Below are 56,724 nucleotides of genomic sequence, written 5' to 3'. Positions count from 1 at the left end.
TGAAGATGCGCTTGAAAGAAATTGGATTCAAAGAAATGGTGTACTTCGTTCAAAAGCAGAAAAAGTCGCTGCCATTGTAATTCCTTTTTTGTTTACTTTCATCATGACGGGGTATGTATATACCAATAAAGCAAACAAAAAAGTCGAAGGAGTGTTCATAATGGCACAAGCACAAACAGTAGACAAACACGAAGTGAAAGAGCAGGCAAAAGCAGGTTCCAAGTTATTGACTGGAGCAGTCGCAGGAGCAGTCACAGGAGCGGCGATTGTTTTACTTAATAAGCAAACGCGTCAGAAAGTATTCCAGAATGTCGGTGTAGCTAAGGATACTGTTGTAAGCTTCGTAAAAGAGGCTAAACAGGATCCGCAAGGGACTAAAGAACAAGTGATGTCCAAAGTGCAAGACGCAACTGAGCTTGCAAAAGATGCTGCTAACGACGTGAAAAATGTTTATGACAAAGCACAAAATGAAATCATGTCTTCTGTGAATGATGTACAGGAGGATTCTAAATCCGCGCTTGGCACAGTAAAAGAAGTGAAAGAAGATTTGAAAAATGCTGGCAGCAAAGCAAAAGAAGCCTCCAATACACTAATGGATGCGAAACCGGATAGTGCACCTGATAATCCGATGACTAAACCGAAAAATGAAGACAGCAGCAAATCCAACGGCCAGAACAACCAACCTGTCAACAAAACGACAACTTCTCCTGTTACGAAAACAACACCGTCTTCTAAATAATATAACTAAAAAACGCCTCCAGCGGGAGGCGTTTTTTTAGTTGGTGATTTCTTTGATATACTGTCCGATATCATTGCTTTGGGAATCAAGATCCTGAATATCTTCCATGAATTCCACCATCACGCGGGATTGCTCCTCAGATGCTGTGGATACTTCCCCGATGCTCAACGTCAAATTCTCCATATTCGTCCGGATTTCTTGAAGGGATTGGCCGATCGTGCCGACAGCATCTTTCGTTCCGATGGAAAGCTTACGGATTTCATCCGCAACGACGCCGAACCCTCTGCCAGCATCGCCAGAACGAGCTGCTTCGATTGCAGCATTTAAGCCAAGCAAGTTGGTCTGTGTCGAAATATCTTCGATCAATTGCACAACCTTACGGATTTCCTGCGAGTTAGCATTCGCATGGGCAGCTTGGCTATTGATATCTGTGCTCGTAGCAGAAAGCTCTTCTGCCTGAGCGGCAACTTGCTGAACTTTTCCTTGCAGACTGCTGACAATGGCACGTAATTCATCAAGTTCTGCGTCTAAAAGCTCTTCATCCTTTAGAGTTTTAGTGATTTGAAGGACACCGACTATCTCGCCATTTTCATCTCGAATGGGATTGGCATTATTCTGCATGCCGATTCCAAAACGATCTTTCGGGATGAGGCCTTGGATTTTCTCACCCTGAAGTGCCTTGCGCAGCAGGTCATTATCATCTGTGAAAGCATAATCACCAACTTTGATTCCTGTATTTAGATCTTTAGAAGGAGAGAAATAGACGAAGTTTTCTCTGTCTGTCACTACTACTACATGATTTTCCCCGATATTCTTCTTGATTTCTGGCGCTAAATGAACCATTGCTTGTATTGTAGGATGCATGAATTGATTACCTCCTTAATTTTGGTTCGTTACTTTTTTCATAGTTTCGATGATTTGCTTGCTCTTTTTATCCAGATCCTGAATATCATCCATGAATTCGACCATGACAACAGACTGCTCCTCGGATGATGTGGATACTTCATTGATGCTTAATGTAAGATTTTCGATGCTTGATCGTATTTCCGAGAGAGATTTACCGATTGTCTGCACCGCATCTTTCGTATTATCGGAAAGTTTGCGAATTTCATCTGCAACGACACCGAAGCCTTTACCTGCTTCGCCGGAACGAGCTGCTTCGATTGCTGCATTCAATCCAAGAAGATTGGTTTGAGTGGAGATCTGTTCGATTAACTGGACGACCTCACCTATTTGGCGGGAATTTTGGTTTGCGTTGTTTGCTTGTTGGTTGATGTCACTGCTGGTAGCGGAAAGCTCTTCTGCCTGTGCGGCTACATGCTGTACTTTACCTTGCAGTGCGTCGATTACCCCATTCAGCTTGTTAAGTTCTTGGTCAAGCTTCTGCTGATGCTCCAATGTTCGTGTCAGTGACAGGAGACCTACGATTTCATTCGTTTCTAAATCTCGAATTGGGGTGATGGAAGTCACAACTGGAGCACCAAGGTATTCATAATCTTCCGTTATGGTAAAGACGATTTGCTCTCCTTTGATTGCTCGCAGATAAACATCATGTTCATCCAGCCTATCTTTTCCTACTTCCATGTTCAGTGACAGCATGTTCGATGGAGCGAAGTATACAACCTTTACCGTATCCAGTACGGCCATTGCAGATGTCGGGCCTAATGTATCTTTTATAATCGGGGCAATATTGATTACTGCCTGAAGAGTTGAATTCATAACAAGAGCTCCTTTGTACATAATTTACCTTTATATCGGCAAGAAGTACTAGAAAGTGTAGGATATCATTGGGAAAAGTCTGAATTTGTCAAAATTTGTAGAAAAGTTTCTGGATGAGAATTTCGGGGAAAAGCCGAGTAAAACACTATCAGGGAGGTTTATTCTATGTATACCGATTTGAAAGGAAAGACAGCGATTGTCACTGGTTCATCCAAGGGAATCGGGCGGGCTGTCGCTGAACGCTTCGGGCATGAGGGAATGAATGTGGTCGTCAATTACCGCGGGGATGAAGATGGGGCGAACCAAGCGGCTGAAAATATTCGTCAAGCAGGCGGAAGTGCTATTGTCATCCAAGCGGATGTCTCTCAAAAAGACGAGGTGCTGCGATTATTTGAAGCTGCGTTGGACGAATTCGGTAGCGTGGACGTGATGGTGAATAACTCCGGATTCAGTAAACCAGCACCATTTCACGAAATGGATGAAGATACTTGGAGAAGTGTCATTGATGTGAATCTGACCGGAACTTTCTTGGGTGGTCAAACTGCTCTTCGTTATATGCTGGAGAATGATATAAAAGGCAGTATCATCAATATGTCGAGTGTGCATCAGCAAATTCCGAAGCCGTCTGATAGTCATTACGCTGCTTCCAAAGGCGGAATCAAGCTTTTGACAGAAACGATGGCACTTGAGTATGCAGACAAAGGCATCCGGGTGAATGCAATTGCTCCAGGTACGATTGCGACAGAAGGAAATGATGATACGAATCCGGAAAATGAGGAGAAGCAAATGAAAAAGATACCGATGCAATCTTTTGGTAAACCAGAAGAAGTTGCAGCGGCAGCGGCATGGCTTGCATCCAAGGAAGCAAGCTATGTAACGGGCACAACACTCTTCGTCGATGGTGGAATGACATTATATCCTTCCCAACTTGAACTCTGACAGGTGACGCAAACGTCACTTGTACGAACAAGATGTTACCTGAAAAGCAGGAACTCAAACACCTTTCCTTCTATTATCAAGAGATAAGAGAAATGTGAAGGAGAGAATGGTATGGAACAAATCCTTTTCATTGTCGCGATGCTGATGCTTGGGTCTACTATTTTGCTTGTTATAGCAGCGATCTTGTCCAACGGGGTAAGGGTATTTTTCGATCTTACAAGTAATTACATGCGGATGGCTGTGTTCTGCTTTGCTGTCTATATCATCAGCTTTGGCATCTATTTTGTCATCAACAATTAAAAAAAGCGCCCCGCGGCGCTTTTCTCATTGGTCGATATGCATTTCCAGATGCGGATAATCCTTGAATCCTTGCCAGTCTCCGCCCCATTGGAAGCCGAGATCTTTGGCAATTGCGACTACTTCCATCCAGTCCGACTCTCCGTTTTTGTTACCATCATACTCCATATCCCAAATGACGTTTCCGGGTTCCGGTTCCAAGGCAAAGTCAATGGCCAGACCATAATTATGCATGGATTCGCCTCCTTGGACATTGGTGACGATCTGTCCATCCGTTGTTCTTCCTTGAGCGTACAGCTTGTCTTGTTCTTCATTGGATCGATAGTCATCCGTGATGATGATGGATATACCAATATCGGAAGCTTTCTTTACTAGCTCGTTCATATTTTTTTCTACTGTTGGGTGAAGACCGGAAATGTCGTCTGCGTTCATGGAATCGGCAGGAGTGGATGATTTGGGCGGAAGCTGCTCTATGTGCAAAAAGCCGAATAGGATCAACGCTGCAACTGTCATAAGCAAAGTCGTTACTATAATCCTTTTCCAGTGCAAATTCTATTCTCCTTTTGTAATCTCTTATATTGTATTTCTAGCATAGCCGAATGAGAGAGAGATTGCACGTTTTGAAGAGTATATTTAATAGGAAAGGTTGGGGAATTAAGGAAGGGGGAGAAAGCGGCCATGATCAGCTTGTCTGGGCTTGTCTCATCATGCGCTTCTCGATATTTGCGTCCAGATTCCGGATGCGTTTCAATGCTTCTTGCTTGGTGATGGTCTTATAATGATGGGCGCCGCCTGCTTCTTCGTCTGCTGTATCTGCTTCAGCTACCACTTGCTGTAATGGATCAAGCTTCAGATTATGTTCTGGCAAATAAGAATCTGTATGCAGAAGGATAGCCAAGGAAATTGCTTTCGCTGCCTGAGGATCTTCCCCTAAACGGATCAATAGTTTATGTGCACGAGCAGCACCTTTGATGGCATGGATATCATTTTGTTTGTATAAGTCATAGTCCCATTTACCATCACGATACCATTCATAGTGACCGATATCATGCAGCAATGCGGCTTTGACTGCAGTGTCTGGATCAACGCCCTTATTTTCACTGATGACCAATGCCTTTTCGGCAACCGAGATTGCATGGGCCTGCCCGGAACGCCCTAGATATTTCATTGCGATGGGATGTGTATAAATCTGCTCCAAAGTCACGTTTCTCATTAGTAAGATCTCCTTTCCCTGTAAAAGTATATTGTTCAAAATATTATCACGCCTGCTTGAAGTGTGCAAGTGAAAAATGCTGGAATCCATGTATATGACATAACCGTTTCCAGCCAAACTAAAACATATTGTCATCTTGCATATGGGCTTAAGTGCGCTTTGTTGCATTTAATATATGCTATGCTAAAATAATTGTTACCATAAACTGTTACATATAATAATCATAAAGAAGGAAGAGACAGCATGAAGGAATATGTAAGTTTGTTACGTCAGGGAAGTAAGTCAGCAGCATTGGCAGCGGTGGTCAACCTGGTCATTGCAATTGTCAAAGGAGCAGCTTTCCTTTTTACAGGTAATGTAGCAATGTTCGCAGAAACGATGCATAGTTTCGGCGATGCAGCCAACCAGTTATTTGTTTATGTCGGATCTGCACTAAGCAAAAAAGCACCGACAGAAAGATTTCCGGGAGGATTCGGCCGGGCGGTCAACTTGGTATTGCTTGGGGCGGTCTTGATCGTTGGTATTCTTGCATATGAGACGATCCGTGAGGGCATTACACATCTGGCGCATCCTTCAGAATCGGAAGGGTTATGGATCAGTATTACAGTACTTGCACTCAGTTGTATCCTGGAAGGGTATGTACTGCTGAAAGCTATGCGCGAGATTGCTCATGAAAGCGAATCAGGTGCAAAGGGTCTTGCGGTCATCCCGATGAGTTTCGTCCATGTAAAACGGGCAAAACCAGCTACTAAGTTGGTCTTCATGGAAGATTTGGTCGCAACCAGTGGTGGATTGGTGGCCATCATCGCCATCTTGATAGCTGCGTATACACCTTTTTATCAGGCTGAGGGGATCGCTTCGATTATTATTGGTGCTATGATGTTTCTAGTAGTAGGACGCGTTTTCCTTGATAATGCAGCAGGTGTCATCGGGGAAGCTGACGAAGAAATGGCAGACAAAATCGGTAACATTCTTTTTGCAGATAAAGATGTACGGGACGTCCAGGAAATGACGGTCGTAAAAGAAGGGGAATCCTTCCATGTCGAAGCTAAATTGGAAATCGACCCGACAATGACAGTAGCTGAAGCAGACGATATCAAAGATCGGCTTGAAGCACAGATCATGGCGTATAGAGGGGTTACGGATGTCATTATTGAGTTTGATGAGGACGATAAAAATCAAGCCTGGAAAAGCAAAGAATAAGGAAGCTGCATATGCGGCTTCCTTATTTTTTATTACGATGACATATAGTCGCCGCCATTTACATGGATGAACTGTCCAGTGATGTAAGCCGCCTCATCGGAAGCGAGCAGCACGTAACTGCCGATAAGGTCAACGGGCTGACCAGGTCTTCCCAGGGGAGTCTGGGTACCGAATTCTTCCAATTGTTTTTGCGGCATCGTTGCCGGTATAAGAGGAGTCCAGATCGGTCCGGGAGCGACACCATTCACACGGATCCCTTTAGCAGCCAAACCTTTTGCCAATGACCTGGTAAAAGCCACGATTGCTCCTTTGGTGGAGCTGTAATCGAGCAAGGTAGGGCTGCCGATGTACGTTGTGATGGAAGAGGTATTGATGATACAGTTTCCTTTACCTAAGTGCGGAAGAGCAGCTTGAGTAAGGTAAAAGTAGCTAAAGAAATTCGTCCGGAAAGTCCGTTCAAGCTGCTCTGGTGTAATATCAGCCAAATCGTTCTGCACCTCCTGTCGTGCAGCATTGTTGACCAAGATATCGATTTTGTTGAAATCACGTACAACCTGTTCGATCAGATTGGCACAGAACGCAGCATCGCTTATATCTCCAGGATAAATCACACATTTGACACCTTCTTGCTCGATCCGCTTCTTTGCATACGCTGCATCCGTATGTTCATCCAAATAAGAAATTGCGATGTCTGCACCCTCCTTGGCATAAGCGATAGCGACAGCGCGTCCGATACCGCTGTCTCCGCCGGTGATGAGGATAACTTTTCCGCTAAGTTTACCGCTGCCCTTCCAGTGATCGAATTCCTCGATCGGGAGCGGGTCCATCTCGTGCTGGAGTCCGGGCTGTTTGGTTTGCTGTTTGCCGGGATTTCCGTCTTTCATGAAATCATATAAATCCATGTTACTGCCTCCTTTTAGTCGATAAAAGAAATTATTGACATAATCATCTTGTTCTAAAACGCGGTGTGGGTGAATAAGTTCCTTTGGATGGGTTTTTTTCGGCAGGGATTTGAGCTAGAATAGACGAAAGAAGAAATGGAAAGGAGATGGTTGCAATGCGTGGTTATGAAGATTACATTGCAGAGCTTTTCGCTTTTGACGATCCATTCTTTCGTTCAACAGACCTTGATTTTGATATAGATGTAAAGCGTATGGAAAAGACAGTGGAGGATATAACAGCCTATCTGAACAGAAAGCCCGCGGAGAACTGATCCGCGGGCTTTAATTTTCGGCTTTATCAGCGGATTGGTTTATACTAGGAAAAGAGAGCATGATACATAAATAGATTACGTTCCAGCATGAGAGGGAAAAGAGTATTATCATCACAATATCGAGGAGGCAAAATCATGTCCAATCAAACTAGAATCATTGAAGAGCTGCAAGTGAAACCAACCATAGATGCGAAACAGGAGATCCGCAGCCGAATCGACTTCCTGAAGGAATATTTGCTTAAAACCGGTGCAAAAGGATTCGTTCTCGGCATCAGCGGGGGACAGGATTCCACATTGGCAGGACGCCTTGCGCAGCTTGCAATCGAGGAATTGAAAAAGGAAGGCAAAGATGTTACCTTCGCTGCTGTTCGTTTACCTTATGGCGAGCAAGCGGATGAAGAAGATGCACAACTGGCGATGAAGTTCATCGATCCGGCTGAATCATATGTGTACAATATCAAGGAGCCGGTCCTGGATGCAGCTGCCGCTTATGAAGATGCAGCCGGTGAGAAGCTTGCTGATTACCATAAAGGGAATATCAAAGCGCGGATGCGCATGATTGCGCAGTACGCAATCGGCGGACAAAAGGGCTTGCTTGTTCTTGGAACAGATCATGCAGCAGAAGCAATCACTGGTTTCTTTACAAAATACGGTGATGGCGGTGCGGATGTTCTGCCGCTCAGCGGTCTGAATAAACGTCAAGGTAAGCAGCTGCTGATCGAACTCGGTGCTCCAGAGCGTTTATATGAAAAATTGCCAACTGCTGATTTGCTCGATGATAAACCGGGACAAGCTGATGAAACTGAGCTTGGATTGAAATATGAAGATATCGATGATTATCTGGAAGGGAAGATCATCGACGAGAAGACTGCCAAGCTTCTGGAGGATCGCTACATGAAAACGACGCATAAGCGTCACCAGCCAGCTTCCATTCATGATGATTGGTGGAAAGAATTATAAGGAAGGACGAGACTCCATTTGGGGTCTCGTTTTGTTTTGCAGCGGCTATACTTGAAAAAGGCAGATAGATGCGCAAAAATGGTACTAGCCGAAGGAGGAATACATACAAATGCTCAAAGAATTCAAAGAGTTTGCGTTACGCGGGAATGTAGTGGACTTGGCTGTTGCTGTAGTGATCGGTTCCGCGTTCAGCGCCATCACGACTTCCCTCGTCAACGATATCATCATGCCGCTTATCGGCATCATCACAGGCGGCCATGACTTCAGCGGACTGCAGTTCACTGTCGGCAGTGCTGTAGTGAGGTATGGTGCATTCATTCAAACTGTAATCAATTTCTTTTTGATTGCTGCAGCTTTATTCATGGTCGTAAAAGTCATGAATGGACTGAAACGCAAGCAGCCGCAAACGAAAGAAGTTGTCCAGAAGCTGACCGTGGAGCAGGAATTGCTGACAGAAATCCGCGATTTATTGAAAAAGGAAGATGAAGTGAAAGATCAGAGCTGATATGCTTAAATCGGTAATATTGCGGAATGTATAAGGATGTTGGAAAATAATACGCTTGGATTCTAAGAGTCCAAGCGTTTTTTGATGCTTTTTATTTTGGGAATGAATGATTCCAATGTAGTATGCCAGTCCCCGATTCAAATCAAACCAAAGAAATTCGTCATATACAATGCTGATAATAATATAAGGGTAAATATTAGTTGGCTGAGTGTTACTTTATAAGCATTTGGATTTTCTGCATACTTCCGTTCCATGATTACTCTAGTAATCTCAGAAGCGAAAATTAGTAGAAAGAGGAAAATGAACGGTTGTAAAAACCAATGCGTAAAATCATTTGAAACATTTATTACGAATCCTGCAAACATAAGAAAGAGGAAGGGAATTCTTAGTATCCAGTCGATTTTCATATGTTTTTCGTTCACGTAATTATATGAGAATATCCGTTTTCTTTCTACATGGAACAGTTTTCTCGTCATAGTGTTGAATAAGAAGGAGGAGAGAAATATGATCGTTAACAATAACAGAACACGCAGCCAAAAATCTGATGATTCTGCTACATACATGAAATACCCTCCCCCAAAAAAGCATTTCTATTTTCAGCTGGATGCTGACTAGTCAGTGATAAATTATCTCTTCATACTATATATGTATACTTTAACATAAAATTACATTTTATGTGATGCATCGCGTCCCCAGTATTTGTGAAGAAGCTCAGATTTTTTCTTCCTGCCTTTATGATTGTTACGTCGCGCTGATACTAAGTATTAAAAAGGGAGATATATTGGCGTTATTATATAATCTGATTAAATTCTGGCTCAACGGGAATGGTAAAATTACCTTCCTTATAATCTGTTATAATTTGGGTTATGAGGAGATGAGACAGCATGGAAGTTTTACGTACGCTTCATCCTTTTAGCTGGACGATCATCATCGGGACGGTGTTTGGCAGGATGGCAACTAGTATGAGCATTCCTTTCTTGGCGATTTATCTGACTCAGGAGAAAGGGGCTTCTGCGGGATTCACCGGTTTGATCATTGCAATCAGTTCGTTGGTTGGTGTATTATCCAGCTTTTATGGCGGATACTTTTCAGATCGGTTCGGCAGAAAGAAAATCATCATCATCAGTATCTTTGGCTGGTGCGGCGTTTTTGTGGGATTTGCCCTGGCTGATGCCATTTGGGTATTTTTCGTCATGAATGCTTTGAATGGATTATGCCGTTCTTTATTTGAACCGACATCCAAGGCGCTGTTATCCGATGTGACGGAGCAGAGAAATCGATTGCTCGTTTTCAATATGCGTTATACAGCAATCAATGTCGGCGTCGTGTTCGGGCCGCTTTTAGGCTTGTACTTTGGTTCGGCTTCTTCAACAGCGCCATTTTTGATAGCGGCCTTTGTTTATATCGCTTATGGATTTGTACTTGTTTTCCAATTTCTGCGAGTCAAGGTGGAAGAGACAACTGCTACAGATAGAAACGTGATCAGCGTCAAGGAAGCATTTCATGTCACCCGTAAAGATACACTGTTCATGTTCCTTTTGATCGGGGTCACCATCAGTGTGTTCGGGTATTCCCACTTCAGTGCGACACTGCCGCAATTTTTCGCAGCTGCGCCAAGTATCGAAGATGGAGCGAGGGTTTTCAGTATGATGCTGACACTGAATGCTCTGACCGTTTTGATCGTGCAATATCCGATTGTTGCGATTGCAAAACGGTATTCACTCGTATTATCTTTGATGCTCGGAAATGTTCTGATTGCTGTAAGCCTGCTCAGTATTGCCTTTTTGCATGAAGTCATCTGGATTGCAGCTGCGGTCATCCTGTTCACAATCGGTGAGGTGCTGTTATTCTCGATGTCGGATATGTTCATCGATGAAATTGCTCATCCGGATATGAAGGGAACCTATTTTGGGGCAATGGGCTTTACGGGCCTTGGAAATGTAGCAGGCCCGTTGGTCGGAGGTGTGCTGCTGGATCATTTCAGTGCGGTTCATCCGATTCCGATATTTACTATCATAGCCTTTCTCGTCATCATAGGTGCGCCATTCTTATTCCGAGTTTGGGAAATGCTAAAAGGGAAGGAGCAAAAAAAGATACCTGTTTTGGAAAAGGAGCATGTGAAATGACAAGTTATCCGCCGCTGCTGCAGGCATTCTATGCGCAGCCGACATTGGAGCTGGCTCAAAGCCTATTGGGGTGCTTGCTTGTGCATGAAACTCCGGAAGGGATCACCTCCGGTTATATTGTGGAGACCGAAGCTTACCGAGGCGCTCTTGACCGGGCAGCACACAGCTTCAATAACCGGCGTACGAAACGAACGGAAATCATGTTTCATGCCCCTGGGCATATTTATACGTACACGATGCATCGGCAAGTACTATTGAATGTTGTCAGTGCAGATGCTGAGACTCCGGAAGCAGTGCTTATCCGTGCCATTGAACCGAAAGATGGCATAGAGCTGATGGAAAAGCGCAGGCCAGGCCGCAAACCCAGGGAATTGACCAATGGTCCGGGCAAGCTCTGTCAGGCAATGGGTATCGTCCAATCGCATTATGGGGGGCATTTTACCAATCCACCGTTGTACATCACAGAAGGATACGCACCGGAGCAAGTGGAAATCGGACCCAGGATCGGGATTCCGAATGCACAGGAGGCCAAAGATTTTCCATGGCGATTCTGGGTGCATGGGAACAGATACGTTTCCAGGTGATTCCCTTTTTAAAACGGCCATAATCATGTAAAATGGATACATCATGTCCGGCATTTGCCGGCAACGTAAAAAAGGAGAGATTGGCAGTGGGTAAAGTACTCGTCTTCGGACATAAAAACCCTGATACAGATGCGGTTACATCCGCAATCGCATACGCGCATTTGAAAAATAAACTAGGTATGGAAGCAGAAGCAGTCCGCCTGGGGGAACTGAATGAAGAAACAGCATATGCTTTGAAAACGTTCGGATTGGAAGCGCCGCGCGTCATCGAAGCAATTGATGGAGATGCAGAACAAGTCATCCTAGTCGATCATAATGAAAAACAGCAAAGTGTTTCAGATATCGATACTGTATCTGTCATTGAAGTGGTCGACCATCACCGGATCGCGAATTTCGAAACGGCAGATCCGCTTTATTATCGTGCAGAGCCAGTCGGCTGTACAGCTACTATCATCAAGAAAATCTATAAAGAGCATGATGTGGAGATTCCGAAAGAAATCGCAGGAGCTATGCTTAGCGCAATCATTTCCGATTCTTTGTTGTTCAAATCCCCAACATGCACGGAGCAGGATATCAAAGCTGCGAAGGAACTTGCAGAAATCGCAGATGTCGATGTAGATACATACGGCTTGGACATGCTGAAAGCGGGTGCTGATGTCAGCAAGAAAACAGCTGCAGAATTGATCACATTGGATGCGAAAGAATTCCAGATGGGCGACGCAACTGTCGAAATCGCACAGGTGAACGTTGTTGATGAACAGGATGTACTCGTGCGTCAAGCAGAAGTGGAAGAAGCGATGAAACAGAAGATTACCGATAAAGGTCTGAAACTGTATCTATTTGCCATCACGAATATCCTTACCAATGACTCTACTGCCATTGCAATCGGAGCAGATACGGAAGCTGTCGAAAAAGCTTTCAATGTTACATTATCAAATAATACAGCAACACTAAAAGGTGTTGTATCCCGTAAAAAACAAATTGTGCCAGTTTTGACTGAAGTCATGAATGGCTAAAAATAAATGAGCAGGCACATATGGGCCTGCTCATTTTATTTGCTGTCAGCATGTACATAATGCTAAAGTGAAATTATACACCCGCATTGCAAACAACCTCGAAATATCTTCTTCCAATTTTGAACACTGTTTTTTTTTTTCTGTGCTATATAAGGATACTTTTCTTTACAACAAGGGAATAAGAAGGGAAGCTGCTTACATATTTTTTCAGATTAAAAAGGAGGCTGTTCAGAATGAAATATACAACTATACCGGGTATGGAGCGCCCGCTATCCAAATTGATCCTGGGAACGACGAAATTTTTCGAAAATAAAAAACAAGATGTTTTCGCTGTCCTGGATAGCTTCTTGCAAACAGGCGGCAATACGATTGATACAGGTCCGAAATACGCCAAATATCAAGCGGAGAAACTGATTGGACAGTGGATGCAGGAACGCGGTACGCGCAAGGACGTCATCCTTATCTCAAAAGGAGGCCATTATCATATCGACCCCGATGGAACGCATCATCCGGAGATGAAAAGGGTGAATCCGGCTGAAATCACAAAGGACCTGCATGATAGTCTGGAAAACCTGCAAACTGATCATATTGATATATACCTCATTCACCGGGATGATCGCAATGTCTCTGTCGAGGTTTTGATGGATATGTTGCATGAGCATCAGCAGGCTGGAAAGATCGGCATATATGGAGTGTCGAACTGGCAGCCGGATCGGATCCAGGAAGCCAATGCCTATGCTGATAGCAAAGGATATGACCGTCTGCATGTGAACAGCCCCAATCTTAGCTTGGCACAGCTGAATGAATTACGATGGGCTGAGACAGTGGCGATGGATGAGGAAAACCTTGCCTGGCATCAGCGCACAGGCATGCCTGTCATTTCCTGGGCAGCACAAGCCGGCGGGTTCTTTACAGGGACATATGACCGGAATCATGTGACAGATGAGGAAATGGCCCGGGTTTATTATAATGATGATAACTGGAAACGATATGATCGAGCAGTGGAGATGGCAAATAAAAAAGGCGTGACGGCCAATCAGATTGCTGTTGCTTATGTGTTGCACCAAGCTTTCCCGACATGTGCGATCGTCGGGTGTAAAAATGTGCAGCGGTGGGAGGAAGCGCTCCCGGCAGTCGATATCAATTTGACGGATGAGGAAGTGAAGTGGCTGAATTTGGAGCTGGAGGGTGCCAAGGTGGAATAGGGTATTTCTCTCTTACGATTTTTTGATTTATCGTATACAATAGAACTTATCACAGCGTATACGGTACATGGAGAGGGGTTATGGATGTGCGGACTATGAGTGGACAGCATATACCCGTGCGGGCGAAGAATATCGCCTTGATCGGATTCATGGGTGTCGGAAAGACGACGATTGGCAAGCTGGTGGCGGATAAATTGTACAGGGACTTCATCGACATCGATATCGAGATCGAGCGCCGTTATGAAATGACGATACCGGAAATATTTGCTCAGCATGGAGAAGCATACTTCCGGGAAATCGAACGGGAAACAGTTATTGATATTTGTGATAATAAGCAGTGCAATATCGTCTCACTTGGCGGCGGTGCTTTTAAGCAGGAAGCAATCAGGGAAAAATGTCTTGATAGCTGCCTGGTGCTCTTCCTTGATTTGAGCTGGGACCGTTGGAAGGAACGTATGGATCTGCTGATTGAAAATCGTCCTGTTCTCCATAATAAATCTGTGGATGAAGTCCAGCAGATTTTCGATGAGCGACAAGCCATTTATGCTGAACATAATTCGCGCGTCACTACCGATAATCTGAATCCGGAAGAAGTGGCTGATTATATCGTGGAAATATTGAAGCTGGGCTGGGAACTTCATCAGCCGTAATCTTAATGAATGCTTCAGGAAAGAGTTATTGCAATAAACGTTGTGATAGCTCTTTTTAACTGGAATAATTGTCCTAATTATCAAACAATTATCAGTGCTAATTGCTTATTTTTGCTGCTAATGGTTTTCAGCGATAAGGTGCAGGGTAGAGGAGGATAAGATTTCAGGAGGAGGATGAACGTCTTGCATCACAAAGATACCATTACTGTTGTTTCGAGTGCGGATGATAACTATGCCCACCATCTTGGTGTGATGCTGGCATCACTGCTTACAAATGTCAATCGAAACAGACGAGTCATGCTTTATGTAATCGATGGAGGCATAACCAAGCCTAACAAACGGATGCTGATGAAAACTACAATGCAATTCGGAGTTCCGATTCGTTTTCTAACGATAGATACAGATTCATACAAAAACGCAACAGAAAGCAGATATATCAATAAAACAGCTTATTATCGCATTTCCATTCCAGAAGTCATTACTGATCCAGCTGTTGAACGCGTCATATATATCGACTGTGATACATTGGTGCTGACGGATATTTCCGAGTTGCACGATATGGAGCTTGAGGGGAATTTGATGGCGGCAGTGGAAGATGCAGGGCAGCTGCAGCGTCTGGAGAAGATGAATATCACTACCGAAGGCAAGTACTTCAATTCCGGCATGATGGTCATCGATATGGAAGGCTGGCGACAGCAAAACATCTCCAGAAGAGTACTGCAATTCATAGATGATAACAATGATCCCGATTTCCTGTACTTACATGACCAGGATGCCTTGAATGCGATTCTTTGGGATAAGTGGAAACCCGTCCATCCCCGGTGGAATGCCCAATCTTTCATTATACTGAAGACAAAGACGCCGACGGAGCTGGCAGAACGGAAACGTTATAAAGAAGCCCGTCAGTCTCCTGCCATCGTCCATTTCACCGGCGCCAATAAGCCGTGGAACTCAGATGTCGGCCATCCATATGCTCCGATGTATTTCGAATTTCTGGAACAGACACCATGGAAAGTGCTTCCCGGACAAAAGGAGACGGAAGTGTATGCAGACTAAAGATGCAGCCAGGCTGGCTGTGTCTTTTTTATTTGCTATAATACAGGAAACGAGGAAAAAGGGCGGTTTGAAGAATGGGGCAGGAAAAAAAGAAGCTCCTGGGGAAAACCAGGAGAAAATGGTTGTTGGATAAACTGCAAACAGCGGATGGTCCACAAAAAGGCAGTGAACTGGCCAAGCAAGCCAATGTCAGCAGGCAAGTGATCGTCGGGGATATTACACTCTTAAAAGCAGAACAGTATCCAATCATCTCGACCAGCGAGGGATATATATTGCAACAGCATCCTGTCCATGCGGTGGAGAGAATTGTTGCCTGCCAGCATCCACCCGAGAGGACGGAAGATGAGCTGCAATTACTTGTGGATTTGGGTGTGACAGTGAAGGATGTCCGGGTGGAGCATCCTGTATACGGACAAATAACCGCTTCCATCATGGTTTCGAGCCGCAGGGAAGTAAAAACATTCCTTGCAAGCATCGCTGATAGCAAAGCAGGACTTCTCTCCGAACTGACGGATGGCATCCATCTGCATACGTTGGCAGCAGATGATGGACACATCATGGATGAAGCAGTCGAGATGCTGCGTGAACAAGGATTTTTGGTACCGGAGTGGGATTGACTATACAGTCAATCCCACTTTTCTTTCGCTTATGGCCCATAGCTGCTTGGCTAATTCTCCGTCATCGGCCTGGCCCTTCACTTCCTGTATCCGCCGTTTATAAAAGTAGCTTCCTGAAACATGCCGTACATCTTCACTTTCAGCTAAATACAACGCCGTATCGGCTCCTTTGGCGGGTGTTTGGAAGAAAGGACGAAGAACCTGATGTACCTTTTTACCGAACCCGGTTTGTCTGTCGACACCAAGGCTGGTGCTCACTGCCCCGGGGTGCACAGCGTTTACTGTAGCGTTGGAACGATGCAGCCGAGTGGACAGTTCTTTGGCAAACAGAAGGTTGGCAAGTTTACTGTGAGCATAATTCTGCCAGGGTATGAAAGATTCTGTTCCTCCTAAATCATCCAAATTGATCTTGCCTATTTTATAAGCGCCGGAAGAGACGACGATGATACGTCCCTGTGGTGCTGCTTTGATCTGATCCAAAAGTAGGTTGGTCAACAGGAAGTGACCGAGGTGATTCACGCCCATCATCATTTCCAGTCCATCAGCAGTGACTTGCTTCTTCGTAGTGATGACACCGGCATTATTGATGAGTACGTCAACGACAGGGTGATGTGCTTTCAATGCTTCTGCGCAGCCATGGATATTGGTGAGGGAAGCGAGATCGCATTCATATAGATGAACATCGTTTGAGCCGCTTCGCTGTTTCGCATCCGCCAGTGCCTGCTGCCCGCGTTCTTTGGATCGGCAGAGCATGCATACGGTATGACCTTTTCTGGCCATATATACCGCTGCGGCAAATCCCATGCCGGAGTTCGCTCCGGTGATCACGACTGTTTTTGGCATATGCGGATCACTCCTTTATTATTTTGGACGTTCCAACGTGAATAGTTCCCCGAGCCTGCTGTAGTCATTGCCCGCCAAGCGACTGATCGGCTGAATTGCTTTAGCATCCAAGTAGCCGGTCTTTTCATCGTACACATCGGGAGAAAGGTGGTAACCTGCCACTTTTGCAAGCAACAGGTCTGCTGTTGGTGATCCATCTTCGTCCTTGATCTCGATATGATCATAAAGAGTGCATTCCAATCTGATGGAAGCCTGTTTGATTCCAGGAACGGAAACGAAGGTGCTTGGTATAAGCGATAAGCTGGTATGGTCGATTTCACTTTCGTCAGGAAGCAAACTTGCCGCAGTCTTATTCATATCCTCCACAATCGGCTCCGTACTGATATGGACAACGAGCTCACCTGTATCGATTGCATGATGTGCTGTGTCCTTCTGTCTGCCCTCTGCGCGCTGTACCGAAATACTGATCAGTGGCGGTGCTGCGCTCACAATGGAAAAATAGCTGAATGGTGCAGCATTCACGATATCCGAGTCTGCGGATTTGGTCGTGACAAAAGCTACCGGTCTGGGAATGATGCTTCCTGTAAGGATTTTATAATGTGTTTTGGCTGGAATGCCTTTTGCATCGAATGTATACAAGTCAATTGCCCCTTTCGGTCAGGCTAGCATAGTAATCTTACAAGCGCTTAACAGTTCTGTTACCTTTTGAAGATATTTTTAATCAGGGATGAGAAAGAATGCTCCGTTTTTTCGGTGGTTTCCACTGCTTCTTCTTTTTCCAAGAAGATATCTTGTTTATCTATGGCGTGATCGACGTGCAGGACAAGTGCGATATCCACATCTGCGCCTTGATTGGTGACGGATGTATATGGGACATGATGGGTTGCAGCAAGCGATTTATAAGGTTTGAAGAAACGTATGTTCACTTCCCCGGATAAACGAAGGGATGATCCGGGATAATTCTTCATCGCATATTCGAGCTGTTTCAGCCCCTTTTGCTGCACGACTTCTCCTTCTGTCATTGCAAGAATCGCGCGTTCTCTCAATGTCCCGAGATATTCTTTTCTTTCACTTGCCTTTGTTTCTTTTATTCCATATATTCCTTCGTTCAAATAATCCTCAATGTCCTTCTTCATTTGTGATCAACTCCGATTTGGTATTTCCAATTCATGGTGTTAGCTTTACAATAAAATTAAAACAGGGGGACGTACATATATGACGACACTGCAATTCGAAAATCTTAGTAAGACATATCATAATACGACGACCTTGCCTCCAATCGATATCGAGCTAACAGCCGGTGAATGTTATGTGATCCGCTGCAATAAAGTGATTGGAAGCCAGTTGCTTAAAATAATCAACAAACAAGAAATCCCATCTACCGGTAGTGTACTACTATTTGGTGAAAATATCGAAAACCTGCATTCTGTGAATGATCGTATCGGCTTTCTTTATCTTGACGATGCTGCGTATTCGAGGATGAGAGTGAAAGATTATCTTGCTTTCTTCAGGAGGCTTTATGGCAGCAAGGTTGATTTAGACGAAGTGATGCAGCAAATCGGCTTGCGTGAATGGCAAACGACAAAAATAAGCAAGCTGAATTTCTCACAAGAACGCCGTGTGCAAATCGGGCGGCTGCTTGTGCAGGATCAGCCGATCATCATCATGGAAGAACCTGCACAGAACGTCGATTTAGAGACGAGTTTGATCATCCATCGAATCATCGAAGAGCTGAAAAGGAAAGGAAAGACCATCCTCCTTACTACTATAGACTTGGAGAATGCTTTGACGCTGACCAGTCATGTCTATTCTTTGACAGATAAAAGCTGTAAGCAAATAGCTGTTGAAGAGGAAGAGGTGGATTCTTCAGCAGATGAAGAAGCGATACAGCCAGTCAAACTGGAAAAGATACCAGCGAAGATCGATGACAAAATCATTCTTTTCAATCCATTCGATATTAACTTTATCGAGAGCAGTGAAGGAGTAGCCCAATTGCATCTGCAAGACGGAGCCTATCCATGTACATATACGCTTCAGGAATTAGAAGAGAGGCTAAGGGCGTTTGGTTTCTTCCGCTGTCATCGTTCTTATCTCGTCAACTTGCAGCAGGTCAAGGAAGTGGTCACCTGGACTCGGAACAGCTTCAGTTTGATCCTTGATGATCATTCACGCAGCTCCGTTCCATTATCGAAGAATCGCTTTGAGGAGTTGAAAGGAATGCTCGGTTTGTGACCTGCTTCATTCAGCCCCGGATATGCAGCATTCAGCTGTCTTTTTGCTCCATTCAGCTTTTTGATCCGCTATTAAGCTTGATTTTAAGGCATTTCTCCGAAAAGGCTAGTAAGCTATGACTATCAACCGTCACGAACGGAAAGGGGCAGCAAAATATGGACTTTGCATTACAAGTGAATGATTTGTCAAAGGTATTCGGACAGCAGCGAGCGCTGCAGCAAGTTTCTTTCAATGTAAAAAAGGGAGAGATTTTCGGTTTCCTTGGACCAAGTGGATCCGGGAAGACAACCACGGTTAAAATACTTACCGGCCAGCTTCTGCAGACAGCAGGCGATGTTACCATTTTAGGTAAAGCTGCTTCTAAAATGAAAGATGCCGACTTGGGCAGGATAGGTATCTTGACGGATAATAGTGGATTATATGAACGGATGACGGTCCAGCAAAATTTAGATTTCTATGCAAAATTATATGGTGTTGCTGCTGGAAGAGTGGAAGAAGTATTGCAAGTAGTTGGTTTGGCGGAAAGTAAGAAAAAACCTGTAAAAAAATTATCAAAAGGAATGAAGCAACGTGTGCTTCTCGCTCGTGCAGTCCTGCATAAACCAGAGGTTCTCTTCCTGGATGAACCAACCTCGGCACTGGATCCGGGAAACGTACAGAAAATGCACGATCTTCTGCGGAATCTGAACGAGGAAGGGACGACGATTTTCCTGACAACGCACAATATGGAAGAAGCTGCACAGCTTTGTGACCGAGTGGCATTTTTGCATGAAGGGCGAATAAGGGAAATGGACGCGCCGAAGCAGCTTCAGCGAAAGTATGCCAAAAACACCATTCACTTGGAGTTGAAAGATGGACGTAATGAAACAATCGGTAATGATGCAGTGGGGGCAGATCTCCTTTACCAGTATATGCAGGCAGACGAAATCGCCGCTGTTCATTCCGATCAGCCAACTTTGGGAGATATATTCATAGAAGTGACAGGGAGGAAATTAGCATGAATACAGCGCGTCTATCGGCAATGCTTGTAAAAGAATATCATGATTTGAAATCAAACTTCACCATCTTATCTGTTGTGATCGTTCCAATATTCATGGCTGTTCTTTTCAGCAGGATGGAAGGTGAGAAAGACTTTGGACTTTCTTTTGTTTTCTTGATGGCTGTTGCTTTTGTAACCATGTACGCACAGGCTGTATTACTTGGAGAAGAAAAAGAAAAGAATACACTGCAAGTTTTATTGCTGTCACCGGCAACTTCCACTGAGATAATGATGGGGAAAAGTATCATCTCCGTTGTTTTGACCATCATAACATTCGTAGTGGCCCTATTTGTGATAGATGTTAAGATAGAAAGTCCTGTCATGCTTGGTGTCATATTGCTGTTAGCATTGATTTTCTTTGCAGCGGTAGGAACGTTGATTGGTTTGCTTAGTGAGAATTTAGTACAAACATCCATGTACATTTTGCCGCTTAGTTTCCTCTTTGGTTTCAGTCCGATGATCAAGATGTATTTTACGGATGGAATAATAGCGGATATCTTAAGCTATTCGCCTGGGGAGTATATAATGGAAGCTTGTTTGGCAGCGGTGAACGGTGAGGCGTTTTCCTCTTACCGCGGAGATATCTTCTGGCTGATTGGCTGGACTGTCGCAGCTTTGCTGGTTACGTTCATTGTTTTTAAAAAGAGAAGATTAGCAAATTAAACAAGCCGCCCGAATATGGGCGGCTTGTTCGTTTAGTTCTGGCTGCGCGTACGCAAGTCACCTTCGATTTGTTCCAAACTCTTTCCGCGTGTTTCAGTCGTAAAGAATTTGACGAACAAGAAGGCAAGGATGCCGATAGCGGCGAAAATGTAAAATAGGTAGCTGATACCGATTGCCCGCAGTAAAATCGGGAAGAGCAAGGAGACGATCAAGTTTGCACCATGCAGGGCGAAAGTCGCCACACCTGTTCCGATTCCGCGGACGCTGGTTGGGAATAGTTCTGGAAGCATGATCCAGACAACAGGTCCCCAAGTAGTCGAGAAGGAAACGATAAAGGCACCCAAGCAGATGATGATTGCCCATGTTGCAGCAGTGGAATCCGGTGCAAGCAAATTAACGGTGGAAAGAACGACCAAACTGATAACCATGCCGATATTACCTGCCATAAGTAAGGTTTTACGGTTGATTTTATCAACGAAACGGATTGCTATGATTGTCATCAAAACGTTCACTGCGCCTATTCCGACAGTACCCAGGATAGCGGCAGAATCTGCAAATCCGGCATTCTCCAATGTTATTGGTGTGTAGTAGATGATCGTATTGATACCGATGAACTGCTGGAAGAAGGCAATGCCGATACCGGCAATCAAGGCAGGTCGCACCCAGCTGGATAATAGCTCTTTCATACCGCCTTCATCTTCTTTTTCTGTTTTCTTCACTTCTGATACTTCCTCATCGATGGAAGCACCTTCACCGCGTACACGTTTCAAGATGGCGCGGGCTTTATCTTCTTTACCAGCTGTCAAAAGCCAGCGTGGGCTCTCTGGCATGAAAATCATACCGATGATCAAAATGATGGCCGGGATGACCGCAAGACCAAGCATCCAGCGCCAAGCGCCTGCGTCTGACAATGCGTAATTCACTAAGTAAGAAGATAAAATACCGATTGTAATCAGCAGTTGGTTCAACGAAGCAAGTGAGCCGCGTTTTTCTTTTGGAGCTAGTTCTGATAAGTATAGCGGAACGATCGTTGTTGAACATCCGACTGCCAAACCAAGAATGACACGCGCAACGACCATCATTGTCACATTTACAGCAAGTCCTGCTGTAAGTGCACCGATAAGGAAAAGGATACCGGCTGTGATGATTGTTTTTTTGCGTCCTATTTTATCTGTCACCCGTCCTGTGACGGCGGCACTGATGATGGCTCCGACTAGTAGAGAACTAACAACCAAGCCTTCAGTGAAGGATGTAAGGCCAAGATCCTCATCAATATATAGCAAAGCCCCAGAGATGACACCAGTGTCATACCCGTAGAGTAAGCCGCCTAATGCACCAAAAAAATATAATAGACTGCTTGATTGCTTTTTCTGCATGTATTGCTACCTCCCAAGTTGTACGATTAGTATGTTATAATATGTAAGCCTTTTCCTCATTCGTTATAGGATGAAACCTTTTCATCTGCTCTCGATTGAAAAGTCCCACAATAAACCATTATAATTTAATAATGGCAGCAATGACTACATAAAAATTTTATTAGGAGGATTTTACTTGGCTAAAAAAATGATCGCAATCGATTTGGATGGAACATTACTGAATACCGAGAGTCAAATCCCCGAAGAAAATAAAGCGGCGATCAAACGTGCCATCGATGCAGATATGCTGGTTGCCATCAGCACTGGGCGTGCAACATTCGATGTGAAATCCCTTGTAGGTGATGACTTGGATATTCCCATCATTGCATCCAATGGCGGCACGATTCATGATTTCGGTTATGAATTACTGAATGAAATCACATTTGAGAAAGCGTTAGCGAAGGAAATTGCGACGTATCTCATCGAACAGGATATCTATTTTGAAGTGTATACAGAAACAGAGCTCTTATCTCCTTATAATGGCGAAGAGAAGCTAAAAGCAGAGTTGGACAAGGTAGCATCCGCCAATCCAGACGAAAGCCTGGAACAGCTATGGATCGGTGCCATGTCCCAATTCAAGCAATCCGGAATTCGATTTGTCCCGAATATCGATCATATTTTCACAGACGAGAATACCATCTTTAAGATTCTTGTTTTCAGCTTCGACTTACAGCATCTGGCCAAGGTCTATAAAGTGATCAGGGAGAATTCCGAGATCACCGTCACATCCTCTGGTGAGCACATAATGGAAATCTTGCCGAAAGACTCCGGCAAAGGCTATGCCGTGACGATGCTCGCTGAAAAGTATGGCATCCAGCGGGAAGATATTTATGCTGTCGGTGACAGCCCGAACGATATCAGCATGTTCGAGGTTGCTGGCAATGGTGTTGCCATGAAGAATGCGATGACAGAATTGATGGAAATCGCTACTCATGTTACGAAGTCGAATGATGAACTAGGCGTGGCCTACTTCCTGGATAAATTAATTGCCGGGGAACAAGAGGAACTTCGCCGAACGGAAGAAGGAGTATAAAGGACTCTGGCGCAGAAAAGCGCCGGAGTTTTTTTGTGCAGTGCGTTTCAGGGTGTATGAATTTCTGATAAGGGGGTGCGCTGCCTGGCTGATTTATGTAAAATAGAATGATAATCATTCTCAGAAAGAAGTGTGGTTTCTTGTTAAAAGACTTTTTCGCTTTTTATAAACCGTATAAACGACTGTTCATGCTCGACTTCAGCAGCGCTGTCTTTGTGGCATTATTGGAACTGGCATTTCCAATCGGTGTGAATATGATGGTGGATCGCTTGCTGCCGACAGAAAACTGGAGCTGGATTGTCACTGCGTGCATTTTGCTGTTCATCGTCTATGGCTTAAGTACGATAATGCAATACATCGTCACTTACTGGGGTCATAAACTAGGTATCAACATTGAACGGGATATGCGCAAGCAGTTATTTGAGCATATACAGAAACTTAGTTTTCGTTTCTTCGATAATACAAAGGTCGGGAATCTGATATCCCGTTTGACCAATGATTTGTTCATGATTGGGGAAATGGCTCATCACGGACCAGAAGATTTGTTCATAGCGGTGATGACGATCATCGGTGCATTGCTCATCATGTTCTTCATCAATTGGCCGCTGGCATTGATGACTATGCTTGTCGTACCGATTTTATTCTGGATTGTGCTGTATTGCAATAAGAAAATGACGGAAGCTTCGAGAAGGATGAATGAGGATACTGCGGATTTCAGTGCCCGTATCGAGAATACAGTGGGCGGTATCCGCGTTGTGCAGGCATTCACGAATGAAGCGCATGAAGAAGCGCGATTCAAGGTCAATAACGAACGCTATCGTCTGACAAAATTATTGTCTTACAAAATCATGGCATTGAACTTATCCGTTACATATATGCTGATGCGCTTCATCGCTGTTTTCCAATTGATTGCCGGAGCATGGTTCATCATTCAAGACAGTATGTCGTACGGCGATTTGATGGCCTTTGTCCTCCTGACGAATGTGTTCTTCCAGCCGATACAAAAAATCGGGGCGATCATTGAGCTTTATCCAAAAGGAATTGCTGGTTTTCAGCGTTATATGGATATCATGCGGCTTGATCCGGATATCAAAGATTCACCGGATGCTAAGCAGGTGGATGCTCTGGCAGGGAATATCCGATATGAGAATGTCTCTTTTGGCTATAACGAGGGCAGCTCAATCTTGAAAGATATCAGCTTCTCGATAAATGCTGGGGAAACGGTTGCTTTTGTTGGTCCGTCTGGTGCCGGAAAATCAACAATTTGCAGTCTGCTGCCGCGTTTTTATGAACGGAATGCAGGTGAAATAATGATTGATGGGATACCACACGATGAGATGACACTGGCGTCCCTGCGCAGTCAAATCGGTATTGTGCAGCAGGATGTTTATTTATTCGGCGGGACAATCAGGGAAAATATTGCATATGGAAAGCTGGGGGCAACTGAAGAGGAAATTGAGGATGCTGCTAGGAGGGCGCAGCTGACTGATTTTCTTGCCGAGCTGCCAGATGGACTGGATACGGTCATCGGCGAGCGTGGTGTGATGATTTCCGGCGGACAGAAACAGCGTATCTCCATCGCAAGAGTATTCTTGAAGAATCCGCCGATCCTTATTTTGGACGAGGCGACATCTGCACTGGATACCGAAACAGAAGTCAAAATACAAGAAGCCTTGGATGAGTTGTCAGAAGGTCGTACAACATTGGTGATTGCGCACCGTCTGGCTACCATCAAACATGCCGACAAGATAATCATGGTCACCAAGCAAGGAATCACTGAAGAAGGAAAACACAGTGAACTGCTGGAAAGAGCTGGTGCATACCGGCGGCTTTATGACGCGCAATTTGCTCGTTGATCAATTAGACAGGAAGTTTTCTACCAGATAGGAGAATGAACTTCCTGTTCTTTTGTTAGAATTGTAAGCGTTTACTATTAAATTACGTCAAGTTATCTTACAATAAAGATAGAATAATTAGATTTTTTTGACGATACTCTATTGCTAACTTTTCATTCTTTGGGTAACATCACAAGTGAGGAAAGCTAACATGAAATTCGCAGATTCAGGGGGAGAGCTAATGGAAACTATTTCGATTGACAATCTTTTAAAGAATAAAGCGGAGAAATTATGTGCAATAAGCGAACGGATATGGGAGTTTGCGGAATTGCGCTTTCAAGAGAAACAATCTGCTGCATTGCTTGCAGATGTATTGGAAGAAGAAGGGTTTGAAGTGCAGCGAAATGCAGCAGGAATAGAGACTGCTTTTGTGGCGAATTATGGAACAGGTAAGCCGGTCATTTCTTTTTTGGGAGAGTTTGATGCGCTATCCGATCTAAGTCAAGAAGCGGGCATTATTGAACAAAAAGCAATTGTATCTGGCGGAACAGGTCATGGCTGCGGTCATAATCTGCTCGGAACAAGTGCACTGGGAGCTGCTTTGGCAGTCAAGGAATATATGCAGGAAAACGGATTGAGCGGTACTGTACGTTATTACGGCTGTCCGGGTGAAGAAGGCGGATCGGGTAAAACGTTCATGGCTAAAGAAGGTGTATTCGATGATGCGGATGCTGCCATTACATGGCATCCATTCACGCACAGTGGTGTACAAAGAGCAGAAACGCTTGCTAACTATCAAGTGTATTTCAAGTTCAAAGGAAAAAGCGCCCACGCAGCAGGTGGCCCGCATTTAGGCCGCAGTGCGCTGGATGCGGTTGAATTGATGAATATCGGCACCAATTTCTTGCGTGAGCATGTGGTGCAGGATGCTCGTCTGCACTATGCCATCACGAATGCTGGCGGTGTTTCACCTAACGTCGTGCAGCCGGAAGCGGAAGTGCTTTATTTGGTCAGGGCCCCGGAGACGGAGCAGGTGGAAAGCATTTATCAGCGTGTAGTGAAGATCGCCCAAGGTGCTGCGTTGATGACCGAGACGCAATTGGAAATTACGTTTGATAAAGCGTGTTCCGGGTTCATTCGCAATACAGTCCTTGAACAAGTCATGCAGGAACAGGTTGAGCGTATTGAAGTACCTGTGTATACAGCGGAGGAGTTGGATTTTGCCCGGGATATACAGACAACTTTGAGTGCTGAGGATATTGCTTCCGATAAGCGCGCCATCCTGCAGTTGGTTGGGAAGGATGCAGGATTATGGGAGCAGGAAATGGAGTCATCTCCGATTCTGACAACCCCGATTCCATATCGTGATGCGGAGAACTTCCAATACGGCTCGACCGATGTAGGGGATGTAAGCAGAATCACACCTACCATCCAGTTCCATGCGTCCTGCTTCGCCATTGGTACGCCATTACATACATGGCAGGTTGTGTCTCAGGGGAAAACGTCCCTGGCGCAAAAAGGAATGCTGTATGCGAGCGAAGTGATGGCCGCAACTGCGCTTTCGCTATTCGATGAACCAGAACAGCTGGAAGCTGCCAAGCAGGAAATGCAACAACGTCTTGGACCGAATGGATATACGAACCCTATCCCGGACGGTGTCAAACCAACTATATTAGCCTAACTAACAGATCGGGGGTAAAGAGATGGTCAATCAACAGCAAAATGGCGGCTTGCAAAAGCCCAAAAAGGAAGAAGGGAAGGCGCTAAGATTCCTTTCTGCGATAGAACGCGCGGGAAATAAGCTTCCTGATCCATTTATGCTTTTCATTTATCTGGCGATCTTCGTGGCCATTGTATCCTGGATCATGAGTATGATCGGTGTATCCGTCACCACGCCTGAGAATGAGGTCGTGGAAGTGAACAACATGATTTCAGCAGAAGGATTGACATTCGCTTTATCCTCCATGCTGGACAACTTCACGGGATTTGCACCGCTTGGTCTGGTGCTCGTCATGATGTTTGGTATCGGACTTGCACAGCATGTTGGATTTTTTGAAGTGGTCATGCGCGGAATGGTAGCGAATATCCCGAAAAATTTGGTTACATACATGATCATCTTCGTAGGATTGCTCGGGAACTTGGCTTCCGATGCTTCCATGGTCATCATACCGCCACTTGCTGCCATGATATATTATTCTGTCGGTAAGCACCCGATTGCAGGACTTCTTACGGCTTTTGTAGCCGTCTCGGCTGGATTTACGGCAAATATCCTGATTGCTGGGACAGACGTATTACTGTCAGGTATCTCAACGGAAGTCATCCAAGGGCAGTATCCGGATGCACGTGCAGTTTCTCCACTTGATAACTGGTACTTCATGAGTGCTTCCACTATCATGCTTGTCTTTGTCGTTTCAATCATCTCGAAGAAACTGATAGAGCCACGCCTTGGTGAATTCAACCCTGAATTTGCCGATAAGAGCATCCTGACTGCGCAGATTGAAAAGCTGCGCCCAGAACAAAAACGCGGCGTACGCAATGCATTGATAGCTGCTGGAGTTTATTTGATTCTTGTTTCCTTGCTCATCATACCTTCCAATGGCATTTTGCGCGGAGAAGACGGAGGGATAATTCAATCTCCATTCATGAGTAATATCGTTCCTCTGATTCTGTTTTTATTCATCATACTGGCGGTAGCATATGGCTTTACTGCGGGTACACTCAAAAAAATTGCTGATATCCCGGAAAAAATGGGGATTGCAATGAAAGAGATGTCAGGTTTTATCGTGTTGGTCTTTGCTGCTGCACAGTTCATCGCATATTTTGAATGGACGAATATCAGCACAATCATCTCCGTAAACGGTAGTTTAGCTTTGGAAAACATGGATATGACAGGTGTAGGGGCAATGGTAGGTTTTACTGTGATCTCATCCATCGTCAACTTGTTCATCACAAGCGGCTCTGCTCTTTGGGCATTGCTTGCGCCGGTGTTCCTGCCGATGTTTTATCAGTTGGGCTATGACCCGGCTTACACACAAGTAGCATTCCGTATCGGGGATTCGGCATTCAATATCCTTTCGCCAATGAATCCATACGTCGTCATGTTGCTCGGGTTCATGAAACGATATGATAAACGATCCGGTCTTGGAACGCTTATGTCGCTGATGCTTCCGTTCGCCCTTTTGATTTTGGCTGCATGGATCGTGATGTTCGTAGTTTGGAGTTTGCTCGGTCTGCAGGTGGGACCTGGTGTCGATATCCGTTTGTAAAGTGAAAGGGCGCAAGCATATGCTGCGCCCTTTATAATTGACGTTTTCTTTAGAATGCGATACATTAATTACTGAAAGTAACTCGATTATCATGGGTAACTAATAGGTGCTGACTAAGTAGGGTATGCTATCAAACGGTAATACATTTTTGGAGGGATATAGTAATGACACAAGACTTTTTCAAAGCATTGGAAAACAGAAGATCCATCTATGGACTAGCAAAAGAATCACCGGTATCAGATGAGCGTATTCAGGAAATCGTTGAATTTGCTGTTAAATACACTCCATCTGCCTTTAACTCCCAAAGCACACGTGTCATCGTGCTTCTTGGAGACAAGCATGATCGTTTCTGGGATCTTACCGAAGAACAGCTTCGAGCGATTGTTCCAGCTGATAACTTTGCGCCAACAGAAGAGAAAATCTCATCATTCCGCAATGGATATGGCACAGTGTTATTCTTCGAAGACGAAACTGTGGTAAAAGGTTTGCAAGAGCAGTTCGCACTTTATGCGGAAAACTTCCCGATCTGGTCTGAACAGACTTCTGGAATGCATCAGCTGGTAGTTTGGACAGCTTTGGAAATGGAAGGTCTTGGTGCTAGCTTGCAGCACTACAACCCAATTGTTGATGAAGCGATTCAAAAGGAATGGGATATCCCATCCAATTGGAAGCTTCGCGGTCAAATGCCTTTCGGTAAACCAACAATGCCAGCTGGCGAGAAAGAATTCAAGCCACTGGAAGATCGCGTTAAAATCATTAAATAATAAGGGAAAGGATGCCTTTGTCATATCTGGACAGGGGCATCTTTTTTAAGTATAATTATTTGAAAATTCTGTTACAAATATATTACATATGTTTTCGACCCGAAGTACCGGGGTATATAGAAGCTACAAACATAACCAATATCATTGAAGGAAAGGAAGGAAGTAAAGTGAGTGCATATCCATATAAAAAGTTGCAGCATGCTGGGGATTTGTCGGATGATGAACGTGATGAGATCCTGACTACTTTGGAGCGATACATGGATTACTTACGAGATGAATTGTCTAAATCAGATGACCTTCCTGCTGTTAAATAAAAAAGGAGTATCCCGGTAAATCGGGATACTCCTTTCGTTTTACATTATTGCCGTTATCAAGAATGGCAATGTGATGATCGACAGGATCGCACTTATTACGAAAGCAGAAGCAACTTCTGTTTCCAAACTCTTGAAGCGGATTGCGATCATGGACGCAACTGCTGATCCTGGGAAGGATACAAGCAATACTGCCATTACGAAATCATTGTGCCCTAAACCAAGTGCAAGCGCGATAAGGATCATAGCAAGCGGCTGAACGATTGCTTTCAAGATCGCGATGGAGAATGCAGAGAAGCTTAGTTTGATTTTGTTGATACCGATTGTAACACCGACTGCGAACAATGCAACACCTGATACAACGTTACCGATTTGATCAAGTGATTTTTCGCCTAGTTCTGGCAGGTGGAAATTAAAGATAAGCACTAGTAGCAAACCAACGATCGGTACACAAGCAAGTGGTTCGCTAAGACCATGCAGGATGGACTTGATTGTTACTTTGAACAAACTTTCTTGTTTCTCATCAGAGTTCGAACCTTTGTTACGTTCGCCCACTGTACCAAGAATTGTAGCCAATGGATCAAGTAGTGCGTTAACGATGATACCCATCAATGCGATTGGAATCGCAACTGTTTCAGCGCCGAACAGACTTCCCATAACCGGGATACCCATGAATGCAAATGTTGGCTGTGTCGAATTCAAAGAGAACATCGTTGACTGTACGAAATTGTATTTAGAAGTCCATTTAGTGACAAGAAGTACAACGACGAAGAACCCGATGACACCAATTACCAAAGCGCCAAGAAATGAAGCTTTATCAAAAATCGTTTCGCGGGAAGTAGTTGTTACCCCGACGAATAAATGTGCTGGCAATGCAATTTTTGTTACAAGTGTGTTGATCCCTTTGGATGTTTCTTTATTGAAAATGCCGCGATTTCCTGCAATGAATCCTAGAAGGATTACGAAGAAAATCGGGATTAGTATGATGAAAATTTCACCAAAACTCATGTTCTTTCCACTCCCTACAGTAGTTATGTTGCTCAAGTTGTCAAAATTAATACAGGTGCCTCCTTATGGAAGGAGTCACCTGCACCATTAGAAATTCTTTAGTGATTAGCCTCTGATGGATTTGTATTCTGGTTTCCAAACAGATTTAGCTAAAAGATCTTTGATTTCTTCAGGTTTTGCATCAGATACGCCATCTTCGATTGCAGCTTTTGCAACTGCTTCAGCTACAGCGTTGGACACTGGTTGAAGCTCATCGATTGCTGGAAGCAAAGAGCCGCCTTGTGTGTTGCTGTTGACCATATCTGCAATTGCATTAGCTGCTGCTGCAAACATAGGTGCTGTGATCAATTTCGCTTTAACAGCGATGGAACCAAGTCCTAGACCTGGGAACGCGAATGCGTTGTTTGCTTGACCGATATGATAAGTTGTACCTTTGTATTCAACAGGATCGAACGGGCTGCCTGTTGCGATCAGTGCTTTACCGTCAGTCCATTCAAGCAAGTCTTTTGGAATTGCTTCCGCAAGTGGTGTTGGGTTGGACATAGGCATGATTACTGGATGTTCTACGTGTTTTGCCATCTCTTTGATGATTTCTGCACTGAAAGCACCAGCTTGGCCAGAAGTACCGATCAAGATAGTTGGTTTCACTTGGCGGATAACTTCAGCAAGGCCAATGATTCCATCTTCTTTATTCCAGTCTTTTACTTCATCAGCAGAACGAAGGTAAGGTTTCTGGAAGTCAGCAATGCCATCCATGTCATCAGTCAAAAGACCGCGTTGGTCGATTGCCCAGAAGTTTTTCAAAGCTTCTTCTTTAGAGATACCATCAAGTACCATGGTAGCTGCGATTTGGTCTGCATTACCGATACCTGCAGAACCAGGACCGAAGACAACTACACGCTGTTCTGAGATCGGAGTACCAGTAACTTTGGAAGCACTCATGACAGCTGCAAGTGTGATTGCGCCTGTACCTTGGATATCATCGTTGAAAGTAAGGATCTTGTCGCCATACTTATCGATGATGTTACGTGCGTTACGGTTACCGAAGTCTTCCCAGTGAAGAAGTACATTAGGGAACTTCTCAACTGTTTTACTGATGAATGCATCGATGAACTGATCGTATTGCTCACCGCGAACACGTTTATGACGGTTACCGACATAAAGTGGGTCGTTAAGCAATGTTTCGTTATCTGTACCAGCATCGATTACTACTGGAAGTACACGGTTCGGGTCGATACCAGCAGCAGCTGTGTAAACAGCCAATTTACCGATTGCGATGTTCAATCCGCCGACACCCCAGTCACCAATTCCAAGAATGCTCTCAGAGTCAGTAACAACGATCAAGTCGATTTCATCTGTGTTAAGCAATGTATTATCGTAAGCTTGCTCAATATTGTCCGGGTTGTTGATATCAAGATAAACACCACCTGGACGTTGGTACTCGTGGCTGTATTCCTGGATAGCTTGACCTACAGTTGGAGTATAAACGACTGGAAGCATTTCGCTTAGATGATCAGTCAAAAGACGATAGTAAAGAACAACGTTACGGTTGTAAAGCTGGTTCAATGTATTGTTTTTCAACAAGTTGTTAGGCTGTGCATTGAATTGCTCATAAGCACGCTTCACTTGTTCGTCCAATGTCAAAACTGTCGCTGGCAATACACCTTCAAGACCGAGCTCAGCTCTTTCTTCTTTTGTAAAAGCGACACCTTTATTTAGAAAAGGATTTGAAATTAAATTCTTACCTCTTAGGGAAGTGGATAGAGATCCATCTTCATTATTGCGATATGTGTTCATATCTGATTCCACCTTTTCGAATGATTACTTACGTTTTGTAACTGCCACAAATAATTCTATCACTAATCAATTGTTAATCAATTTTAACAAAGTATTTAAAATAACTATTGCAAAACCTAAGTTTGTGTGATATTTCACATACTAAGAATCGTTCTAAAAAACCGCGGTACCAAAGTATTTTACAGATGTGAAGTAATTTCTGTTTTTACTTTATTATTGTTTTTTTTATTTAGAAAAATATACATATTACTGTTTTTTAATTTCTGTTTATTTATTCAAACTATTCTGCTTCTTAAATTTCATCCATCGTGCTAAGCTTATCTATATATAGAAAGAGGTGTAACCAGGCATGGACATTGTGAAAGAACTGAGTAAATTCATCCACCCAGGCAGGGTATCCACAGCAGCCGCAGTCATCAGCCAGCATAATCATGATGCCTCTTATCACCCTGCTGCTGATCCGGACGTTGTCGTATTTCCGGAAAGTACAAAAGAAGTCAGTGAGATTCTTGCTTTTGCCAATCAATATGGCATACCGATCACACCTTTTGGAAAAGGTTCCAGTTTGGAGGGGCATGCAATCCCTTATAAAGGAGGAATCTCTCTTGATTTGGGATTGATGAACGAATTGAAGACAGTTGGCGATAAAGACGGTTTTATCATTGCAGGTGCGGGACTCACTCAATTCAAGTTGAATGATGCCCTGAAAAAGCATGGATTATTCTTCAGTGTCGATCCAGGGGCAGAAGCGACATTGGGAGGAATGGCAGGTACGAATGCAAGTGGTTCTTATACGGTGAAATATGGGACGATGCGGGATAATATACTTGATATGGAAGTGGTCTTGCCGAGCGGTGAAATCATCCATACCGGTTCAAAAGCGCTGAAGTCTTCTTCGGGGTTGCATCTTTCCGGTTTATTTGCTGGATCGGAAGGCACCCTTGGTATCATAACGGAACTGACTCTTCGGGTATATCCAATACCAGAAGCGACAGTTGCTGCGCGTGCTGTCTTCCATGACTTTGATGAAGCGGTGGCGGCTGTTGTCAGACTTCGGACGGCGGGGCTTGATTTGGCAAGGATTGAATTCGTGGATGCGGCTTCTGTGGCGCATGTGAATCATTTCGCCAACACCTCTTATGTTGAACAACCGACCATTTTCTTTGAATTGAACGGAGAAGCTGAACATCTCGAGCATCAGCTAAGACGGATGGGGGAATTATTGAGACCTTTCAATGTAGTGGAATTTCTGGCAGAAACAGATAAGGCGGCGCAAGAACATTTATGGGATGCCAGACATAATCTTGCGTATTACTACATAAAAGGAGCGCCAGAAAAACAGATGCTTGTAACGGATGTATGCCTGCCGATTTCCGAACTTGCCGAGGCAATCCTGCAGGCAAGGCAAGCAGTGGATCAGAGCGGTCTGGAGGCTGGGATCGTCGGACATGTCGGAGATGGTAATTTTCATATCATTGCAATGGTCGATTTTGCGGATGAAAGGGAGAAGGCTGCCGCCAAACAGCTTCATAAAGCTGTCGTCGATTATGCGCTTGCTCACGATGGTACTTGTACAGGGGAGCATGGTGTGGGTGTCGGCAAGAAGGTTTATCAACCGATGGAGCATGGTGCAGCTTATGATGTAATGCGGACAATCAAACAAGCAATCGATCCACGAGGCATCATGAATCCCGGGAAATTGATCGATTAAAATAGAAAGAGCGTATTCCCCCTCAAGAATACGCTCTTTCTGTATTTAGCCTTTTTTGCTGAATAGGTCTGTAATTACATGCACCATTTCAATGCCTTGATATGCAAAGATGGATAGTGCGCTAACTGAAAGTGCTATGACCATGATCGCTCTTGCCACAAACATTTTCGTCCCCTCCTTTGGATTGCTAACACAACCTATGCAAAAGGAGTCCTATTCAGCGATAACTCGATTGATAGAAGACGGCCAGCAGGAAATGCCGGACCGCCTGCTTAGTCTGCAGCATACGTGCTTGAATCATACCTGATGCAAGCAGTACAGGCAAAAAAGTCAGGACTGCTGTTTGTGCTATGATCGGCAGCCAGTGTTTTTCATCATCCGGTAAATCGGCTTTATGAATGACGACGTGCTGCGGCTGGATGTCATCTGAACCCATGTGGTACATCGGATGGAGCACCATCACTTGCAGCGTGATCGACAATACAAGCCCGATAAACAAAAGAGCAGCTTTGCGTTGCATTTCCTCCCCACCTCCTATCCTTCATGATTTCTATACTATATACCCGTTGAGGAAAAATGTAAATAGTTTTTTATCAATATTTTCACTATTCAGAAATATACCTAAAAAAGCCCATCCTCCCAATGAGGACAGGCTGTTGAAGCACGAACTATTTAGCCGGAGCGGTTTCATCCGGTGTTACCCATTTTTCTGCCCACTCTCTTATGGAAGTGATCACAGGGCGCAAAGCATGGCCTTTTTCTGTCAGTTCATATTCTATACGGACTGGTGTGTCCGGGTATACTGTTCTTGTTGCAATACCCGCTGCTTCCAGCTCTTTCAGACGCTCAGAAAGCAAGCGGCCACTGATCGGCAGGGACGATTCCAATTCAGAAAATCGCTGTGATCCTTCTAAGAGGCGGAAAATGATTAGGCCAGTCCATCGTTTGCTTAAAAGTTCCATGCCGGACTCAAAGCGCGGACATAATTCTACGGATTTCATCTATCATCACCTCTGCAAAAGCACTGTTTACTTGTTATTTTATGTTTCATTATATACGAGGTTACGAAAAGTAACAAGTATATTGTTCCTGTGTATACCGTTTTCCATACCAACTTCCTGGCAAAAAATTAGGAAGGAACCTATAATTGAAAGTAAGTATGATGGAGGGGGAGAGGGACATGGATCATCATTATTACATAGATTATGCATGTAAGCTTGCTGTCGAGAACGTGAACAGCGGCAAGGGAGGACCGTTCGGTGCGGTCATTGTCCGGGACGGGGAAATCGTCGGAGAAGGTACGAACCTTGTCACAAGTTTGCATGATCCCACGGCACATGCTGAAATACAGGCAATCCGTGATGCGACGAGCAGTCTGGGTCATTTCGAACTGGAGGATTGCATCATTTACTCCAGCTGTGAACCATGTCCGATGTGTTTGGGTGCGATTTACTGGGCTCGTCCAAAGGCATTGTACTTTGCTTATACGAAAAAGGACGCTGCAGCCATAGGCTTTGATGATGATTTCATTTATCAGGAAATAGAAAAACCATATGAACAACGAAAGATTCACACTGTCCAGCTTCCCCAGGCAGAAACTGCCGATCCGATGAAAGCTTGGCGGGAAAAAGATGACAAAGTGGAATATTGAAAGAAGGCGATTCCCTTATAGAGGGATCGCCTTCTTTTCTTGGGCTGCATTGAAGGTGTCGAGATAGGTAAGGAATTCAGAAACTTGCAATGGCTTGCTGAACATGTAGCCTTGCGCATAATCACATTGCAAGTTCTGTACCCACGCCAGCTGTTCCTGGCTCTCCACACCCTCAGCCACGATGGAGAGCTGCAGTTTCTTGGCTAAGGTCACTATCGAAGAAACGATGGCTTGGTCTTGGAAATCTTCAGGCAGGTTCGCAATAAATGCACGGTCGATCTTCAACGTATCAACAGGCAGCTGTTTTAAGTAATTGAGACTGTTGAATCCTTTTCCGAAGTCATCCAATGCAATACGTATGCCCAGCTTTTTCAGTTCCGCTATCGTATAGGCTGCGCCCTCTACATCTTGAATGGCCGTTTCTTCGGTTATCTCTATCTCCAATTTCGTTACATCCACTCCTGGATATAAATCCATCTGCTTGCGAATGAAGCTCAAGAAGCGATTATTATAAAACTGCTGGGTGCTGATATTGACAGCAACATGAAGGTCATGGAAGGCTTCTTTATTCATTTCTGCAAATACAAGCTCGATCATCTTCTTATCCAATGTGATGATATCGCCGTTCTTTTCAGCCAAAGGAATGAATTGAGCTGGAGGAATGATGCCATGGACGGGATGGATCCAGCGACAAAGCGCTTCTACGCCATAAACCTTGTCGCCGGAACTTGCCATCTTGGGCTGGAAGTACACTTGTATTTCTCCATTCGAAATGGCACTGCATAATTCCGATTCCAATAAAGCGGGCTGACTGTCATGCAAATTATCATTGGCAAAGAATTTATAATTCGATCGGCCGCTTTCCTTGGCCAAATACATGGCGATATCGGCAAAACGCATCACTTCCTTGCTGGTGGTTCCGTTATCTGGTACCAAAGCAATGCCGATGCTTGTGCTGACATTCACTTTTCTGCCTTCGATGAAAAATGGTTCTTCCACACTTGAAATGATGTTTCTTGCCAATAAAGTGGCATCTTCTCTTCTTGCGTTGGGATACAGCAAGGTGAATTCATCCCCACCAAGACGTGCAAGTACACTGTCTGGTGGCAGCATCCGCGATAGTCGTAACGTGACGAGCTGCAGCAATTTATCGCCGAATTTATGTCCGAGCGTGTCATTGACCGCCTTGAAACGATCCAAATCCATGAAGAAAAGGGCAGCTGTTTCACTTGTCCGTCCTTCTAAATAACGGAGGAGCTGCTGTTCGAAATAACGGCGGTTCGGTATATTCGTCAATTCATCATGATTTGCGATATATTGTAATCGGGATGCCTGCTCGGCCATCTTTTGATCCGTCGAAGTCGTAACAAATGCCAGTACCTGAGTCAAAAGGATGACTAGCATCACGCTGATGGCAAGGTTGATATTATTCGGTGTGAATACCGGCTCTGGTAAGATCGAGCCAGCATTCACATGAACAATGGCAGCTTTCATCGCGGTGTAGTGCATGCCGCAAACAGCGGCTCCCATTGTGATGGCACTTGCGAGTTTCAGTAGATGCTGTCTTTGACCAGTAAAAGTTTTAAAGTGCTGAAACAATAGCAGTGCTACGCAAGATGCTATAATGGCAATGACGATCGATAAATAATAATACGTGCCGCCGTGGTGCATCATACCATCCAGACGCATGGCCATCATACCTATGTAGTGCATGCTTACGATTGCTGCTCCCATGAAAAGGCTACCTGCCAAAAGGCGGAGGAAGGTCATCTTGATGGAAGAAAGAAAAAATGCGATGGAGGTGCCGGCAAAAGCAAAGATTATCGATAAGATAACCATGCCGGGATCATATGTGACTTCCACCGGCAGTTTATACGCCAGCATGGATAAGAAATGCATTGCCCAAATGCCTAGTGCCATCAGGAGTGAACTGGAAATGAACCAAAAGAATTTCCGCCACCCTGTCGTACGGTTGACCCTGGAACACATATCCAAAGCAATATAAGAAGAAAGAATGGCAATGAATATGGAAACGACAACAAAAGTGACATTATATGTACCAGTAACTTCCTGCATGTAAAACCTCCAAGGTGCTGTATGTAGTCAAATAGTCATAGGGATATTGTATACCCAGTATTAGAAAAAGCAAACCATTATAAAGTAAATAATGGTAAATAATTCTTGGATTTCAAGGGAGAAATTTTCGTGCGAAATAACTATATATACGATGTTGTCATTGTAGGAGGCGGAACCACAGGTCTTTATACATCTTTTTATACCAAACTGCGAAAAATGACAACATTGTTGATAGAAGCTACTTCGGATTTTGGCGGCAAAGTGGCGCAGTTTTATCCAGAGAAGCATATATATGACGTCGGGGCTCATCCTGTTGTTTCTGGTGAAGAGTTGGTGGGCAGGCTGCTGGAGCAGAGCCAGTCGGCAGAACCGGAAGTGGTTACAGGGGAATTTGTGGAACAGATAAGGAAACGGGAAAACGACATTTTCGAAGTGGAAACGAATTCCGGTAAGCTGTATATGGCACGGACCATCATTCTTGCCTCAGGAATGGGGACTTATCAAATGAAGCCGCTGCGGCTGACAGAAGCGCCGCTTTATGAAGGTAAGAATCTTCATTATCACTTAAAGTCGCCTGAGAAATTCCGGGACTTGCGTGTGACGGTGTATGCAATGAATAGGACCGGGATCGATTGGGCGATGGCGCTTGAGAAGACGGCGAAAGAGGTCGTACTGCTCAATCAGCAGGATTATTTTCTTTATACACCGCCGCAAGTGATCGAGGCATTGGAAAAGACGTCCATACAAGTGAAATACAATCATAAAGTAACCAAGCTGATGGGCAATAGCCGAGGTTTGCATACATTATTCGTAGACCAGGATGGCATGGAAATGATGTATGAAACAGATGCGCTGCTTTATTATGAAAATGTCAATCTTACTCAAACGCCATTCATAAGCTGGGGAATTGAGACAGATAAAAACAAAGTTCTCGTAGACCACGGGATGGCGACCAATGTTCCAGGCATTTTCGCAGCAGGAGATGCAGTGCAGTATCCTAAAAAGAATATGCTGATTGCAACAGGTTTTACAGAAGCCATCACAGCCGTCAATAGTGCCAAGCTATATCTGGATCCATCAGCAAGTGCACAAGTGTATAGTACAATTGAATACCAAAAAAATAGAGGCTGACGGCAGCCTCTATTTTTGTAAGATTTCCTTTTCGATCACTCTGGCAACACCGTCTTGTTCATTTGTGCCGGTTGTATAGTCACAATGCTGTTTCACTTCTTCGGTCGCATTCCCCATGGCAACCTTCGTTCCCACCACTTCTAGCATCGGGAGATCATTCATGCTGTCACCTATTGCGATGATATCTTCTTTTTCAACATCCAGATGCTTAGCGAGTTTTTTTAGTGCAATACCTTTTGAAGCTTTGCCGCTCACGATCTCCAGGTTGAAATCGGCGGAAGAGAACAAGTTCAGTCCCTTTTTGCTCAGCGTATCGGCTGCTGAACGCCGTCTTTCTTCATCAAAGCTGACGATTGTTATTTTGAAAATTTCATCGCCAGCTTGAAAAACTTCTATATAATCATCTATCTCTTTTATATTTGCCTGGCCAAGTTGACGCTTTCGGGCCCTTTCCATTTCGCTTCTACCGTCTTGGTGTACAATGTCCATCTCATCCTGAAGCACCTGCTTCGCCTTGCTTGTAATGAAAATCTCTTTAGCTGTGACAATTTCATAATAATAGTTCTCATCATTCAGCCAAGTGACAATCTCTTTGGCGTAAATCGTTTCAAGCGGCGAAGGAAGGGAAAGTTTCCCATCGGGGTCATAAGTAGCAGCTCCGTTGGCTCCTATCACCCACGTCGAAAGCTGTTCATCTTCAAAAAGACGTTGTACGTCAAAATTCGCCCTCCCGGTTGCAATGACGATTTCAGCACCGGCTTGCTGCGCTTTTTTGACGGCATCTGCATTCAGCGCGGAAATGGTGTAATGTGGATTAAGGAAAGTTCCATCAAGGTCTATTGCTACTAATTTGCTCATCTCATTCGCTCCTTTACTCTTTTTATAGCATATTCCCTTTCGTAAATAGGATGTAAACTGACGAAATGAGGGTAGTAAAGTATAATAAGGTGTCAAGCCGCTCACAATCTTACTAATACATAGAGAAATGGTTTTTACCTAAATGGAGGGAAAAAAATGGCTGGGAAGTTACTATCCGTAATTGTGCCTTCGTTTAATGAAGCGGAAAATGTAAAACTTTTTTATGAAGAACTTGCCAAGGAACTGCAGTACTCATCCTATGACTATGAAGTGATTTATGTGGATGATGGGAGTTCCGACACCACGCTGTTGGAGCTGAAAGAGCTAGCAGATAAGCATTACAATGTGCGTTATTTGTCATTCACGAGGAATTTCGGAAAAGAAGCGGCAATACTGGCTGGATTCCAGCATGCCAAGGGGGATTGTGCAGTCGTCATCGATGCCGATCTGCAGCACCCGGTTTCCTTGCTGCATGACTTGCTGGCAGGATTTGAAGAGGGCTACGATCAAGTGATCGCACGCAGGAACCGTAAAGGGGAAAGTTTCCTGCGAAAAGTGGTTTCGACGATGTACTACAAGATCATCAATCGATTCATCGATGTCCGCATCCAAAATGGTGTCGGGGACTTTCGTTTGCTCAGCCGCCGGGCCATTGATGCTTTATTGATCCTGAGTGAGGGAAATCGATTTTCAAAGGGATTATTCTCCTGGATCGGATTTGAACAAAAAACGGTCTATTACGATAATGTCAGCCGGCAGAACGGGGAATCGAAATGGTCATTTGGAAAACTTTTCGATTATGGTATAGATGGCATCGTGTCATTCAATACCAAACCTTTGCGAGTCTGTTTGTATGCAGGCTTCATCGCGCTGGTCCTGTCACTGGCTTATATATTGTATACATTTGTGGAAGTGCTGATCCATGGGGTCAGCACACCGGGTTACTTCACCTTGATCACCGCCATCCTTTTCCTTGGCGGCGTACAGCTGGTCAGCCTTGGTGTGATCGGGGAGTATATCGGCCGCATTTATAATGAAACGAAGCGCAGACCGCATTATTTAGTGAAAGATACAAATATCGAGGCAAGGAAGCATTATGAAAAAAATATGGAAGCTTGAATTCACACGTTTTATCATTGTAGGTGTACTCAATACAGTCTGCTATTACTTGTTGTATTTACTTTTCTATCAGCTGGCGGATTTGCATTATCTTGTATCGCATTGGAGCGGCACAATCCTCAGCATGATATTCTCGTTTTTCCTGAATAGTTACTTTACGTATGGCGTAAAACCGACTTGGCGGAAGTTTTTCCAGTTCCCGCTGACACAGGTTGTTAATATTGCGGTATCATCTGTCCTTGTCTATCTTTTCGTCGAGGGCTTTGGATGGAACGTGACAGTGGCGCCACTTGCAGCGGTGTTCTTCACCGTGCCGATCACGTTTGTCATCACTAGTAAGATCATGAAGAGCGGACGTAAGGATGTGACACATGAAGCGTAAGTGGAAAATCGTGCTGCTGGTTTTGGCAGCACTTGCATTTGCAATATCAGTACATATATATTTCATCTCTGAATACTTAAATGGCCGGTTCATGCTCGGTCCAAATGATGGCATGGCACAAATGCTTCCATTCAAGCAGCACTTGTATGAGCAATATACACAAGGAAACTTCTTTTATTCGTTCTCTTTCGGTCTTGGCGGCGGCATTTATAGCCAGCTGGCATATTATTTTTCGACCAGTATCGTTTACCTGCTTTCCTTGCTCGCAATCAAGATGCTGGATATCGTCAACTTGATCGGAAGTCCGGATGTCATCACCTGGGCAAAAGCGATTTTGCCGGTCAGCATCATCAGGCTATCAGCAGCGCTTCTTCTGACAGTCGGCGTTTTCCGGTATATGCGGATACCGCTGTTACCGGCATTCGTGGGAGCGAGTTTTTATGCCGGCAGTGCCATCTATTTCCGGCATGTCGTGTATTGGGAGTTTTTCGCCAATGCATTCCTGTGGCTGCCGCTGCTCGTTCTGGGAGTGGAGAAGATCATTCGGGAGCGGAAACCTTATTGGTTCATTGCTGCTATTGCAATTTCCGTATTTGATAACTTCTACTTCTCTTACATAAGTTTTGTGTTTATTGGTATGTATGTGATACTGCGGTGGTTCATCAAGCTATCGGATGATGAGCTGCCGGTCAAGTCACAGCTGCTTTATTTCATACCAGCTATACTGCTCGGTTTTGGGATCGGTTCGATTTCTTTCATCCCGTCGGTGTATGCATTCTTGAATAATTACCGGCCGGCATTTCAAGATGAGATCCCATTTTACGGGAATGAAGATAATATCCTGTTCACGAGCAGAACGCTGCTTTTGCCAACATTATTTGTCTTGCTTATTTGTACTGTGGGTTTGTACAAAAACAAGTTATTCCGATTGTTTGCGCTGTTGAGCCTCGTATTCATCTTCTTCCAGGGAAGCCCTCGAATAGCGAGTGTTTTCAATGGATTTTCAGCTCCTCAGTATCGTTTCGAGTATTTATCGATGTTCGTCGTTGCCGGGACGATTGCAGCAGGACTCGCTTTGCTGCCCAAAGTCAAAAAGCTGCATCTGCTGCTGGCAGTAGGTTTGACTGTATTGCTTTATAGTCTGTATCTGCACCATGACGTAACGCTCGATCTGGCAGATGAATGGGCAAAGTATGTCTGGGGCGGTGCGGCTTTTGTACTGGCTGCGTTCCTTATCTACACATTCAAGCGAAAGACGTGGGTGTTCGGCCTTTGTTTGCTGGTCGTGTTTGCAACGTACATACCGCTGATCAATGTCCATCAGGAAAAACAGCTTTCGGAAGCAGGCAATGTCGAGGACTCCACGCTGCAGCTTTTGACTAGCGACAAATATGCCAGTACAGAACAGCAGGATTTGATTCATGATGTACTTGCCAAGGATGAAGATTTCAGCAGGATAGAATGGAAAACTGACGATAAGAATAATACAAATTTGGTACAAGGCTTTCCTGGTATCAGTATTTATTCGAGCATCCTGAATAGGGAACTGTTGTTTTTCTATTACTATGATTTGAATATCGATATGAAACGGGAAAGTGTCAGCCGCTATTCCGGCTTTGGAAACAGGGCCAATCTGTATAGTCTGCTGAATGGGAAATATATCATGTTCGATAAACAAGAGCCGATTGCTGCTCCTTATGGTTTCAAACCGTATATGGAAAGCGATCAGTATATTGTTTATCAGAATGAGAATTTGCTGCCATTTGCCAAAGTAGGGACAGAGGTATTCCAAGAAAAAGACTTGGAATCTCATACGCCGCTTGAACGTGAGCATGCAATGCTGGAGGGAATCATCCTTGAGGATGGGGAATCTACCGGACGTGCTGAATCGTTGCCGAATTTGATGGATCAAGTCAATGTCGAGGCAGCGGGAGGCTCATATCAGGATGGACAGCTGCAAGTGGAAGCAGAAGAAGGCGGACTGGATTTGAAGCTTGATGAAGATTTGCCGCGAACAGGTGATTATTTCATAAGTTTCCATTTGAAGAATAATGATGCCAGCGCTCCTTTATATGATTTGACTGTCAATGAGTTTGAAACGGACAGGAAATCGCAGCAGTCCATTTATCGTACAAAAGTCGATGACTTGACGATTCGTGTGCAGGCTGCCGATACGATCCGGATAAGGATGCCGGAAGGAAGCTATACCATCGATGATTTCACACTGCAGCATGAGGACTACGAAAAGCTCGAAGAAACAAAAGAAACAGCTGAGGATATTCCATTTTCGATTGATAGCAATCAAGTGACGGTGGATTATGATAATCAGCAGCATGATAAGTATTTAAAAATACCTGTCCCATATGAAAAAGGCTGGGAAGTATCCATTAATGGAGAGAAGCAGGAACTCCTGAAAGCTGATTATGCGTTCTTGGGTGTCGAACTGAAAAATGGTGAAAACCACATTGTCTTCACTTATAAGCCGCCTTATTGGAATATACTGCTCATTATTTGTATTGTAAGTATTATCTTGTCATTATGCTGGGGATGGTACTTGCGAAAACGTCATTTGGCGGGTGAGAAAGGTGAAAAAGCGTAAAAAGAAAAAGCAATCTCTTTCAGGTGCTTTCGGTACAGTGATTCTATTCGGTTTGGGTTTATTCGTCCTTCTCTTCTTCCTGTCTGTTGTGGTAGACAAAAACGACAGTGAACAGGATGGAGGAAGGGCATTATCGGAGGACGTATTGACTTATCGGGATACAGTAGAGCAAATACTGGCTGAAACGGATCAGCAAGAGTTGGCTCCGCTTGTTCTTTCCATCATGATGCAAGAGTCCGGCGGCAGAGGAAATGATCCTATGCAAGCCTCGGAAAGTAAATGCGGCGAAGTTGGCTGCATCGAGGACCCGCATGAGTCGGTTATTTACGGTGTCGAACATTTTCTTCGTATGCTGGAGGAGGCAGATGGAGAAAAAGATGTGGCCATCCAGGCTTATAATTTCGGTGCCGGGTTCATCGGGTTCGTCAAAGGGAATGGCGGTGTATTCACTGAAGAACTGGCAGTTCAATTTGCGCAAAAGCAATACGCGAATCTTGAAAATCCGGAAGAATATCGCTGTATACGACCTGAATCAGAAGAATTGGATGCATGTTACGGAGATATTCATTATGTGGAAGCTGTGTACAGTTATTTACCAGCCGCCGAAGAAGCCTTTGCAAAAAAATGACCCCCGCTGCTAAGCAGTCGGGGGTTTGAAATTGGAAAATACATTAAAATCACGCCACGCCTGCTCAATAGTGCGGAGGCGTTTTTTTACGTCAGCCGCTTTTTCTTTCCCGATCAAAGCGATGAATGCATGTATGAGACTGATGGGAGCAGTCAGGGAATGCGTCAGCGATGGCGAAATGCTTGAGGCCATAAAGGAATAATCAGCCGCTGTAAGCAAAGGGGATGATAACCCATCGGTGATGGCAATCGCTTTGGCACCGCGATCTTTAGCCATTTGGAACAAACGCAGCGTATGGTTGGAATAACGGACAAAACTCAGTGCTATCAATGCATCTTCTTCCCGAATGGTTGAAATCTGATCGATTGCGCGGTCGGAAGGCTCCACGATCTCAACATTCTCGAAAATGAAAGAAAGATGATAATGTAATAAATCTGCTACACTGATGGCGCTGCGGTTCGCCAAGATGAATATTCGCTTGGAATTGATCACTGTGTCAGCAGCCGAATGGAAGGCCTGCATATCGATTCCTTCCATCGTTTCCTGGATATTTGCTTGGTCTCGCAGGAAGATGGCGTACAAGTCATGATCTTCGGTTTGGATATCCTCGGAAGGATGCTTGAATCGTTCTGTTGCACTCAGCTGTTCCTGCATGGCATTTTGCAAAGCCAGCTGCATTTCAGGATAACCGCGATATCCCATGAAAGCAGCAAAGCGAACGATTGTAGCATCACTCACACCCGCAGCATTCGCCAACCCTTCCACATTGAGGAAGGGTGCTTGATTCGGATGCTCAATGATATAATTGGCAATTTTCTTCTGGGACTTTGACATCTGCTCCCGCTGACTGGAAATACAGTGATAAATATCCGGCATGACAGAAAAAGACCCCTTTCACATTATAGTTTACGTAAATATACGTCTTCGACTTCGTGATTCGTTCCTTTACGGAAGATAAGATCCGATCGGCCCTTGGTCGGCAGGATGTTTTCATGCAGGTTCTTCGCATTGATCTCTGCCCATATCGTATCCGCTGTTTGCAATGCTTCTTCAATGGACACTTCTGCATAATGGCGGAAATAGGATTTCGGATCCTGAAAAGCCGTTGCGCGAAGCATAAGGAATCGCTCTTTATACCACTTTTCAATATTGTTTTCATCTGCATCGATGTAGATCGAAAAATCGAAGAAGTCACTGACAAAGAATTGATATTCCTTTTTCACTTGCAGCACGTTGACTCCCTCTACAATCAGGATGTCGGGACTGGAAACCAGTTCTGTCTGCTCCGGCAATACGTCATAAGTGAGATGGGAGTACTGCGGTCCTTTGATATTGGTGGTCCCCGCCTTCACTTGTCCCATAAATTCAATCAGTGCCTTGATATCATAGCTTTCTGGAAACCCTTTGCGTTGCATCAGTTGTTTTTCCTGCAATACTGCGTTTGGATATAGGAAGCCATCCGTTGTGACAAGCTCCGTTTTCTTATGCGGCAGTACGCGGGAAAGCAGCAGCTGCAACAGCCTGGCGATGGTACTTTTACCGACGGCAACACTGCCGGCGATGCCGATGATGAAGGGAACTTTCTTTTCACTTGTTCCAAGGAAGGCGCCGGCTTTTGCGTGAAGCGTTTCAGATGCCTCTAAATAATAGGAAATCAATTTTGTCAGCGGCATATAGGCAGTCTCCACTTCGGATAAGGAGATGCGCGTATTGATTCCCCGGATTTCTTCCAGCTCCGTTTGTGTCAGGGGCAATGTTTTAGTTTCCGAAAGAGCAGCCCACGCTTCCCGGGGAAAATGATAGTAAGGTTTGTATGTATGCATGATTACCCTCAACTTTTGTCTGCGAATTTGAGAATTAGTGCCAAGTAAAAACGTTTACAAATACTTTTCCATTTTACTACGACAAAATTCAATAATCCAGAGTGGAATCTTGGGGTATAGAACGATAGTAATCGCTTGCATAACTTGTATATACAAGTTATCATTGTTTTGTATTCGCTTTCATATAAAAATAAGTGAGGTGGCCAAGGTGGATTTAAGGCAGCAGGCAGAAGAGATATTGGCAGCACTGGGCGGTAAGGAAAATGTCCAAGCGGCGACGCATTGTGTGACGCGTTTGCGCTTGGCATTGGATGATGAAGGGAAAGTCGATAAAGAAGCACTGCAGAATATCGAAGCGGTGAAAGGATCTTTTTCAGCAAACAATCAGTATCAAGTCGTAATCGGACAAGGAACAGTCGATAAAGTATACAAGGAATTCATTCAAATTGTTGGAGTCGGGGAATCAACCAAAGACGAAGTGAAAGAGGCGGTGAGCAGCAAAGGTAATCCGCTACAGCGCATATTGAAGACACTCGGGGATATTTTCATTCCGATTTTACCAGCCATCGTGACAGCAGGTTTATTGCTAGGTATCCATAATATCCTGAATAACCGAGGCATTTTCTTCAGCGGATCGATCATTGAAGTCTATCCGCAATGGGCAGGCATTGCCGATATGATTTATGTAATCGCTAACACGGCGTTTGCCTTCCTTCCAGCGCTGATTGGTTGGTCTGCGGTCAAGAAATTCGGCGGCAGCCCACTGCTTGGGATGGTGCTCGGTTTGGCGCTGATTCATCCGTCTCTATTGAGTCCGACGGATTATGCCAGCGCTGCTTTGGAAGGAAATGCGCCGGTTTGGAATTTATTCGGATTGGAAATCCAGCGTATCGGCTACCAGGGGCAAGTCCTGCCGGTCCTATTTGCATCATGGGTGCTGGCCAAAATTGAAATATTCTTGAGAAAGAAGGTTGCAGACAGCTTCCAGCTGCTTGTAGTAGCTCCTGTAGCACTTTTACTGACTGGCATTTTAAGCTTCGTGGTAATCGGTCCTATCATGTTCATCGTAGGAAATGCCATTACGGACGGATTTGTTGCAGTATTCGATACAGTCGCTCCGCTTGGCGGTTTATTGTACGGGGCATTATACGGCGCATTGGTGGTAACGGGTCTGCATCATACTTTCCTTGCACTCGATTTACAGCTGATCGCAAATACGGGTGCCACATTCCTATGGCCGATTCTGGCGCTGTCGAATATCTCCCAAGGTTCTGCGACACTCGGTGTCATGCTGGCAACCAAGGATGAGAAGCTTCGCGGACTGTCGCTTACGTCATGGATCAGTGCTTGGCTCGGTGTGACGGAACCTGCGGTGTTCGGTGTGAACTTACGTTTTCGTTACCCGTTCTTCCTTGCACTCGGAGCTTCGGCGATTGCCGGCACATTCATTGCTTGGAGGGGAGTGGAAGCAAGTTCGGTAGGTATCGGCGGGGTGCCGGGTATTTTCTCCATTCTTCCTGGAAGCTGGGGAGCATTCGCGATCGGGATGATGATCGTCATTGTAGTTCCATTCGTCACAACCTATCTAGTTGCTAAAAGGAAAAAGAATGTGTAAACAGGGAGGCAATTAACTATGCACGAACCATGGTGGAAGAGAAGTACCGTTTATCAGATCTATCCAAAGAGCTTCAATGATACAACTGGGTCCGGAAAAGGCGATTTGCAGGGAGTGATCGAAAAGCTGGATTATCTGAAGGAGGTTGGCGTCGACATGATATGGCTCACGCCAATCTATCAATCGCCGCAGCGGGATAATGGATATGATATCAGCGATTATTATAAGGTCGATCCAGCTTATGGCACGATGGAGGACTTGGAAAACTTGATCAGCGGATTGCATGAGCGGGATATGAAGCTGATGATGGATATCGTCATCAATCATACCTCAACGGAGCATGAATGGTTCGCCCAGGCAAGTGCGTCCAAAGATAGTCCATATCGTGATTATTATATCTGGCGTGATCCGCAGGAGAACGGTGAGCCGAATAACTGGGTATCCAAGTTCGGCGGCAGCGCTTGGTCATTGGAAGAACAATCGAATCAGTATTATCTGCATTTGTTTGATCAGACACAGGCAGATTTGAACTGGGAAAATGAAAAAGTTCGACAGGATCTATTCAAGATGATGAATTTCTGGGCGGAAAAAGGACTTGACGGATTTCGTCTGGATGTCATCAATCTCGTATCGAAGGTTCAGAGTTTCCCGTCCGATCACGATGCTCCGGATGGGCAGTATGGAAAGCAGTATTACACGGATGGACCGCGAATCCACGAATATATGCACGAGATGAATCAAGCGGTTTTTACACCGAATGGATTGGTGACAGTTGGCGAGATGTCTTCCACCAGCCTGGCTGCCTGCCAGCAATATACGAAACCGGATGCCAAGGAGCTGGATATGACTTTCAACTTCCACCATCTGAAAGTCGATTATGAAGATGGCCAGAAATGGACAGATGGTGAATTGGAATTCATCAAGCTGAAGCAAATTCTTTCAGACTGGCAAATCGGGCTGCATGAAGTCGGCGGCTGGAATGCCCTTTTCTGGTGTAATCATGATCAGCCTCGCATCGTAAGCAGGTTCGGTGATGACGGGGAATATAGGACGGTATCGGCGAAGATGCTAGGCACAGTCCTGCACATGATGCAAGGAACTCCTTATATTTATCAAGGAGAAGAAATAGGGATGACCGATCCGAAATTCTCACATATAGCACAATACAAAGATGTCGAAACACATAATGCTTATCGGAATTTAAAAGACACCGGCATGGCGGAAGATCAGGTCCTTAAAATCATCCAAGGTCGTTCCAGGGATAATTCCCGCACGCCGATGCAATGGAATGGTAAGGAAAATGCCGGCTTTACAGATGGGATACCATGGATAGCAGCTGCGTCGAATTATCCTTCTATCAATGTGGAAAAGGCATTGGAAGATAAGGAATCGATTTTCTACCATTATCAAAAGCTGATTCGATTGCGGAAAGATTATGATATCATTACCCATGGAAACTATGAACCGTTATGTATGGATGATGAGCATGTCTTCTGTTATGAAAGAAAGTGGAATGGAGAGAAGCTGTTGGTCGTTGCGAATTTCTTTGGGAACGAAGTGGAATTTTCCTATCCAAAAGAATCTGCGGCTAAAGCGGAAATCCTGCTTTCCAATTATAAAGACAGTTCTTCGGATTACAGAAAGATCAAGCTTCGGCCGTATGAAGCGGTAATTTACCATAGCAAAGCGTAAAGGCCTGATGAAATGCAAAAGAAATTTCAAGCGATTTATGATGTGTTGGCAAAAGAAATTCAAGCAGAAAAAATCAAGGCAGGTCAATTGCTGCCTTCAGAAAATGAGTTGACAGAGCGATTCGAAACATCACGTGAAACAGTGCGCAAGGCGCTGCAGCTTCTATCGCAGAATGGTTATATCCAGAAGCTGCAAGGTAAGGGGTCGGTTGTATTGGAGCAGGACAAGCTGCCTTTGCCTGTCAGCGGATTGACGAGCTTCAAGGAGCTGGCTCGCTCGATGTCCCAGCACGTGGAAACACGTGTCATCTCCCTTTCTGGAAAAAAAGCGAATGATTTCGATCAGCGAATGCTGCAGTGCGCGACAGGGGCTTCCGTTTGGGAATTGCATCGGCTGCGTAAAATAGATGGGGAGGCAGTCATTTATGATAAAGATCTGCTGTTAAAAGACCTAGCCCCAGGTCTGACGGAAACAATCGCAGCTGATTCCATTTATGATTATCTGGAACAAGATATGGGTCTGTCGATCAGCTATGCACGAAAAGAAGTGGTCGTGGAAGAAGCTGATGCAAAAGATAAAGAGATATTGGATATGGGAAGTTATCAACAGCTGGTAGTCGTACGAAGCGCTGTTTATTTGGAAGATACAACTTTATTTCAATACACGGAGTCGAAACATCGCCCGGATAAGTTCCGTTTTGTCGATTTTGCTCGAAGGACAAAATGAAAATGTGCATAGCTTGCAGGCTATGCACATTTTTTTGTGGGTAAGAACTAGCTTGTACACAGGAATATTCAGTTTGTTCACATAATTTGTGTGTAACACAAGTTATGCACAGAAAAATTTGGCGAATGCTTGTGCAATGCACTTATCCACAAGTGGATAAATCTCATTGGCGGATACGTTTGCCTAAAATGACTAAATCCCGCTCGATACCATCGAGCTCGGCTACATTCGGCATATTGGCCCAGCGATCAAAACCGAAGCGTTCGAACAGTCGGATGCTCGGTTCATTATGACCGAACACAAAACCTAAAACAGTTTTGAAATCAAGTGTTTCAGACTGATCAAGGACAAACTGCAGCATATTTTTCCCCAGACCTTTTCCTCGGGCGTTTTGATGTATGTAAATGCTCACTTCCACGGTTTTATGATAAGCAGCCCGGCCATAAAAAGGTTCCAAGCTGATCCAGCCCAGTATGTCACCGTCTTCTTCCACGACCCATAGCGGCCGCTGTTCGGTATGATGCTGGAACCAATCGAGTCTGCTTTCAACCGAGATTTCTTCCAGATCAGCGGTGACCATCCTGCCTGCAATAGTGGAATTATAAATAGAGACGATTGCAGGAAGGTCGTGAAGTTCTGCGACGCGGTAATGCATGTTCATTCCCCCATGTTTTTTGGCTTATTATACTAAACGTTTGGAAGGAAGCATAGTCTCGTTCGGTTTGGGGTACAAGATAAATAGGTGAACAGGCAGACGAGAGGATGTGGATTCATGTATTCTGTGACATTCGGTAAGTTACTGCAATTTGGTGCAATCGGTTTGGTGATTGGTTTCATCATCGGTATGGTCGCCATGCTCGGCTTCGATTTGAACTTCATGGCTATGATCGTAAGTGTACTGCTCAGCATCATCGGGGCATTTGCTGCAGGTATGTATGCCGAGTTGTATCATATCAGGCAAGCGGTGAATGAACAAACGGATAAGACATTGAAAAAAAGAGGGTAATGCAAGGTTTCGGCTGCTTATTTCAGCAGCTGGAATTTTTTTTGATGAAATTTATTTCACATGTATGAAATATTGAGGTATACTAATAATAGTAGAAAGCAGTAATTGGGGGTCTGTAAGTGGAAAGCAGAGATATGGTTGATTTTATCGAATTGGTTCGTAATGTCAATAAGGCGTTGCGGAAGGAATGGGATTTTCAGATTTCCGGACCTCAATTGGTTTTACTGAGGCTGTTGAAAAATAATGGACAGATGCGTATGTCGGATTTGGCTGAAGAAGTAGGGATCAGCTACAGCGGTGCGACGAATTTAGGAAACCGCATGATGAAGGAAGGCTACTTGGAGCGTATTCATTCAGAGAAGGACCGCAGGGTGGTCATGCTTGCCATCACGAAAAAAGGATCCGATTTTTATGAAAGTTTCTCCGGAGCAAGAGATAAAGCATTTGGATCTTTTCTGGATAAACTGACCGAAGAAGAGAAAAATGAGTTCATCCGGCTAAGCCGTAAGATGCTCGCCGATTAATAGAAAGGGGATGAGTGTATGTCGGACATTCGTAATGAAACGATACCCGATGGACACGAAATCGAACAAGCGGAAACTGAAATCAAGGAAGATGCGCACAGCATAAAACGAATTTTTCAGCAACCGAAGGCAGCATGGGCGGTTGCTTTTGCGTGTGTGGTTGCTTTTATGGGGATTGGTCTGGTCGACCCGATTTTACCATCGATTGCTGCACAGATGGATGCAACGGCCAGTGAAGTTGAGTTACTATTCACGAGTTATTTGCTTGTTACCGGAATCATGATGCTGATCACAGGCTGGATATCCAGCCGGATCGGCCCGAAAATGACATTGCTCATCGGATTGGTCATCATCATTATATTTTCGACTTTAGGAGGACTGGCAGGAAGTGTGAATGAACTTGTCGGGCTTCGCGCAGGCTGGGGATTGGGTAATGCCTTATTCATTTCCACCGCACTTGCTGTCATTGTAAGTGTGGCAAGTGGCGGTTCGGCAGTAGCGATCATGCTTTATGAAGCTGCCCTTGGACTTGGAATGTCAGTCGGACCGCTTTTGGGCGGACTGCTTGGATCCATTCATTGGCGTGCGCCATTCTTTGGTGTAGCCGTATTGATGCTGATCGGATTGCTGGCTGTGTGGACATTGCTCACCGATGTGCCCAAACCAGCTAAGAAAATTCCGCTTTCAGCACCATTCCAGGCATTGCGTCATCCAGGTCTGCTGACAATCGGATTGACAGCACTGTTTTATAACTTCGGATTTTTCACCTTACTGACATATTCACCGTTAGTCTTGAATCTTGGAGAATTTGGCATCGGGTTTGTATTCTTTGTCTGGGGTGTCATGCTGGCAATCGGATCCATCTTCATTGCACCGTCTTTCGAAACGAAATTAGGTACGAAAAAATCACTAGGTTTCGTCATGGTCGGTATCATTATCACTTTGGCTTTGATGGGCTTTGGTGCAGATTGGCCGGTATTCCTGATCGTGATGATCGCAGTGATGGGACTGCTTCTTGGTATTAACAACACTGTCATGACAACAGCTGTCATGGAAGTATCACCAGTTGAGCGCTCCACAGCGTCAGCTGCATATAGTTTCCTTCGCTTTACAGGTGGTTCGATATCACCGTGGCTCGCAGGGAAAGTGTCCGAGCATATCTCGGTCGGGGCTCCGTACTATGTTGCTGCAGCAGCAGTGCTCGTCGGATTGCTGTTATTCACTGTGAGACGGAATGCAATGGATCGTTTAAGTTAAAGGGAAAGCCATGATCAGCGGATCATGGCTTTTTTTGTATGGAGAGACGTATGTGAAATGCTATAATCGCTCATCGGATTATGATACCCTATTGTAAATAGAAACTATGCCGTTGGGGGGAAGTTCATGTATATCGTCCATTCCATCTTTGATGTTCCCGCTGAAAAGGCGGAAGAAGTAATTGCCATTTATCGAAACAGATCGAAATTGGTCGATCAAGCCCCTGGCTTCCGGCAGTTTCAGCTGCTGCATAATCAAAAGAAATCAGGTGAGCTGACGGTGGAGATTACCTGGAAGGACAAGCAAAGCTATATAGATTGGGTGAGCGGAGAAGATTTCAAGCGTATTCATGAGCTGGAGAAAAAATATCCTGATCAAGAGCTTGCAGCCATCCGACCCATCGTCAAAATGTTCGAGGTGGTGGCCAGGTGAATCAGCAGCCAGGAAAAGATGCGTTGCTTGATAGGATTGTAGAGGACATTTTCGATGCTTATCCGTCTTTATATGAGCGGTATGGTGAAAATGGGAAGAAGCGGACACGGGAAGATAATCAGCATCATCTGGATTATTTGCAAACGGCTTATGATGCAGATGATTCCCAGTTGTTTGTGGACTATACGCTGTGGCTGCATGAATTGCTGTCTTCACGAGGCATGAATGAAAGAATCATCATAGATAACTATTCGCGACTTATCCGGCTTCTGGATGGTTATATGAGTGAACAATATTATCGCTTTTTCAAAGCATGTCTGGAGGAAGGAATCCGAGCATTGCATGCAGAAAAGAAAAAGGACGAAGACAACTGAGGGTGGTACGTGATGACAGAAGCATGGCAGCGTTTTGCTGCTGCGTTGCTTGCGGGCGATGAGCGGCAGGCGTACACAATTTTAACTGAAGATGACAGACCCAGTATCCGTGTGTACAAAGAAATCATAACACCGGCCATGTATGAAATAGGGGAAAAGTGGCTGCGTAATGAAATCACGGTAGCAGACGAACATTTAGCGACGAGCGTCTGTGATTTTGCCTTGGCGCAATATATCTTTCCATTCAAACGGCAAAACAGGCAATCGGAGAAAAAAGCGATGTTTCTATGTTTGGAAGATGAACAGCATGTGATCGGTTCCAAGATGGTTGCTGCTGTATTTGAGGAGAATCATTGGCAAGTCAGGCACCTGGGACCTAATCTGCCCTTAGCTCATGCGTTGCAAAGTGCAGAGCAATGGCAGCCGGATGTAGTCGGTTTATCTGCTGCGATTCCATACCGCATCGCGACATTGAAAGAATATATAACTGCGTTTGAGCAATTGTCATGGAAACCTCGGATCTTGGTCGGGGGACGAGTTGTCGCTATGCATGATTTACGGACTTATTGCGGCAGTCAGACAAGTATCATCTATGACCTGGAAGAGGTCGCTGCATGGCTTGAGGGAAAGATGGAGGCGCCTGCAGATGGTGTCAGGTAAATTCCTCCCCCTTCCGTATTTCCTGCTCGATGAGGAGCTTACAATACTCGATCATTCCCGTCCGGCCAGTGATATATTTTTGATCGGCGATAATTTCATCACGCTGGTCGATGAAGAAAACCGGCAGAAGGTCAGCCATTATATACAGCCTGATGTTTCGGAAATAGACATAGAGCTGAATATGAAAACAAAACATGATCCCTTGGCGGTATTCCATATTTCGGTGAAATGGGAAGGAAAGAAAGCGCATGTCCTATGTGTAGAGAAAACGAAAGAAGTGGATACTCTCTCGAGTCAGCTTACCAAGCTTCGAAGCAGATTGTCGGAAACAGATTTCGAACTGCTGGAAAAGAAGGAAGAGCTGGAGGATGCGATAGCCCGGATCCATAAACTGAGTGGCCCATTCATCCCATTATACGCAGAAGCAGGGCTTGTCCCTTTGTTCGGAGATCTTCAAGCGGATACGCTGCAGGTAATCGAGGAGAACATTTTGTATCGTATCGAGGAAGGGGAATATGAGCAAGTATTCTTTGATTTTCATGCAGTCGGGAATATAACGGATGAAGGCAAAAGGCAGCTTGGTCAATTATTCGAAACAATCCAGCTGATGGGGACAAAAACGGTGATTGTCGGGCTATCACCAAAACAAGTCCAGGGACTGAAGTCAAAGGGTACATTGCAGGCTGCTTCCATGAATAGCTTAAAACAAGCAATATCAAAATATATAAAAAAGCAGAACCGAAAATAGTTCTGCTTTTTCCTTATAGGTCGACCGTATAAACGTCGCTTTTATTTACATTCTTCAAATAGATTGTATCCGGCTTGATTTCCAGTACGACATAGTCCGGATCATCTGGGCCATCAAGCCAAGCATTGAAGCTATCCTTCCAAAGATCCTGCTTCAGTTCGGGAGATTCGCTAACCCTTGCTTCAGCTTCGATTTCAACGTATTCGTCTCCGACGCCATCGCCATTGTATCCCAGCAGGATGTGGACATTATGGTTATTCTCGATATCATCGACTTTGTGTGAACTGCCGCTTGTTGCGCAATATAAGGTATATCCTTCGTTGAAGAAGGCCATATAGCGAGTATAAGGTTTACCGCCTTGAACGGTTGCTAGTGTGCCGATCTTTTGATTTTCCAAGATCTGTTCTACGTGTTTTTTGACTTCTGCTTGTTCCATCATGATCTCCTCCTTCTGATATCTATAGGTAGTATCCCTTTTTTGGCAGCTTATTAAACCCGAAAAAAGGGAAGTGTATATGGAGTGGAAGGAAGACCCGTTCAAAAGCCAACCTATGGAGGGAATTGTATGACTAAGATGCAGGAAGAGAAAAAACCACAAATCAAATGCCAGTCGGAATACGGAAAGCTGACACATGTTGTCGTCTGTCCGCCGGCATACATGGAAATTCGCAAAGTCATCAATGAAACACAAAAGCATTATTTGAACCATAATATCGATCAAACGTCAGCTATGAAGCAGCACACCGATTTCGTGACGGTATTACGAGACCATGGTGTGGATGTGATGTCATTGCCAGCCAAAGAGCCTTATAATGAACAAGTATATACCCGTGATATTGGTTTTTGCATAGGAGGTACGCTATTCGTATCGAATATGGAAGATGACATTCGCAAAGGAGAAACGGATATCTTGCGGGAGTGGCTGGGAGAGCAAGGTCTTACATATAAAAACGTTACAGAAGGGACGATCGAAGGCGGGGATGTGGTCGTTGATGGGCAGCGTGTCTGGGTCGGCTTGAGTAAACGTACAGATGAAAAAGCTGTGCAGCAAATACAGCAGCAACTGCCGGAATATGAAATCATCCCAGTAAGGATTCGCGAAGATATCCTGCACCTTGACTGTGTCTTCAACTTGGTGAGAAAAGACTTGGCAATCGTTTATCCAGATGCTTTTGAACAGGATGATCTCGAGCGTTTCCGATCTTTGTACAAGACAATCGAGATTTCAGAAGAAGAACAATTCTATATGGGGACGAATATCCTTTCCTTTGCGCCGGATAAGCTTTTGAGTTTGCCATCCAATAAAAAAGTGAACGAAGCTCTGCGTGAGGAAGGCATAACAGTCATTGAAGTGAATTTTTCCGAAATCATCAAATCAGGCGGTTCATTCCGATGCTGCTCACTGCCGCTGCAGCGGCAATGACAGAATAAAAACGGCAAATATATATATCCTAAGGTTTGGCA

The 56,724-nt window shown here is 44.6% G+C and carries 63 protein-coding genes (1 of these 63 only partly in view); 43 read left to right on the top strand and 20 right to left on the bottom strand.

Features of this window, described 5'->3' with window-relative positions:
• Positions 1–80, top strand: partial view of a histidinol-phosphatase gene (locus SFC66_RS15435; protein WP_411219620.1) — the 3' end only. The gene continues 730 nt to the left of window position 1, outside the view; the window shows 80 of its 810 coding nt (coding positions 731–810); the start codon falls outside the window, past its left edge; it ends in the stop codon at positions 78–80.
• Positions 81–160: 80 nt separating this feature from the next.
• Positions 161–739, top strand: coding sequence for a hypothetical protein (locus SFC66_RS15430; RefSeq protein WP_411219619.1), 579 nt, complete (start codon positions 161–163; stop codon positions 737–739).
• Between the two features lie 36 nt (positions 740–775).
• Here SFC66_RS15430 and SFC66_RS15425 read toward each other — a convergent pair whose 3' ends face one another.
• Together SFC66_RS15425 and SFC66_RS15420 are read right to left on the bottom strand one after the other, a co-directional pair.
• Positions 776–1,603 carry a methyl-accepting chemotaxis protein gene (locus SFC66_RS15425; protein WP_411219618.1) on the bottom strand — a complete coding sequence of 276 codons (828 nt, stop codon included), beginning with the start codon at positions 1,601–1,603 and terminating at the stop codon, positions 776–778.
• Between the two features lie 15 nt (positions 1,604–1,618).
• A complete protein-coding gene (locus tag SFC66_RS15420) occupies positions 1,619–2,458 on the bottom strand; it encodes a methyl-accepting chemotaxis protein (RefSeq protein WP_411219617.1) in 840 nt (279 codons plus the stop codon).
• A 165-nt stretch (positions 2,459–2,623) separates the two neighbouring features.
• Here SFC66_RS15420 and SFC66_RS15415 point away from each other — a divergent pair, with 165 nt between their 5' ends.
• Positions 2,624–3,397, top strand: coding sequence for a glucose 1-dehydrogenase (locus SFC66_RS15415; protein WP_411219616.1), 774 nt, complete (start codon positions 2,624–2,626; stop codon positions 3,395–3,397).
• Positions 3,398–3,508: 111 nt separating this feature from the next.
• Positions 3,509–3,697, top strand: coding sequence for a hypothetical protein (locus SFC66_RS15410; protein ID WP_411219615.1), 189 nt, complete (start codon positions 3,509–3,511; stop codon positions 3,695–3,697).
• A 24-nt stretch (positions 3,698–3,721) separates the two neighbouring features.
• Here the strand turns inward: SFC66_RS15410 and SFC66_RS15405 are convergent, their stop codons facing one another.
• Together SFC66_RS15405 and SFC66_RS15400 are read right to left on the bottom strand one after the other, a co-directional pair.
• The gene (locus SFC66_RS15405) at positions 3,722–4,243 is read right to left on the bottom strand and encodes a M15 family metallopeptidase (RefSeq protein ID WP_411219614.1); all 522 of its coding nucleotides are present in this window, start codon (positions 4,241–4,243) and stop codon (positions 3,722–3,724) included.
• A gap of 133 nt (positions 4,244–4,376) precedes the next feature.
• Positions 4,377–4,907, bottom strand: a complete 531-nt coding sequence (locus SFC66_RS15400) for an HD domain-containing protein (protein WP_411219613.1) — start codon at positions 4,905–4,907, stop codon at positions 4,377–4,379.
• 243 nt (positions 4,908–5,150) lie between these two features.
• On the opposite strand from SFC66_RS15400, the gene SFC66_RS15395 reads away from it, so the two are divergent.
• A complete protein-coding gene (locus tag SFC66_RS15395) occupies positions 5,151–6,110 on the top strand; it encodes a cation diffusion facilitator family transporter (protein WP_411219612.1) in 960 nt (319 codons plus the stop codon).
• A 32-nt stretch (positions 6,111–6,142) separates the two neighbouring features.
• On the opposite strand, the gene SFC66_RS15390 is transcribed toward SFC66_RS15395, so the two are convergent.
• Positions 6,143–7,012: an SDR family oxidoreductase gene (locus SFC66_RS15390; protein ID WP_411219611.1), complete on the bottom strand. Its 870-nt coding sequence runs from the start codon at positions 7,010–7,012 to the stop codon at positions 6,143–6,145.
• 155 nt (positions 7,013–7,167) lie between these two features.
• On the opposite strand from SFC66_RS15390, the gene SFC66_RS15385 reads away from it, so the two are divergent.
• The 3 genes from SFC66_RS15385 (at position 7,168) to mscL (ending at position 8,788) form a co-directional block, all read left to right on the top strand.
• Entirely contained in the window at positions 7,168–7,323 is a 156-nt protein-coding gene (locus SFC66_RS15385; protein ID WP_411219610.1) for a hypothetical protein, read from the top strand.
• A 135-nt stretch (positions 7,324–7,458) separates the two neighbouring features.
• Positions 7,459–8,283: an ammonia-dependent NAD(+) synthetase gene (nadE, locus tag SFC66_RS15380; protein ID WP_411219609.1), complete on the top strand. Its 825-nt coding sequence runs from the start codon at positions 7,459–7,461 to the stop codon at positions 8,281–8,283.
• Between the two features lie 109 nt (positions 8,284–8,392).
• Positions 8,393–8,788 (top strand): large-conductance mechanosensitive channel protein MscL, encoded by a 396-nt coding sequence (mscL, locus tag SFC66_RS15375; RefSeq protein ID WP_411219608.1) that lies wholly within the window; start codon positions 8,393–8,395, stop codon positions 8,786–8,788.
• A gap of 137 nt (positions 8,789–8,925) precedes the next feature.
• Here mscL and SFC66_RS15370 read toward each other — a convergent pair whose 3' ends face one another.
• Complete coding sequence (locus tag SFC66_RS15370; RefSeq protein ID WP_411219607.1) at positions 8,926–9,351, bottom strand: DUF4181 domain-containing protein; 426 nt, start codon at positions 9,349–9,351, stop codon at positions 8,926–8,928.
• Positions 9,352–9,672: 321 nt separating this feature from the next.
• On the opposite strand from SFC66_RS15370, the gene SFC66_RS15365 reads away from it, so the two are divergent.
• The 8 genes from SFC66_RS15365 to SFC66_RS15330 all read left to right on the top strand — a co-directional run bounded on the left by SFC66_RS15365 (position 9,673) and on the right by SFC66_RS15330 (position 16,042).
• The gene (locus tag SFC66_RS15365) at positions 9,673–10,914 is read left to right on the top strand and encodes an MDR family MFS transporter (protein ID WP_411219606.1); all 1,242 of its coding nucleotides are present in this window, start codon (positions 9,673–9,675) and stop codon (positions 10,912–10,914) included.
• Positions 10,911–11,498: a DNA-3-methyladenine glycosylase gene (locus SFC66_RS15360; protein ID WP_411219605.1), complete on the top strand. Its 588-nt coding sequence runs from the start codon at positions 10,911–10,913 to the stop codon at positions 11,496–11,498. Before SFC66_RS15365 ends, SFC66_RS15360 begins: the two co-directional genes overlap by 4 nt.
• An 86-nt stretch (positions 11,499–11,584) precedes the next feature.
• Positions 11,585–12,514: a manganese-dependent inorganic pyrophosphatase gene (locus tag SFC66_RS15355; protein WP_411219604.1), complete on the top strand. Its 930-nt coding sequence runs from the start codon at positions 11,585–11,587 to the stop codon at positions 12,512–12,514.
• Between the two features lie 233 nt (positions 12,515–12,747).
• Positions 12,748–13,719 (top strand): aldo/keto reductase, encoded by a 972-nt coding sequence (locus SFC66_RS15350; RefSeq protein ID WP_411219603.1) that lies wholly within the window; start codon positions 12,748–12,750, stop codon positions 13,717–13,719.
• Between the two features lie 95 nt (positions 13,720–13,814).
• On the top strand, positions 13,815–14,369 hold the full coding sequence (locus tag SFC66_RS15345) for a shikimate kinase (RefSeq protein WP_411219785.1): 555 nt from the start codon (positions 13,815–13,817) through the stop codon (positions 14,367–14,369).
• Between the two features lie 183 nt (positions 14,370–14,552).
• Positions 14,553–15,425, top strand: a complete 873-nt coding sequence (locus tag SFC66_RS15340) for a glycosyltransferase family 8 protein (RefSeq protein ID WP_411219602.1) — start codon at positions 14,553–14,555, stop codon at positions 15,423–15,425.
• Positions 15,415–15,558, top strand: coding sequence for a hypothetical protein (locus SFC66_RS15335; protein ID WP_411219601.1), 144 nt, complete (start codon positions 15,415–15,417; stop codon positions 15,556–15,558). Before SFC66_RS15340 ends, SFC66_RS15335 begins: the two co-directional genes overlap by 11 nt.
• Positions 15,551–16,042 carry a transcription repressor NadR gene (locus tag SFC66_RS15330; RefSeq protein ID WP_411219600.1) on the top strand — a complete coding sequence of 164 codons (492 nt, stop codon included), beginning with the start codon at positions 15,551–15,553 and terminating at the stop codon, positions 16,040–16,042. Before SFC66_RS15335 ends, SFC66_RS15330 begins: the two co-directional genes overlap by 8 nt.
• On the opposite strand, the gene SFC66_RS15325 is transcribed toward SFC66_RS15330, so the two are convergent.
• From SFC66_RS15325 to SFC66_RS15315, 3 genes are read right to left on the bottom strand one after another with little or no spacing between them, the layout of a single operon-like run.
• Positions 16,043–16,885, bottom strand: a complete 843-nt coding sequence (locus SFC66_RS15325; RefSeq protein WP_411219599.1) for an SDR family oxidoreductase — start codon at positions 16,883–16,885, stop codon at positions 16,043–16,045.
• A gap of 18 nt (positions 16,886–16,903) precedes the next feature.
• A complete protein-coding gene (locus SFC66_RS15320; protein WP_411219598.1) occupies positions 16,904–17,524 on the bottom strand; it encodes a flavin reductase family protein in 621 nt (206 codons plus the stop codon).
• A 59-nt stretch (positions 17,525–17,583) separates the two neighbouring features.
• Positions 17,584–18,021 carry a YueI family protein gene (locus tag SFC66_RS15315; protein WP_411219597.1) on the bottom strand — a complete coding sequence of 146 codons (438 nt, stop codon included), beginning with the start codon at positions 18,019–18,021 and terminating at the stop codon, positions 17,584–17,586.
• Positions 18,022–18,100: 79 nt separating this feature from the next.
• On the opposite strand from SFC66_RS15315, the gene SFC66_RS15310 reads away from it, so the two are divergent.
• The 3 genes from SFC66_RS15310 to SFC66_RS15300 all read left to right on the top strand — a co-directional run bounded on the left by SFC66_RS15310 (position 18,101) and on the right by SFC66_RS15300 (position 20,819).
• Positions 18,101–19,117 (top strand): LytTR family transcriptional regulator DNA-binding domain-containing protein, encoded by a 1,017-nt coding sequence (locus SFC66_RS15310; protein WP_411219596.1) that lies wholly within the window; start codon positions 18,101–18,103, stop codon positions 19,115–19,117.
• Positions 19,118–19,272: 155 nt separating this feature from the next.
• On the top strand, positions 19,273–20,118 hold the full coding sequence (locus SFC66_RS15305) for an ABC transporter ATP-binding protein (protein ID WP_411219595.1): 846 nt from the start codon (positions 19,273–19,275) through the stop codon (positions 20,116–20,118).
• Complete coding sequence (locus tag SFC66_RS15300) at positions 20,115–20,819, top strand: ABC transporter permease (RefSeq protein ID WP_411219594.1); 705 nt, start codon at positions 20,115–20,117, stop codon at positions 20,817–20,819. The genes SFC66_RS15305 and SFC66_RS15300 overlap by 4 nt, the downstream gene beginning before the upstream one ends.
• 32 nt (positions 20,820–20,851) lie before the next feature.
• On the opposite strand, the gene SFC66_RS15295 is transcribed toward SFC66_RS15300, so the two are convergent.
• Complete coding sequence (locus SFC66_RS15295) at positions 20,852–22,195, bottom strand: sugar porter family MFS transporter (protein ID WP_411219593.1); 1,344 nt, start codon at positions 22,193–22,195, stop codon at positions 20,852–20,854.
• 187 nt (positions 22,196–22,382) lie between these two features.
• Between SFC66_RS15295 and SFC66_RS15290 the strand changes: the two genes are divergently transcribed.
• The 6 genes from SFC66_RS15290 to SFC66_RS15265 all read left to right on the top strand — a co-directional run bounded on the left by SFC66_RS15290 (position 22,383) and on the right by SFC66_RS15265 (position 29,446).
• Positions 22,383–23,267 (top strand): Cof-type HAD-IIB family hydrolase, encoded by an 885-nt coding sequence (locus SFC66_RS15290; protein ID WP_411219784.1) that lies wholly within the window; start codon positions 22,383–22,385, stop codon positions 23,265–23,267.
• Between the two features lie 140 nt (positions 23,268–23,407).
• Positions 23,408–25,123, top strand: a complete 1,716-nt coding sequence (locus SFC66_RS15285) for an ABC transporter ATP-binding protein (protein WP_411219592.1) — start codon at positions 23,408–23,410, stop codon at positions 25,121–25,123.
• Positions 25,124–25,343: 220 nt separating this feature from the next.
• Positions 25,344–26,783: a M20 family metallopeptidase gene (locus SFC66_RS15280; RefSeq protein ID WP_411219591.1), complete on the top strand. Its 1,440-nt coding sequence runs from the start codon at positions 25,344–25,346 to the stop codon at positions 26,781–26,783.
• A 22-nt stretch (positions 26,784–26,805) separates the two neighbouring features.
• Positions 26,806–28,368, top strand: a complete 1,563-nt coding sequence (locus SFC66_RS15275) for an AbgT family transporter (RefSeq protein ID WP_411219590.1) — start codon at positions 26,806–26,808, stop codon at positions 28,366–28,368.
• A gap of 164 nt (positions 28,369–28,532) precedes the next feature.
• Positions 28,533–29,132 carry a nitroreductase family protein gene (locus SFC66_RS15270; RefSeq protein ID WP_411219589.1) on the top strand — a complete coding sequence of 200 codons (600 nt, stop codon included), beginning with the start codon at positions 28,533–28,535 and terminating at the stop codon, positions 29,130–29,132.
• 167 nt (positions 29,133–29,299) lie between these two features.
• Positions 29,300–29,446 carry a hypothetical protein gene (locus SFC66_RS15265; protein ID WP_170937651.1) on the top strand — a complete coding sequence of 49 codons (147 nt, stop codon included), beginning with the start codon at positions 29,300–29,302 and terminating at the stop codon, positions 29,444–29,446.
• Between the two features lie 39 nt (positions 29,447–29,485).
• Here the strand turns inward: SFC66_RS15265 and SFC66_RS15260 are convergent, their stop codons facing one another.
• Both SFC66_RS15260 and SFC66_RS15255 read right to left on the bottom strand, forming a co-directional pair.
• Positions 29,486–30,451 carry an AEC family transporter gene (locus SFC66_RS15260; protein WP_411219588.1) on the bottom strand — a complete coding sequence of 322 codons (966 nt, stop codon included), beginning with the start codon at positions 30,449–30,451 and terminating at the stop codon, positions 29,486–29,488.
• A gap of 105 nt (positions 30,452–30,556) precedes the next feature.
• Complete coding sequence (locus SFC66_RS15255; RefSeq protein WP_411219587.1) at positions 30,557–32,248, bottom strand: NAD-dependent malic enzyme; 1,692 nt, start codon at positions 32,246–32,248, stop codon at positions 30,557–30,559.
• 349 nt (positions 32,249–32,597) lie between these two features.
• Between SFC66_RS15255 and SFC66_RS15250 the strand changes: the two genes are divergently transcribed.
• On the top strand, positions 32,598–33,959 hold the full coding sequence (locus SFC66_RS15250; protein ID WP_411219586.1) for an FAD-binding oxidoreductase: 1,362 nt from the start codon (positions 32,598–32,600) through the stop codon (positions 33,957–33,959).
• A 217-nt stretch (positions 33,960–34,176) separates the two neighbouring features.
• On the opposite strand, the gene SFC66_RS15245 is transcribed toward SFC66_RS15250, so the two are convergent.
• A complete protein-coding gene (locus tag SFC66_RS15245; RefSeq protein ID WP_411219585.1) occupies positions 34,177–34,479 on the bottom strand; it encodes a hypothetical protein in 303 nt (100 codons plus the stop codon).
• Between the two features lie 148 nt (positions 34,480–34,627).
• Positions 34,628–34,960, bottom strand: a complete 333-nt coding sequence (locus SFC66_RS15240) for a winged helix-turn-helix transcriptional regulator (protein WP_411219584.1) — start codon at positions 34,958–34,960, stop codon at positions 34,628–34,630.
• Between the two features lie 179 nt (positions 34,961–35,139).
• Between SFC66_RS15240 and SFC66_RS15235 the strand changes: the two genes are divergently transcribed.
• Positions 35,140–35,610 carry a nucleoside deaminase gene (locus SFC66_RS15235; protein WP_411219583.1) on the top strand — a complete coding sequence of 157 codons (471 nt, stop codon included), beginning with the start codon at positions 35,140–35,142 and terminating at the stop codon, positions 35,608–35,610.
• 15 nt (positions 35,611–35,625) lie between these two features.
• Here the strand turns inward: SFC66_RS15235 and SFC66_RS15230 are convergent, their stop codons facing one another.
• Positions 35,626–37,686: a putative bifunctional diguanylate cyclase/phosphodiesterase gene (locus SFC66_RS15230; protein WP_411219582.1), complete on the bottom strand. Its 2,061-nt coding sequence runs from the start codon at positions 37,684–37,686 to the stop codon at positions 35,626–35,628.
• 129 nt (positions 37,687–37,815) lie between these two features.
• Here SFC66_RS15230 and SFC66_RS15225 point away from each other — a divergent pair, with 129 nt between their 5' ends.
• A complete protein-coding gene (locus SFC66_RS15225) occupies positions 37,816–38,817 on the top strand; it encodes an NAD(P)/FAD-dependent oxidoreductase (protein WP_411219581.1) in 1,002 nt (333 codons plus the stop codon).
• Positions 38,818–38,826: 9 nt separating this feature from the next.
• Here SFC66_RS15225 and SFC66_RS15220 read toward each other — a convergent pair whose 3' ends face one another.
• Positions 38,827–39,675 (bottom strand): Cof-type HAD-IIB family hydrolase, encoded by an 849-nt coding sequence (locus SFC66_RS15220; protein ID WP_411219580.1) that lies wholly within the window; start codon positions 39,673–39,675, stop codon positions 38,827–38,829.
• 156 nt (positions 39,676–39,831) lie between these two features.
• Here SFC66_RS15220 and SFC66_RS15215 point away from each other — a divergent pair, with 156 nt between their 5' ends.
• Genes SFC66_RS15215 through SFC66_RS15200 form a run of 4 tightly spaced genes read left to right on the top strand, consistent with a single transcriptional unit; the run spans position 39,832 to position 44,403 of the window.
• The gene (locus SFC66_RS15215; protein WP_411219579.1) at positions 39,832–40,794 is read left to right on the top strand and encodes a glycosyltransferase family 2 protein; all 963 of its coding nucleotides are present in this window, start codon (positions 39,832–39,834) and stop codon (positions 40,792–40,794) included.
• Positions 40,772–41,176, top strand: coding sequence for a GtrA family protein (locus tag SFC66_RS15210; protein WP_411219578.1), 405 nt, complete (start codon positions 40,772–40,774; stop codon positions 41,174–41,176). Before SFC66_RS15215 ends, SFC66_RS15210 begins: the two co-directional genes overlap by 23 nt.
• On the top strand, positions 41,166–43,775 hold the full coding sequence (locus SFC66_RS15205; protein ID WP_411219577.1) for a YfhO family protein: 2,610 nt from the start codon (positions 41,166–41,168) through the stop codon (positions 43,773–43,775). The genes SFC66_RS15210 and SFC66_RS15205 overlap by 11 nt, the downstream gene beginning before the upstream one ends.
• Entirely contained in the window at positions 43,762–44,403 is a 642-nt protein-coding gene (locus SFC66_RS15200; RefSeq protein WP_411219576.1) for a lysozyme family protein, read from the top strand. The genes SFC66_RS15205 and SFC66_RS15200 overlap by 14 nt, the downstream gene beginning before the upstream one ends.
• A gap of 9 nt (positions 44,404–44,412) precedes the next feature.
• Here the strand turns inward: SFC66_RS15200 and SFC66_RS15195 are convergent, their stop codons facing one another.
• Positions 44,413–45,279 carry a MurR/RpiR family transcriptional regulator gene (locus SFC66_RS15195; protein ID WP_411219575.1) on the bottom strand — a complete coding sequence of 289 codons (867 nt, stop codon included), beginning with the start codon at positions 45,277–45,279 and terminating at the stop codon, positions 44,413–44,415.
• 23 nt (positions 45,280–45,302) lie between these two features.
• Positions 45,303–46,226 carry a type I pantothenate kinase gene (gene coaA, locus SFC66_RS15190; protein ID WP_411219574.1) on the bottom strand — a complete coding sequence of 308 codons (924 nt, stop codon included), beginning with the start codon at positions 46,224–46,226 and terminating at the stop codon, positions 45,303–45,305.
• A 208-nt stretch (positions 46,227–46,434) separates the two neighbouring features.
• On the opposite strand from coaA, the gene treP reads away from it, so the two are divergent.
• The 3 genes from treP to treR are packed head-to-tail and all read left to right on the top strand — an operon-like array spanning position 46,435 to position 50,259.
• Positions 46,435–47,841 carry a PTS system trehalose-specific EIIBC component gene (gene treP / locus SFC66_RS15185; RefSeq protein WP_411219573.1) on the top strand — a complete coding sequence of 469 codons (1,407 nt, stop codon included), beginning with the start codon at positions 46,435–46,437 and terminating at the stop codon, positions 47,839–47,841.
• A gap of 18 nt (positions 47,842–47,859) precedes the next feature.
• On the top strand, positions 47,860–49,533 hold the full coding sequence (gene treC, locus SFC66_RS15180; protein ID WP_411219572.1) for an alpha,alpha-phosphotrehalase: 1,674 nt from the start codon (positions 47,860–47,862) through the stop codon (positions 49,531–49,533).
• Between the two features lie 12 nt (positions 49,534–49,545).
• Entirely contained in the window at positions 49,546–50,259 is a 714-nt protein-coding gene (gene treR, locus SFC66_RS15175; protein ID WP_411219571.1) for a trehalose operon repressor, read from the top strand.
• A gap of 163 nt (positions 50,260–50,422) precedes the next feature.
• Here the strand turns inward: treR and SFC66_RS15170 are convergent, their stop codons facing one another.
• Positions 50,423–50,920, bottom strand: coding sequence for a GNAT family N-acetyltransferase (locus SFC66_RS15170; protein ID WP_411219570.1), 498 nt, complete (start codon positions 50,918–50,920; stop codon positions 50,423–50,425).
• A 111-nt stretch (positions 50,921–51,031) separates the two neighbouring features.
• Here SFC66_RS15170 and SFC66_RS15165 point away from each other — a divergent pair, with 111 nt between their 5' ends.
• The 7 genes from SFC66_RS15165 to SFC66_RS15135 all read left to right on the top strand — a co-directional run bounded on the left by SFC66_RS15165 (position 51,032) and on the right by SFC66_RS15135 (position 55,260).
• The gene (locus SFC66_RS15165) at positions 51,032–51,265 is read left to right on the top strand and encodes a hypothetical protein (protein WP_411219569.1); all 234 of its coding nucleotides are present in this window, start codon (positions 51,032–51,034) and stop codon (positions 51,263–51,265) included.
• A gap of 119 nt (positions 51,266–51,384) precedes the next feature.
• The gene (locus SFC66_RS15160) at positions 51,385–51,789 is read left to right on the top strand and encodes a MarR family winged helix-turn-helix transcriptional regulator (protein ID WP_411219568.1); all 405 of its coding nucleotides are present in this window, start codon (positions 51,385–51,387) and stop codon (positions 51,787–51,789) included.
• Positions 51,790–51,870: 81 nt separating this feature from the next.
• On the top strand, positions 51,871–53,046 hold the full coding sequence (locus tag SFC66_RS15155; protein ID WP_411219783.1) for an MFS transporter: 1,176 nt from the start codon (positions 51,871–51,873) through the stop codon (positions 53,044–53,046).
• 126 nt (positions 53,047–53,172) lie between these two features.
• Complete coding sequence (locus SFC66_RS15150; protein WP_411219567.1) at positions 53,173–53,478, top strand: antibiotic biosynthesis monooxygenase family protein; 306 nt, start codon at positions 53,173–53,175, stop codon at positions 53,476–53,478.
• Complete coding sequence (locus SFC66_RS15145) at positions 53,475–53,852, top strand: hypothetical protein (protein ID WP_411219566.1); 378 nt, start codon at positions 53,475–53,477, stop codon at positions 53,850–53,852. The genes SFC66_RS15150 and SFC66_RS15145 overlap by 4 nt, the downstream gene beginning before the upstream one ends.
• Before the next feature lie 12 nt (positions 53,853–53,864).
• Positions 53,865–54,512 carry a cobalamin B12-binding domain-containing protein gene (locus SFC66_RS15140; RefSeq protein ID WP_411219565.1) on the top strand — a complete coding sequence of 216 codons (648 nt, stop codon included), beginning with the start codon at positions 53,865–53,867 and terminating at the stop codon, positions 54,510–54,512.
• Entirely contained in the window at positions 54,499–55,260 is a 762-nt protein-coding gene (locus SFC66_RS15135; RefSeq protein WP_411219564.1) for an STAS domain-containing protein, read from the top strand. The genes SFC66_RS15140 and SFC66_RS15135 overlap by 14 nt, the downstream gene beginning before the upstream one ends.
• 13 nt (positions 55,261–55,273) lie before the next feature.
• Here SFC66_RS15135 and SFC66_RS15130 read toward each other — a convergent pair whose 3' ends face one another.
• Positions 55,274–55,699 carry a pyridoxamine 5'-phosphate oxidase family protein gene (locus SFC66_RS15130; protein WP_411219563.1) on the bottom strand — a complete coding sequence of 142 codons (426 nt, stop codon included), beginning with the start codon at positions 55,697–55,699 and terminating at the stop codon, positions 55,274–55,276.
• A gap of 126 nt (positions 55,700–55,825) precedes the next feature.
• On the opposite strand from SFC66_RS15130, the gene SFC66_RS15125 reads away from it, so the two are divergent.
• Complete coding sequence (locus SFC66_RS15125) at positions 55,826–56,683, top strand: dimethylarginine dimethylaminohydrolase family protein (RefSeq protein ID WP_411219562.1); 858 nt, start codon at positions 55,826–55,828, stop codon at positions 56,681–56,683.
• The last annotated feature ends 41 nt before the right edge of the window (positions 56,684–56,724 follow it).

The sequence above is a fragment of the Terribacillus saccharophilus genome (assembly GCF_046592895.1).
GTDB lineage: Bacteria > Bacillota > Bacilli > Bacillales > Amphibacillaceae > Terribacillus > Terribacillus saccharophilus_D.
This window is presented reverse-complemented; position numbering and strand designations above follow the sequence as displayed.

Bases quoted from the DNA above. Each gene is read 5' to 3' on its own strand.
- SFC66_RS15425 (WP_411219618.1), bottom strand. From the start codon at position 1,603: ATGCATCCTACAATACAAGCAATGGTTCATTTAGCGCCAGAAATCAAG.
- coaA (WP_411219574.1), bottom strand. From the start codon at position 46,226: ATGCATACATACAAACCTTACTATCATTTTCCCCGGGAAGCGTGGGCT.
- SFC66_RS15140 (WP_411219565.1), top strand. From the start codon at position 53,865: ATGACAGAAGCATGGCAGCGTTTTGCTGCTGCGTTGCTTGCGGGCGAT.
- SFC66_RS15420 (WP_411219617.1), bottom strand. From the start codon at position 2,458: ATGAATTCAACTCTTCAGGCAGTAATCAATATTGCCCCGATTATAAAA.
- SFC66_RS15125 (WP_411219562.1), top strand. From the start codon at position 55,826: ATGACTAAGATGCAGGAAGAGAAAAAACCACAAATCAAATGCCAGTCG.
- SFC66_RS15210 (WP_411219578.1), top strand. From the start codon at position 40,772: ATGAAAAAAATATGGAAGCTTGAATTCACACGTTTTATCATTGTAGGT.
- SFC66_RS15260 (WP_411219588.1), bottom strand. From the start codon at position 30,451: ATGAGTTTTGGTGAAATTTTCATCATACTAATCCCGATTTTCTTCGTA.
- SFC66_RS15220 (WP_411219580.1), bottom strand. From the start codon at position 39,675: ATGAGCAAATTAGTAGCAATAGACCTTGATGGAACTTTCCTTAATCCA.
- SFC66_RS15370 (WP_411219607.1), bottom strand. From the start codon at position 9,351: ATGTATGTAGCAGAATCATCAGATTTTTGGCTGCGTGTTCTGTTATTG.
- SFC66_RS15400 (WP_411219613.1), bottom strand. From the start codon at position 4,907: ATGAGAAACGTGACTTTGGAGCAGATTTATACACATCCCATCGCAATG.
- SFC66_RS15295 (WP_411219593.1), bottom strand. From the start codon at position 22,195: ATGCAGAAAAAGCAATCAAGCAGTCTATTATATTTTTTTGGTGCATTA.
- SFC66_RS15165 (WP_411219569.1), top strand. From the start codon at position 51,032: ATGTATTCTGTGACATTCGGTAAGTTACTGCAATTTGGTGCAATCGGT.
- SFC66_RS15205 (WP_411219577.1), top strand. From the start codon at position 41,166: ATGAAGCGTAAGTGGAAAATCGTGCTGCTGGTTTTGGCAGCACTTGCA.
- SFC66_RS15195 (WP_411219575.1), bottom strand. From the start codon at position 45,279: ATGCCGGATATTTATCACTGTATTTCCAGTCAGCGGGAGCAGATGTCA.
- SFC66_RS15250 (WP_411219586.1), top strand. From the start codon at position 32,598: ATGGACATTGTGAAAGAACTGAGTAAATTCATCCACCCAGGCAGGGTA.
- SFC66_RS15305 (WP_411219595.1), top strand. From the start codon at position 19,273: ATGGACTTTGCATTACAAGTGAATGATTTGTCAAAGGTATTCGGACAG.
- SFC66_RS15410 (WP_411219615.1), top strand. From the start codon at position 3,509: ATGGAACAAATCCTTTTCATTGTCGCGATGCTGATGCTTGGGTCTACT.
- SFC66_RS15350 (WP_411219603.1), top strand. From the start codon at position 12,748: ATGAAATATACAACTATACCGGGTATGGAGCGCCCGCTATCCAAATTG.
- SFC66_RS15240 (WP_411219584.1), bottom strand. From the start codon at position 34,960: ATGAAATCCGTAGAATTATGTCCGCGCTTTGAGTCCGGCATGGAACTT.
- SFC66_RS15360 (WP_411219605.1), top strand. From the start codon at position 10,911: ATGACAAGTTATCCGCCGCTGCTGCAGGCATTCTATGCGCAGCCGACA.
- SFC66_RS15415 (WP_411219616.1), top strand. From the start codon at position 2,624: ATGTATACCGATTTGAAAGGAAAGACAGCGATTGTCACTGGTTCATCC.
- mscL (WP_411219608.1), top strand. From the start codon at position 8,393: ATGCTCAAAGAATTCAAAGAGTTTGCGTTACGCGGGAATGTAGTGGAC.
- SFC66_RS15365 (WP_411219606.1), top strand. From the start codon at position 9,673: ATGGAAGTTTTACGTACGCTTCATCCTTTTAGCTGGACGATCATCATC.
- SFC66_RS15245 (WP_411219585.1), bottom strand. From the start codon at position 34,479: ATGCAACGCAAAGCTGCTCTTTTGTTTATCGGGCTTGTATTGTCGATC.
- SFC66_RS15315 (WP_411219597.1), bottom strand. From the start codon at position 18,021: ATGAAGAAGGACATTGAGGATTATTTGAACGAAGGAATATATGGAATA.
- SFC66_RS15170 (WP_411219570.1), bottom strand. From the start codon at position 50,920: ATGAACATGCATTACCGCGTCGCAGAACTTCACGACCTTCCTGCAATC.
- SFC66_RS15280 (WP_411219591.1), top strand. From the start codon at position 25,344: ATGGAAACTATTTCGATTGACAATCTTTTAAAGAATAAAGCGGAGAAA.
- treC (WP_411219572.1), top strand. From the start codon at position 47,860: ATGCACGAACCATGGTGGAAGAGAAGTACCGTTTATCAGATCTATCCA.
- SFC66_RS15310 (WP_411219596.1), top strand. From the start codon at position 18,101: ATGACGACACTGCAATTCGAAAATCTTAGTAAGACATATCATAATACG.
- SFC66_RS15130 (WP_411219563.1), bottom strand. From the start codon at position 55,699: ATGATGGAACAAGCAGAAGTCAAAAAACACGTAGAACAGATCTTGGAA.
- SFC66_RS15135 (WP_411219564.1), top strand. From the start codon at position 54,499: ATGGTGTCAGGTAAATTCCTCCCCCTTCCGTATTTCCTGCTCGATGAG.
- SFC66_RS15345 (WP_411219785.1), top strand. From the start codon at position 13,815: ATGAGTGGACAGCATATACCCGTGCGGGCGAAGAATATCGCCTTGATC.
- SFC66_RS15335 (WP_411219601.1), top strand. From the start codon at position 15,415: ATGCAGACTAAAGATGCAGCCAGGCTGGCTGTGTCTTTTTTATTTGCT.
- SFC66_RS15230 (WP_411219582.1), bottom strand. From the start codon at position 37,686: ATGCAGGAAGTTACTGGTACATATAATGTCACTTTTGTTGTCGTTTCC.
- SFC66_RS15150 (WP_411219567.1), top strand. From the start codon at position 53,173: ATGTATATCGTCCATTCCATCTTTGATGTTCCCGCTGAAAAGGCGGAA.
- SFC66_RS15430 (WP_411219619.1), top strand. From the start codon at position 161: ATGGCACAAGCACAAACAGTAGACAAACACGAAGTGAAAGAGCAGGCA.
- SFC66_RS15390 (WP_411219611.1), bottom strand. From the start codon at position 7,012: ATGGATTTATATGATTTCATGAAAGACGGAAATCCCGGCAAACAGCAA.
- treR (WP_411219571.1), top strand. From the start codon at position 49,546: ATGCAAAAGAAATTTCAAGCGATTTATGATGTGTTGGCAAAAGAAATT.
- SFC66_RS15385 (WP_411219610.1), top strand. From the start codon at position 7,168: ATGCGTGGTTATGAAGATTACATTGCAGAGCTTTTCGCTTTTGACGAT.
- SFC66_RS15255 (WP_411219587.1), bottom strand. From the start codon at position 32,248: ATGAACACATATCGCAATAATGAAGATGGATCTCTATCCACTTCCCTA.
- SFC66_RS15290 (WP_411219784.1), top strand. From the start codon at position 22,383: ATGATCGCAATCGATTTGGATGGAACATTACTGAATACCGAGAGTCAA.
- SFC66_RS15275 (WP_411219590.1), top strand. From the start codon at position 26,806: ATGGTCAATCAACAGCAAAATGGCGGCTTGCAAAAGCCCAAAAAGGAA.
- SFC66_RS15235 (WP_411219583.1), top strand. From the start codon at position 35,140: ATGGATCATCATTATTACATAGATTATGCATGTAAGCTTGCTGTCGAG.
- nadE (WP_411219609.1), top strand. From the start codon at position 7,459: ATGTCCAATCAAACTAGAATCATTGAAGAGCTGCAAGTGAAACCAACC.
- SFC66_RS15215 (WP_411219579.1), top strand. From the start codon at position 39,832: ATGGCTGGGAAGTTACTATCCGTAATTGTGCCTTCGTTTAATGAAGCG.
- SFC66_RS15270 (WP_411219589.1), top strand. From the start codon at position 28,533: ATGACACAAGACTTTTTCAAAGCATTGGAAAACAGAAGATCCATCTAT.
- SFC66_RS15395 (WP_411219612.1), top strand. From the start codon at position 5,151: ATGAAGGAATATGTAAGTTTGTTACGTCAGGGAAGTAAGTCAGCAGCA.
- SFC66_RS15300 (WP_411219594.1), top strand. From the start codon at position 20,115: ATGAATACAGCGCGTCTATCGGCAATGCTTGTAAAAGAATATCATGAT.
- SFC66_RS15325 (WP_411219599.1), bottom strand. From the start codon at position 16,885: ATGCCAAAAACAGTCGTGATCACCGGAGCGAACTCCGGCATGGGATTT.